General features: G+C 61.8%; 53 protein-coding genes, 1 tRNA gene and 2 rRNA genes (2 of these 56 cut by a window edge). 35 read left to right on the top strand and 21 right to left on the bottom strand.

From position 1 onward, the window contains the following. The 3 genes from PWG15_RS18790 to PWG15_RS18800 form a co-directional block, all read left to right on the top strand. Window positions 1-2,421: ribosomal RNA gene (locus PWG15_RS18790) — 23S ribosomal RNA — on the top strand (it extends 376 nt beyond the left edge of the window). Between the two features lie 133 nt (window positions 2,422-2,554). Further along, a 5S ribosomal RNA gene (gene rrf / locus PWG15_RS18795) occupies window positions 2,555-2,669 on the top strand. Window positions 2,670-2,955: 286 nt separating this feature from the next. Continuing rightward, window positions 2,956-3,032: transfer RNA gene (locus PWG15_RS18800), tRNA-Met, on the top strand. A 326-nt stretch (window positions 3,033-3,358) separates the two neighbouring features. Here the strand turns inward: PWG15_RS18800 and PWG15_RS18805 are convergent. Then, window positions 3,359-4,572, bottom strand: a protein-coding gene (locus PWG15_RS18805; protein WP_192358643.1) for an IS3 family transposase whose coding sequence is annotated in 2 segments (ribosomal slippage) — window positions 3,359-4,236 and window positions 4,236-4,572 — 1,215 coding nt in all. Because the reading frame shifts where the segments join, the coding sequence is not laid out codon by codon here. Between the two features lie 91 nt (window positions 4,573-4,663). Between PWG15_RS18805 and PWG15_RS18810 the strand changes: the two genes are divergently transcribed. From PWG15_RS18810 to deoA, 9 genes are all read left to right on the top strand, one after another. Next, window positions 4,664-5,365, top strand: a complete 702-nt coding sequence (locus PWG15_RS18810; RefSeq protein WP_275022064.1) for a lysoplasmalogenase — start codon at window positions 4,664-4,666, stop codon at window positions 5,363-5,365. 5 nt (window positions 5,366-5,370) lie between these two features. Next, window positions 5,371-6,777, top strand: coding sequence for a coniferyl aldehyde dehydrogenase (locus tag PWG15_RS18815; RefSeq protein WP_275022066.1), 1,407 nt, complete (start codon window positions 5,371-5,373; stop codon window positions 6,775-6,777). Window positions 6,778-6,868: 91 nt separating this feature from the next. After that, window positions 6,869-9,151: a heavy metal translocating P-type ATPase gene (locus PWG15_RS18820; RefSeq protein WP_275022067.1), complete on the top strand. Its 2,283-nt coding sequence runs from the start codon at window positions 6,869-6,871 to the stop codon at window positions 9,149-9,151. A 245-nt stretch (window positions 9,152-9,396) separates the two neighbouring features. Further along, window positions 9,397-10,932: an ABC transporter ATP-binding protein gene (locus PWG15_RS18825; RefSeq protein ID WP_275022068.1), complete on the top strand. Its 1,536-nt coding sequence runs from the start codon at window positions 9,397-9,399 to the stop codon at window positions 10,930-10,932. Continuing rightward, window positions 10,929-12,062: an ABC transporter permease gene (locus tag PWG15_RS18830; RefSeq protein WP_275022069.1), complete on the top strand. Its 1,134-nt coding sequence runs from the start codon at window positions 10,929-10,931 to the stop codon at window positions 12,060-12,062. The genes PWG15_RS18825 and PWG15_RS18830 overlap by 4 nt, the downstream gene beginning before the upstream one ends. Window positions 12,063-12,065: 3 nt before the next feature. Continuing rightward, window positions 12,066-13,037: an ABC transporter permease gene (locus PWG15_RS18835; protein WP_275022070.1), complete on the top strand. Its 972-nt coding sequence runs from the start codon at window positions 12,066-12,068 to the stop codon at window positions 13,035-13,037. Window positions 13,038-13,041: 4 nt separating this feature from the next. Next, window positions 13,042-13,434 carry a cytidine deaminase gene (locus PWG15_RS18840; RefSeq protein WP_275022071.1) on the top strand — a complete coding sequence of 131 codons (393 nt, stop codon included), beginning with the start codon at window positions 13,042-13,044 and terminating at the stop codon, window positions 13,432-13,434. Then, window positions 13,431-14,237, top strand: coding sequence for a purine-nucleoside phosphorylase (locus tag PWG15_RS18845; protein WP_275022072.1), 807 nt, complete (start codon window positions 13,431-13,433; stop codon window positions 14,235-14,237). Before PWG15_RS18840 ends, PWG15_RS18845 begins: the two co-directional genes overlap by 4 nt. Beyond that, window positions 14,234-15,550: a thymidine phosphorylase gene (gene deoA / locus PWG15_RS18850; RefSeq protein ID WP_275022073.1), complete on the top strand. Its 1,317-nt coding sequence runs from the start codon at window positions 14,234-14,236 to the stop codon at window positions 15,548-15,550. Before PWG15_RS18845 ends, deoA begins: the two co-directional genes overlap by 4 nt. On the opposite strand, the gene PWG15_RS18855 is transcribed toward deoA, so the two are convergent. From PWG15_RS18855 to PWG15_RS18885, 7 genes are all read right to left on the bottom strand, one after another. Then, window positions 15,543-16,067, bottom strand: a complete 525-nt coding sequence (locus PWG15_RS18855; RefSeq protein WP_275022074.1) for a TIGR02281 family clan AA aspartic protease — start codon at window positions 16,065-16,067, stop codon at window positions 15,543-15,545. The genes deoA and PWG15_RS18855 overlap by 8 nt on opposite strands. A 188-nt stretch (window positions 16,068-16,255) precedes the next feature. Next, window positions 16,256-16,885 carry a uracil phosphoribosyltransferase gene (gene upp / locus PWG15_RS18860; protein WP_275022075.1) on the bottom strand — a complete coding sequence of 210 codons (630 nt, stop codon included), beginning with the start codon at window positions 16,883-16,885 and terminating at the stop codon, window positions 16,256-16,258. A gap of 225 nt (window positions 16,886-17,110) precedes the next feature. Further along, window positions 17,111-18,079, bottom strand: a complete 969-nt coding sequence (locus tag PWG15_RS18865) for an adenosine deaminase (protein ID WP_275022076.1) — start codon at window positions 18,077-18,079, stop codon at window positions 17,111-17,113. Then, window positions 18,076-19,296, bottom strand: coding sequence for a phosphopentomutase (locus tag PWG15_RS18870; protein WP_275024460.1), 1,221 nt, complete (start codon window positions 19,294-19,296; stop codon window positions 18,076-18,078). The genes PWG15_RS18865 and PWG15_RS18870 overlap by 4 nt, the downstream gene beginning before the upstream one ends. Before the next feature lie 144 nt (window positions 19,297-19,440). Then, entirely contained in the window at window positions 19,441-19,980 is a 540-nt protein-coding gene (locus PWG15_RS18875; RefSeq protein WP_275024461.1) for a TadE/TadG family type IV pilus assembly protein, read from the bottom strand. A gap of 59 nt (window positions 19,981-20,039) precedes the next feature. Next, window positions 20,040-20,663, bottom strand: a complete 624-nt coding sequence (locus PWG15_RS18880) for a TadE/TadG family type IV pilus assembly protein (protein ID WP_275022077.1) — start codon at window positions 20,661-20,663, stop codon at window positions 20,040-20,042. 115 nt (window positions 20,664-20,778) lie between these two features. Further along, complete coding sequence (locus PWG15_RS18885) at window positions 20,779-21,192, bottom strand: pilus assembly protein N-terminal domain-containing protein (protein WP_275022078.1); 414 nt, start codon at window positions 21,190-21,192, stop codon at window positions 20,779-20,781. 257 nt (window positions 21,193-21,449) lie between these two features. Here PWG15_RS18885 and PWG15_RS18890 point away from each other — a divergent pair, with 257 nt between their 5' ends. From PWG15_RS18890 to PWG15_RS18935, 10 genes are all read left to right on the top strand, one after another. Further along, complete coding sequence (locus PWG15_RS18890; RefSeq protein WP_275022080.1) at window positions 21,450-21,632, top strand: Flp family type IVb pilin; 183 nt, start codon at window positions 21,450-21,452, stop codon at window positions 21,630-21,632. A 34-nt stretch (window positions 21,633-21,666) separates the two neighbouring features. Next, entirely contained in the window at window positions 21,667-21,846 is a 180-nt protein-coding gene (locus PWG15_RS18895; protein ID WP_113539891.1) for a Flp family type IVb pilin, read from the top strand. A 114-nt stretch (window positions 21,847-21,960) separates the two neighbouring features. Beyond that, complete coding sequence (locus tag PWG15_RS18900) at window positions 21,961-22,473, top strand: A24 family peptidase (protein WP_275022081.1); 513 nt, start codon at window positions 21,961-21,963, stop codon at window positions 22,471-22,473. A gap of 118 nt (window positions 22,474-22,591) precedes the next feature. After that, the gene (cpaB, locus tag PWG15_RS18905) at window positions 22,592-23,401 is read left to right on the top strand and encodes a Flp pilus assembly protein CpaB (protein WP_275022084.1); all 810 of its coding nucleotides are present in this window, start codon (window positions 22,592-22,594) and stop codon (window positions 23,399-23,401) included. A gap of 94 nt (window positions 23,402-23,495) precedes the next feature. Continuing rightward, window positions 23,496-24,959, top strand: a complete 1,464-nt coding sequence (locus PWG15_RS18910) for a type II and III secretion system protein family protein (RefSeq protein WP_275022085.1) — start codon at window positions 23,496-23,498, stop codon at window positions 24,957-24,959. 56 nt (window positions 24,960-25,015) lie between these two features. Beyond that, the gene (locus tag PWG15_RS18915; protein WP_425536715.1) at window positions 25,016-25,711 is read left to right on the top strand and encodes a CpaD family pilus assembly protein; all 696 of its coding nucleotides are present in this window, start codon (window positions 25,016-25,018) and stop codon (window positions 25,709-25,711) included. Between the two features lie 18 nt (window positions 25,712-25,729). Next, window positions 25,730-27,019 (top strand): CpaE/TadZ family protein, encoded by a 1,290-nt coding sequence (locus tag PWG15_RS18920; RefSeq protein WP_275022086.1) that lies wholly within the window; start codon window positions 25,730-25,732, stop codon window positions 27,017-27,019. Window positions 27,020-27,040: 21 nt separating this feature from the next. Then, window positions 27,041-28,510 (top strand): TadA family conjugal transfer-associated ATPase, encoded by a 1,470-nt coding sequence (locus PWG15_RS18925; protein ID WP_275022087.1) that lies wholly within the window; start codon window positions 27,041-27,043, stop codon window positions 28,508-28,510. Between the two features lie 8 nt (window positions 28,511-28,518). Next, complete coding sequence (locus tag PWG15_RS18930; RefSeq protein WP_275022088.1) at window positions 28,519-29,529, top strand: type II secretion system F family protein; 1,011 nt, start codon at window positions 28,519-28,521, stop codon at window positions 29,527-29,529. A 10-nt stretch (window positions 29,530-29,539) separates the two neighbouring features. Next, on the top strand, window positions 29,540-30,523 hold the full coding sequence (locus PWG15_RS18935; RefSeq protein ID WP_275022089.1) for a type II secretion system F family protein: 984 nt from the start codon (window positions 29,540-29,542) through the stop codon (window positions 30,521-30,523). A gap of 150 nt (window positions 30,524-30,673) precedes the next feature. On the opposite strand, the gene PWG15_RS18940 is transcribed toward PWG15_RS18935, so the two are convergent. After that, entirely contained in the window at window positions 30,674-31,498 is an 825-nt protein-coding gene (locus PWG15_RS18940) for a tetratricopeptide repeat protein (protein ID WP_275022090.1), read from the bottom strand. Between the two features lie 131 nt (window positions 31,499-31,629). Between PWG15_RS18940 and PWG15_RS18945 the strand changes: the two genes are divergently transcribed. The 3 genes from PWG15_RS18945 to PWG15_RS18955 all read left to right on the top strand — a co-directional run bounded on the left by PWG15_RS18945 (window position 31,630) and on the right by PWG15_RS18955 (window position 34,321). After that, window positions 31,630-33,021, top strand: a complete 1,392-nt coding sequence (locus PWG15_RS18945; protein ID WP_275022091.1) for a leucyl aminopeptidase family protein — start codon at window positions 31,630-31,632, stop codon at window positions 33,019-33,021. An 88-nt stretch (window positions 33,022-33,109) separates the two neighbouring features. Beyond that, the gene (locus PWG15_RS18950; protein WP_275022093.1) at window positions 33,110-33,460 is read left to right on the top strand and encodes a MarR family transcriptional regulator; all 351 of its coding nucleotides are present in this window, start codon (window positions 33,110-33,112) and stop codon (window positions 33,458-33,460) included. Window positions 33,461-33,466: 6 nt separating this feature from the next. Next, the gene (locus PWG15_RS18955; protein WP_275022094.1) at window positions 33,467-34,321 is read left to right on the top strand and encodes a C40 family peptidase; all 855 of its coding nucleotides are present in this window, start codon (window positions 33,467-33,469) and stop codon (window positions 34,319-34,321) included. A 63-nt stretch (window positions 34,322-34,384) separates the two neighbouring features. Here PWG15_RS18955 and PWG15_RS18960 read toward each other — a convergent pair whose 3' ends face one another. The 5 genes from PWG15_RS18960 to PWG15_RS18980 all read right to left on the bottom strand — a co-directional run bounded on the left by PWG15_RS18960 (window position 34,385) and on the right by PWG15_RS18980 (window position 41,242). Next, the gene (locus PWG15_RS18960; protein ID WP_275022095.1) at window positions 34,385-35,344 is read right to left on the bottom strand and encodes a 2-hydroxyacid dehydrogenase; all 960 of its coding nucleotides are present in this window, start codon (window positions 35,342-35,344) and stop codon (window positions 34,385-34,387) included. A gap of 9 nt (window positions 35,345-35,353) precedes the next feature. Next, window positions 35,354-36,982, bottom strand: a complete 1,629-nt coding sequence (locus tag PWG15_RS18965) for an ABC transporter ATP-binding protein (RefSeq protein ID WP_275022096.1) — start codon at window positions 36,980-36,982, stop codon at window positions 35,354-35,356. Between the two features lie 8 nt (window positions 36,983-36,990). After that, entirely contained in the window at window positions 36,991-38,130 is a 1,140-nt protein-coding gene (locus PWG15_RS18970) for an ABC transporter permease (protein WP_275022097.1), read from the bottom strand. Continuing rightward, window positions 38,130-39,212 carry a microcin C ABC transporter permease YejB gene (locus PWG15_RS18975; RefSeq protein WP_275022098.1) on the bottom strand — a complete coding sequence of 361 codons (1,083 nt, stop codon included), beginning with the start codon at window positions 39,210-39,212 and terminating at the stop codon, window positions 38,130-38,132. The genes PWG15_RS18970 and PWG15_RS18975 overlap by 1 nt, the downstream gene beginning before the upstream one ends. A gap of 176 nt (window positions 39,213-39,388) precedes the next feature. After that, window positions 39,389-41,242 carry an extracellular solute-binding protein gene (locus tag PWG15_RS18980; RefSeq protein ID WP_275022099.1) on the bottom strand — a complete coding sequence of 618 codons (1,854 nt, stop codon included), beginning with the start codon at window positions 41,240-41,242 and terminating at the stop codon, window positions 39,389-39,391. Between the two features lie 231 nt (window positions 41,243-41,473). On the opposite strand from PWG15_RS18980, the gene mepA reads away from it, so the two are divergent. The 6 genes from mepA (at window position 41,474) to PWG15_RS19010 (ending at window position 47,582) form a co-directional block, all read left to right on the top strand. Next, window positions 41,474-42,529, top strand: coding sequence for a penicillin-insensitive murein endopeptidase (mepA, locus tag PWG15_RS18985; protein ID WP_275022100.1), 1,056 nt, complete (start codon window positions 41,474-41,476; stop codon window positions 42,527-42,529). A 100-nt stretch (window positions 42,530-42,629) separates the two neighbouring features. After that, entirely contained in the window at window positions 42,630-43,013 is a 384-nt protein-coding gene (locus tag PWG15_RS18990; protein WP_275022102.1) for a methylglyoxal synthase, read from the top strand. Between the two features lie 109 nt (window positions 43,014-43,122). Then, window positions 43,123-44,142, top strand: a complete 1,020-nt coding sequence (locus PWG15_RS18995) for a glucokinase (RefSeq protein ID WP_275022105.1) — start codon at window positions 43,123-43,125, stop codon at window positions 44,140-44,142. A 111-nt stretch (window positions 44,143-44,253) separates the two neighbouring features. After that, entirely contained in the window at window positions 44,254-46,071 is a 1,818-nt protein-coding gene (locus PWG15_RS19000) for an ABC transporter ATP-binding protein (protein WP_275022107.1), read from the top strand. Window positions 46,072-46,092: 21 nt separating this feature from the next. Continuing rightward, window positions 46,093-46,911 carry a 4-hydroxy-tetrahydrodipicolinate reductase gene (gene dapB / locus PWG15_RS19005; RefSeq protein ID WP_275022108.1) on the top strand — a complete coding sequence of 273 codons (819 nt, stop codon included), beginning with the start codon at window positions 46,093-46,095 and terminating at the stop codon, window positions 46,909-46,911. 35 nt (window positions 46,912-46,946) lie between these two features. Further along, window positions 46,947-47,582 carry a 2,3-bisphosphoglycerate-dependent phosphoglycerate mutase gene (locus PWG15_RS19010; protein WP_275022110.1) on the top strand — a complete coding sequence of 212 codons (636 nt, stop codon included), beginning with the start codon at window positions 46,947-46,949 and terminating at the stop codon, window positions 47,580-47,582. A gap of 80 nt (window positions 47,583-47,662) precedes the next feature. On the opposite strand, the gene PWG15_RS19015 is transcribed toward PWG15_RS19010, so the two are convergent. Continuing rightward, complete coding sequence (locus PWG15_RS19015) at window positions 47,663-48,550, bottom strand: methylated-DNA--[protein]-cysteine S-methyltransferase (RefSeq protein WP_275022111.1); 888 nt, start codon at window positions 48,548-48,550, stop codon at window positions 47,663-47,665. Between the two features lie 105 nt (window positions 48,551-48,655). Beyond that, entirely contained in the window at window positions 48,656-49,153 is a 498-nt protein-coding gene (locus PWG15_RS19020; protein WP_275022112.1) for a DUF2244 domain-containing protein, read from the bottom strand. Between the two features lie 22 nt (window positions 49,154-49,175). Here PWG15_RS19020 and nth point away from each other — a divergent pair, with 22 nt between their 5' ends. After that, window positions 49,176-49,946: an endonuclease III gene (gene nth / locus PWG15_RS19025; protein ID WP_275022113.1), complete on the top strand. Its 771-nt coding sequence runs from the start codon at window positions 49,176-49,178 to the stop codon at window positions 49,944-49,946. Window positions 49,947-49,976: 30 nt separating this feature from the next. Here the strand turns inward: nth and PWG15_RS19030 are convergent, their stop codons facing one another. Beyond that, window positions 49,977-50,570: a TetR/AcrR family transcriptional regulator gene (locus PWG15_RS19030; RefSeq protein ID WP_275022114.1), complete on the bottom strand. Its 594-nt coding sequence runs from the start codon at window positions 50,568-50,570 to the stop codon at window positions 49,977-49,979. A 68-nt stretch (window positions 50,571-50,638) separates the two neighbouring features. On the opposite strand from PWG15_RS19030, the gene PWG15_RS19035 reads away from it, so the two are divergent. Together PWG15_RS19035 and PWG15_RS19040 are read left to right on the top strand one after the other, a co-directional pair. Next, a complete protein-coding gene (locus tag PWG15_RS19035; protein ID WP_275022115.1) occupies window positions 50,639-51,067 on the top strand; it encodes a VOC family protein in 429 nt (142 codons plus the stop codon). Between the two features lie 87 nt (window positions 51,068-51,154). Then, window positions 51,155-52,147, top strand: coding sequence for an adenosine kinase (locus tag PWG15_RS19040; RefSeq protein ID WP_275022116.1), 993 nt, complete (start codon window positions 51,155-51,157; stop codon window positions 52,145-52,147). Window positions 52,148-52,185: 38 nt separating this feature from the next. Here PWG15_RS19040 and PWG15_RS19045 read toward each other — a convergent pair whose 3' ends face one another. Then, window positions 52,186-52,737 (bottom strand): SH3 domain-containing protein, encoded by a 552-nt coding sequence (locus tag PWG15_RS19045; protein WP_275022117.1) that lies wholly within the window; start codon window positions 52,735-52,737, stop codon window positions 52,186-52,188. 283 nt (window positions 52,738-53,020) lie between these two features. Here PWG15_RS19045 and PWG15_RS19050 point away from each other — a divergent pair, with 283 nt between their 5' ends. Beyond that, complete coding sequence (locus tag PWG15_RS19050) at window positions 53,021-54,025, top strand: 2-hydroxyacid dehydrogenase (protein WP_077962855.1); 1,005 nt, start codon at window positions 53,021-53,023, stop codon at window positions 54,023-54,025. Between the two features lie 61 nt (window positions 54,026-54,086). Here PWG15_RS19050 and PWG15_RS19055 read toward each other — a convergent pair whose 3' ends face one another. The 3 genes in view from PWG15_RS19055 to recF are tightly spaced (at most 46 nt apart) and all read right to left on the bottom strand, a layout consistent with a single transcriptional unit that may run on beyond the window. After that, window positions 54,087-54,557 carry a GNAT family N-acetyltransferase gene (locus PWG15_RS19055; RefSeq protein WP_425536716.1) on the bottom strand — a complete coding sequence of 157 codons (471 nt, stop codon included), beginning with the start codon at window positions 54,555-54,557 and terminating at the stop codon, window positions 54,087-54,089. Window positions 54,558-54,565: 8 nt separating this feature from the next. Further along, complete coding sequence (locus tag PWG15_RS19060) at window positions 54,566-55,327, bottom strand: molybdopterin-synthase adenylyltransferase MoeB (RefSeq protein WP_275022119.1); 762 nt, start codon at window positions 55,325-55,327, stop codon at window positions 54,566-54,568. 46 nt (window positions 55,328-55,373) lie between these two features. Continuing rightward, window positions 55,374-56,267 carry the 3' portion of a DNA replication/repair protein RecF gene (gene recF / locus PWG15_RS19065; protein ID WP_275022120.1) on the bottom strand. The gene runs 231 nt beyond the window's last position, so only the last 894 of its 1,125 coding nucleotides appear in the window; the start codon falls outside the window, past its right edge; its stop codon occupies window positions 55,374-55,376.

Here is a 56,267-nt window from a genome sequence, read left to right on the forward strand (position 1 = left end):
AGCCCCTTACACGTAGAACACTCATTGTCCTTGAGTAAGGCGGGACACGTGAAATCCTGTCTGAACATGGGGAGACCACTCTCCAAGCCTAAGTACTCGTGCATGACCGATAGCGAACAAGTACCGTGAGGGAAAGGTGAAAAGCACCCCGACAAGGGGAGTGAAATAGAACCTGAAACCGGATGCCTACAAACAGTTGGAGCCCGCAAGGGTGACAGCGTACCTTTTGTATAATGGGTCAACGACTTAGTGTGACGAGCAAGCTTAAGCCGATAGGTGAAGGCGCAGCGAAAGCGAGTCTGAACAGGGCGTTCAGTTCGTCGCATTAGACCCGAAACCGAGTGATCTAGCCATGAGCAGGTTGAAGGTTGGGTAACACCAACTGGAGGACCGAACCCGCATCTGTTGCAATAGATTGGGATGACTTGTGGTTAGGGGTGAAAGGCCAATCAAACTCGGAAATAGCTGGTTCTCCGCGAAATCTATTTAGGTAGAGCGTCGACCGAATACCCTCGGGGGTAGAGCACTGGATGGGCTATGGGGACTCACCGTCTTACTGATCCTAACCAAACTCCGAATACCGAGGAGTACTAGTCGGCAGACACACGGCGGGTGCTAACGTCCGTCGTGAAAAGGGCAACAACCCTGACCTCCAGCTAAGGTCCCCAAGTCATGGCTAAGTGGGAAAGGATGTGAGGATCCCAAAACAACCAGGATGTTGGCTTAGAAGCAGCCATCATTTAAAGAAAGCGTAACAGCTCACTGGTCTAAATAAGGGTCTTTGCGCCGAAAATGTAACGGGGCTAAAGCCATGCACCGAAGCTGAGGATACGTCGCAAGACGTGTGGTAGCGGAGCGTTCCGTAAGCCTGTGAAGGGATACCCGTGAGGGGTCCTGGAGGTATCGGAAGTGCGAATGTTGACATGAGTAACGATAAAGAGGGTGAGAGACCCTCTCGCCGAAAGACCAAGGGTTCCTGCTTAAAGTTAATCTGAGCAGGGTTAGCCGGCCCCTAAGACGAGGCGGACACGCGTAGTCGATGGGAACCACGTTAATATTCGTGGGCCTGGTGGTAGTGACGGATCGCTTAACTTGTTCGGACTTATTGGATTGTCCGGGCGGGGACGCGGTTCCAGGAAATAGCTCCACCATTATAGACCGTACCCGAAACCGACACAGGTGGTCAGGTAGAGTATACCAAGGCGCTTGAGAGAACTATGCTGAAGGAACTCGGCAAATTGCACGCGTAACTTCGGAAGAAGCGTGACCCCAATGGACGCAAGTCTTTTGGGGTGGCACAGACCAGGGGGTAGCGACTGTTTATCAAAAACACAGGGCTCTGCGAAGTCGCAAGACGACGTATAGGGTCTGACGCCTGCCCGGTGCTGGAAGGTTAAGAGGAGGGGTGCAAGCTCTGAATCGAAGCCCCAGTAAACGGCGGCCGTAACTATAACGGTCCTAAGGTAGCGAAATTCCTTGTCGGGTAAGTTCCGACCTGCACGAATGGCGTAACGACTTCCCCGCTGTCTCCAGCATAGACTCAGTGAAATTGAATTCCCCGTGAAGATGCGGGGTTCCTGCGGTCAGACGGAAAGACCCCGTGCACCTTTACTATAGCTTTACACTGGCATTCGTGTCGGCATGTGTAGGATAGGTGGTAGGCTTTGAAGCAGGGACGCCAGTTCTTGTGGAGCCATCCTTGAAATACCACCCTTATCGTCATGGATGTCTAACCGCGGTCCGTCATCCGGATCCGGGACAGTGTATGGTGGGTAGTTTGACTGGGGCGGTCGCCTCCGAAAGAGTAACGGAGGCGCGCGATGGTGGGCTCAGACCGGTCGGAAATCGGTCGTCGAGTGCAATGGCATAAGCCCGCCTGACTGCGAGACTGACAAGTCGAGCAGAGACGAAAGTCGGTCATAGTGATCCGGTGGTCCCGCGTGGAAGGGCCATCGCTCAACGGATAAAAGGTACGCCGGGGATAACAGGCTGATGACCCCCAAGAGTCCATATCGACGGGGTTGTTTGGCACCTCGATGTCGGCTCATCGCATCCTGGGGCTGGAGCAGGTCCCAAGGGTTTGGCTGTTCGCCAATTAAAGCGGTACGTGAGCTGGGTTCAGAACGTCGTGAGACAGTTCGGTCCCTATCTGCCGTGGGTGTAGGAATATTGACAGGATCTGTCCCTAGTACGAGAGGACCGGGATGGACATATCTCTGGTGGACCTGTTGTCCTGCCAAGGGCATAGCAGGGTAGCTATATATGGAATGGATAACCGCTGAAGGCATCTAAGCGGGAAACCAACCTGAAAACGAGTATTCCCTTGAGAACCGTGGAAGACGACCACGTTGATAGGCTGGGTGTGGAAGTGCGGCAACGCATGAAGCTTACCAGTACTAATCGTTCGATTGGCTTGATCGTTCCCATTGCTCATGCTCATCACTAGATGTGCATCACAAGACGTGTTCAAAGACAAAACGAGTTCGCAAAACGAACTCACCAGCTTCTCATCCGGTTTGCGCTTAAGCTAAGCGCAAATCTTGCGCTTTGCCGACCTGGTGGTTCTGGCGGGGTGGCTGCACCCGTTCCCATTCCGAACACGGCCGTGAAACGCCCCAGCGCCGATGGTACTTCGTCTTAAGACGCGGGAGAGTAGGTCGCTGCCAGGTCTGCAAATCGCAAGACAAATCCGGAAATCAAACGATCATCTTCTCTTCATCCCTCGGCCCAGCCGAACACGGGCCGCCCTCAAGCGGCCCTTTTGTTTTGCTAGACCGAGACAAACAACGGGATTTTGCTTCGCAAAACCCGGTAAGTGCCTTCCTTACGCGAGACAAATTGCTTCGCAATTTGCTCGGCAGAGACCATAAATCCCTTCGGGATTTACATTACCGCGACAAATCCCATAGGGATTTGCGCTGACCGGATAAACCGCTTCGCGGTTTACCTAGATGGCGCGGGGTGGAGCAGCCCGGTAGCTCGTCAGGCTCATAACCTGAAGGCCGCAGGTTCAAATCCTGCCCCCGCAACCAAATCAAACAAAAAGCCCGCCAGACAAAAACGTCCGCGGGCTTTTTGACGTTAAAGCACATGCTCAAGGGCTCGCGCCGCCGGGCGACCGGCAACGCCGCCCCAAGTTCAGGCGACGGCGGCCGACCCTGTCCGATCTGCGCCGCCCCACCGGCGCAACCCGTTGAGCACGGCTCAATGCTCAAGAGGGACATGACAGTCCGCCCTCCTCCACGTCACAACTGGACAATCCCGCAAAAATGGAAACTATCGCCATTAATCAAAGACTGAGCCGGCTACGGCTCGGACAAAGCGGGTGGAGTGCCCCCCATTTCGCCAGACAAGTCAGCTATTGAGACAATGCTTTGATGAATTCCCTTGGGGATGCCATTTTCAGCGCTGAATGCGGATGGATTTCGTTGTAATCCTCGATCCATCCATCGATGTTCCGGAGCGCTGTGTCGGCGTCGGGAATGGGTGAGATACGTATGTAGTCGCGTTTCAGGGTTTTGACGAAAGCCTCCGACATACCGTTTGATTGAGGGCTGGCGACCGGCGTGAAGCACGGGACCAGATTGAGGGCCTGAGCAAACAGCCTGGTTTCCCTTGCTGTGTAGGCGCTGCCGTTATCGGACAGATGTTCGATGGCATGTGGGGCACGCGTGCCACCGAAGCGTTTCTCGACTGCTTCCAACATCATATCGCGGACGTCAGAACCGGAGATCCCGGCATTGGCGACCGCCGCCCACGAGATGATCTCTCGATCAAACGCGTCGATGATAAAAGCAAGGCGGACCACCTCGCCATTCCAGCAGGTGAACTCCAGGCCATCGGAGCACCAACGAAGGTTCGACCGCATCACCATGACCTTGCCGTCGTGGACGCGGCCCTTGCGCACGGCGGTGTGCTTCTCAAGGATCATGGCGTGGTTGGCCATGATGCGGTGGACCCGCTTGCGGTTGACGACCGGCTGATCGGCGGCCCGCCGCTGCCTGTTGAGAAGGGCAGCGATCCGCCGATAGCCATAAGTTGGCCTGGCATCCACCAGCTTGCGAATGGCAGGCAGCAGCTCGGCATCGTCCGCTTTGAGGTAGGGTCCGCGAGGCTTGGACTTGCCCTTCAGACGTTCGGAGAGATTAGAACGCGACACGTGTAAGGCCTCCGCCACCGCCTTCATCGGGAACCGCCCTTCGGCAACAATATCGGCCGCGATATCGGTTTTTTTGACTGGGCTTTGGAAAGGGCTTCGCGAAGAATCTCGTTCTCCAGCGTCTTGCGTCCGAGAATGCGCTCAAGCTCGCGCACTCGATCTTCCAGCTTCTTCACCTCAGAATTGCCGATTACCGGCTCGTCGGAGTCCACCGCCACCGCACCTCCCTCGCTCAAGAGCCGACGCCAGCGATAGAGAAGGTTTGGCGCAACTCCATGCCGCCGAGCCGCAGAGGAAACCGTCTCCCCTGGGGCATAGCTCTCCTCGATGATCTGCAGTTTGCGTTCCGTTGTCCAGCGCCGCCGCCGGACGTCACCGATCATCAGGTCAACCTGTCGAAACTCGTTAGACATAAGCCTATCCTCAAGCCTGTGCTTGAGCCTTCCTGCTTATGCTGAGTGTCCGGTCGAAAGTGGGGGCAGTTCAGCGGGGAATATTGTCGGCATGAGTTATGAGGGAATTTTGGACACGGGGCGAAGCCGCCCCATCCAGGCGGCCTTTCTCGTCTGCGCCGGACTGGCAATCCTCGGCAGCCTGCTTGCGACCTCGGAAGACTCTCTCTGGCGCTGGTTACACTATCTGACCAAGCCAACGGCAACTCTGTTGCTGCTTGTTGTTGTCCTCAGGAACCTCACTCCTTCAACGCGCGCCTACGGCGCGGCGGTCGCGAGCGGCCTGATCTTCGCCGCGGCCGGCGACGTCTTTCTCATGTTGCCGGGCGACTACTTCCTTGCCGGCCTCGTCTGCTTTTTGCTCACCCATTGCGCCTATATCGTCGCGCTGACGCGCGACGCCAGATTTGCTGCCCATCTCGGGGTGTTCGGCTTGTTTGCCCTGATCGCACTGCTCGTGGTCGCAGGTCTCTGGACCTCATTGCCATCGCCGATGCGCATCCCCGTCGTCATCTACGCGCTGGCGCTGGGCGCGATGGCGGCCCAGGCCATCTCCCGCGCACGGCAGCTTTCGGGCACAGCGCAGGATGCGACGGCCCGGTATGCTGCAATTGGCGGGCTGTTGTTTCTGGTCAGCGATACGGTGCTTGCCTATGGCCGCTTCCGCTGGGACATTCCCTTCAATGCGCTCTGGGTGCTCGGCACCTACTATGCCGCCCAATGGTTCTTTGCTCGCTCGACTGAAAGTCGATGACAGCAATGGATACCCCTTCGGACCTCAATACCTCCCTCGGCCGGCTGCGGAGCGCGTGGCTCGAAACTCGCCCGTCCCTTGAGCAGCGTCGCGCGGACCTGAGCCGGCTCAGGGATCACCTGCGCGCCCGCAAGGATGAGATGTGCGAAGCAATCTCCGCAGACTTCGGCCACCGTGCGCGGCATGAGACGTTGCTTGGTGAGGGGGGTGTGGTGCTTTCCGAGATCGACCACACGCTGTCGAAGCTCAAGCACTGGGTTCGTCCGGAGCGGCGAAAGGCGGGATGGAAGCTCTGGCCCGCCAAGGCTGAAGTGCGCTTCGTGCCGCTCGGCGTCGTCGGCATCATCTCGCCGTGGAACTACCCGGTTAATCTGGCACTCGCGCCCCTGGTCGCGGCGATTGCTGCTGGCAACCACGTCTACCTGAAGCCCTCCGAGCATACGCCGAAAACGGCAGAGTTCCTGCGGTCGCTGCTCGCCGAAGTCTTTCCTGAGACGCGGGTGGCCGTCGCGCTCGGCGGACCCGAGCTTTCCGCCAGCTTCTCGGCTCTTCCATTCGATCATCTGTTCTTCACCGGTTCGACCGCCGTCGGACGCAAGGTGATGGCGGCGGCCGCGCAGAACCTGACGCCGGTAACGCTCGAACTCGGCGGCAAGTCGCCGGCGATTATCGGACAAACCGCTGATCTCGCGAAAGCGGCCAGGCGTGTTGCGACCGGCAAGTTCTTCAATGCCGGACAGACCTGTATCGCGCCCGACTACGTGCTGATTGATGAGAGCAGACGCGATGCCTTCGTGGATCTGCTGAAGCAGGAAATCGCCGCGCGCTATCCGGCAAAGCGTCGGTTCGGCGATTACACGGAGATCGTCAATGCGACGCAGTACGAACGTCTAAAACGGCTGATCGCCGATGCGGATCGGCGCGGCCACGGGGTGGTATCGCTTCTTGCTGGGACACCGGATGCCGCCGAACGCCCACGCTTTCTCCCGCCGACAGTCATCCTGGATCCGGATCGCGACAGCGCCGTCATGGGGGAGGAGATCTTCGGCCCGATCCTGCCTGTCGTCAGCTACGCTTCGATCGGCGCGGCGATCGGCCATGTGCTCGGCCATGACCGTCCTCTGGCGCTCTATTGCTTCAGCCGCGAAGAGAGCGAGATTGAGGCCATTCTCTCGCGCGTCGTGGCAGGTGGGGTCTGCATCAACGACACGCTTTACCAGTTCGGCTGCAACGATCTGCCCTTCGGCGGCGTCGGCGCCAGCGGCATGGGACACTATCACGGGCTTGACGGGTTTCGGACCTTCTCGAAGGCGATGCCGATCTTGCGGAAATACGATCCGGCGCCGAGCGACCTGGTGAAACCACCCTATAAGGGCATTGCCGACTGGGTGATCCGCTTCCTGTCGCGCTGATCGGAAAAAATGCACCTATACTGCAATTTCGCCTTGTAGCTCTAGTTGCTAGAGGTCGTAGCCTTGCTTCAAGATTTGCAAGGAGCAGGTTATGGCGAGCACTATTCGGGAAGCCCGTTATCGCATCGAAGGCATGGATTGCGCGTCGTGTGCGACCAAGATCGACACGGCGGTCCGCCGACTGTCGGGTGTCGAGGATGTCTCGGTTTCCGTTTCGGCGGGCACGATGTCGGTAAAATTTGCCGACGAGGGAGACCTTGCGACGTCAATTGTCAGCAAGGTCGGAAAGCTCGGCTATCGTCTGCATCCAATTGCCGCCGGCCATGTGCATGAAAAGAAGGCGCCGGCGCATGTGTGCTCCGGCCACGACCACGGCGACCATCATCACGATCACGAACATGGCCATGACCACCACGATCATCACCATGGGAGCGATGCCGAGCCGAAGAGCGAAAGCGCGACGGCCTCCGAAATGGGCCTTCATGGCCATGACCATGGTCCGACGAGTGGTCCCTGGTGGAAATCGGGCAAGGGCAAGCTGACGATTGCCAGCGGCCTGGCGCTGATCGCCGCCTATGCGGTCGGCAAGATGGTTCCGGCGACCGAGCCATGGATCTTCACGCTGGCCATGCTGGTCGGCCTGCTGCCGATCGCGCGTCGCGCCTTTGCCGCAGCAACCATGGGCACGCCGTTCTCGATCGAGATGCTGATGACGATTGCTGCCGTCGGCGCGGTGTTCATTGGCGCGACGGAAGAGGCGGCCATGGTCGTGCTGCTCTTCCTGATCGGCGAGTTGCTGGAGGGCGTGGCGGCCGGGAAAGCGCGCGCCAGCATCCAGTCGCTGACGGCGCTCGTTCCAAAGACCGCCTTTATCGAGCGTGATGGGCGGCTGGACGAGGTATCTGCCGAGACACTCAGCGTCGGCGCAACCATTCTCGTGCGTCCCGGCGATCGGATACCGGCCGACGGCGTGGTGCTTTCCGGTGAGAGCGCCGTCGACGAGGCGCCGGTCACCGGCGAGAGCACGCCGGTGCGCAAGGAGGTCGACGACACCGTTGTCGCGGGCACCGTCAACGGTTCCGGTGCGCTGCGCGTGCGGGTGACGGCTGCCGCGACCGACAACACCATCGCGCGCATTGTTCGCCTCGTCGAGGAGGCGCAGGAAAGCAAGGCGCCGACTGAGCGTTTTATCGACCGTTTCTCGCGTTATTATACGCCAGGCGTCGTCGTCGTCGCAGCGCTGGTCGCCGTATTGCCGCCGCTTCTCTGGGGCGGCTCCTGGGATGAGTGGATCTACAAGGGCCTCGCCATCCTCCTGATCGGCTGCCCCTGCGCCCTTGTGATCTCGACGCCGGCGGCGATCGCTGCCAGCCTTTCGGCTGGCGCCCGGCGCGGCCTGCTGATGAAGGGCGGCGCAGTGCTGGAGAATGTCGGCAAGGTCACGGCCGCCGCCTTCGACAAGACCGGCACGCTCACCGAGGGCAAGCCGAAGGTGACCGACATTGTCGGCTTCGGTCGATCGGAGGCTGAGGTGCTGCGCCTCGCCGCTGCGCTGGAGCAGGGATCAAGCCATCCGCTTGCTCACGCCATCTTGGAACGAAGCACGGCCGACGGTGTTGCCATCCCCAACATCGCGACGGTGAATGCGGTCGGCGGCAAGGGGCTCGAAGGGACCGTCGATGGTATCGAGCTTTTCTTCGGCTCGCCGAAGGCGGCCGCCGAGCGGGCACCGATGACAGCCGATGAGAAGGCGCGTGTCTCCGCCCTCAACGACGAAGGCAAAACTGTCTCGGTGCTCGTGGCCGGCGGGCAGATCGCCGGTGCTATCGCCATGCGCGACGAGCCGCGACCGGATGCGGCGGCCGGCGTCAAGGCACTGACGGATGCCGGCCTCCGCGTCGTCATGCTGACCGGCGATAACCGCCGCACGGCGGAAGCGATCGGACGCCAGTTTGGTATGGAGGTTCGGGCCGAACTGCTGCCCGAGGACAAGCAACGCATCGTGCGGGAGCTGAAGGCCGAGGGCTTCAACGTTGCCAAGATCGGCGACGGCATCAACGACGCGCCGGCGCTGGCCGCTGCCGATATCGGCATTGCCATGGGTGGCGGCACGGACGTTGCCCTTGAGACAGCCGATGCCGCGGTCCTGCATGGCCGGGTGGGCGATGTGGCGGCGATGATCCGGCTGTCTCGCGCGACGATGCGCAACATCGTCCAGAACATCACCATCGCGCTTGGTCTGAAGGCCGTCTTCCTGGTGACGACGATCATTGGGGTCACCGGCCTGTGGCCCGCCATCCTGGCCGACACCGGCGCCACCGTGCTCGTCACCATGAACGCTTTGCGTCTGCTTCGGCCCGTGCGAGCCGCTTGAACCACCAAAAAGTGCCCAAAAGAGCACCGGCGACACCTGTTGTCGCCGGTTTTTCGCGTCCAAGTGCCTGTGTATATTCACGCTGGACTCTCACCAGCGATCTGATGAGAGTATAAGGAGATCGCGGTTGAGGGCTTCCGCCCCGAAAAATCGATGATAAACTTAGACCAAATGGTAAAAAAATCGCCGGCACGGTTTCTGGGAAGAATGCCGAAGCGGGCCAGTTTGGGGATCGCAAGGCCAATATGGATAATATTGCCATCGAACTGCGTGGGATCGACAAGAGCTTCGGTCCGGTCCACGCCAACAAGAACATCAATCTAAAGGTCCGCAAAGGGACGATCCACGGCATCATTGGCGAAAACGGTGCAGGAAAATCGACCCTTATGTCGATCCTCTACGGCTTCTATCAGGCCGATAGCGGTGAGATCCTCGTCGACGGCAAACCTGTCGCCATCCGTGATCCGAATGCGGCGATCGCTGCCGGCATCGGCATGGTCCACCAGCACTTCATGCTGGTCGAGAACTTCACGGTTCTAGAAAACATCATGCTCGGCGCCGAGGATAGCCAGATCCTCAACAAGGGCATTGCCAAGGCGCGCGTCGAGTTGAAGCGACTGGAGCGTGAGTACGCGCTGGAAGTCGATCCCGATGCAGTCATCGAGGAATTGCCGGTCGGTTTGCAGCAGCGGGTCGAGATCCTGAAGGCGCTCTATCGCCGGGCCGATATCCTGATCTTGGACGAGCCGACCGGCGTGCTGACGCCGGCCGAGGCCGATCACCTCTTCCGCGTGCTCGAGCAATTGAAGAACCAGGGCAAGACCGTCATTCTGATCACCCACAAGCTGCGCGAGATCATGGCGATCACCGACGAGGTCTCGGTCATGCGTCGAGGCGAGATGGTGGCGACGCGCACGACGGCCGAAACTTCGGTCGAAGAACTCGCCGAGCTCATGGTCGGGCGCCGCGTGCTCTTGCGTGTCGAGAAGGGCGAGGCGAAGCCCGGCGAGGTCAAGCTCGCGGTCGACGGGCTGACCGTCAAGGATGGCCGTGGGGTCACCATGGTCGACAACGTCTCGTTCAACCTCAGAGCTGGCGAGATTGTCGGCATCGCCGGTGTTGCCGGCAATGGCCAGTCGGAACTGCTGGAAGCGATCTCCGGTATCCGCCGCGCCATTTCCGGCTCGGTACTCCTGAACGGCAAGCCGATCGATGTCACCGGGCGCGCCGATCCCTCCGAACTGCGCGATCGTGGCCTCGCCCACGTACCGGAAGACCGCCACCATGTCGGCCTCGTCCTGAAGTTCGAGGAATGCGAAAACGCGATCCTCGGCTACCACCACGACAAGCGTTACCTCAACGGCGTGTTTCTCAACATCGACGCGATCCGCAAGGACGCCGAACAGCGCATCGCCGAGTACGACATTCGCCCGCCGAACCCGCGGCTGAAGACGGCGAATTTCTCCGGCGGCAACCAGCAGAAGATCGTGCTGGCACGCGAAATGGAGCGTGGCCCCGATGTTCTGATCATCGGCCAGCCGACGCGTGGCGTCGATGTCGGCGCCATCGAATTCATCCATAGGCGAATCATCGAGATGCGCGACCAGGGCATGGCAGTCCTCCTGGTCTCCGTCGAACTCGATGAAATCCGCGCCCTGTCGGACCGTATCCTGGTCATGTTTGCCGGCCGTGTCGTCGGCGAGCGCGATCCCGATGCGACCGAGGGCGAACTGGGCCTTTTGATGGCCGGTGTTGAAGGCCGCAAGGAGGCCGCAGAATGAGCTCCCCCTATGCTAAGCTCCCAGGCTGGGTCGAGTATGGCCTCATCCCGCTGGTCAACCTCGCGGTTGCCTTCCTTATGGCCGGCCTTGTCGTGCTGCTCGTCGGTGAAAACCCGCTGGAAGCAGCCTATCACCTGATCAACGGTGCCTTCGGCCGCGGCGAGTATCTCGGCTTCACGCTCTATTACGCCACCACCTTCATCTTCACCGGCCTTGCGGTGGCTGTCGCCTTCCATGCCGGCCTCTTCAACATCGGCGGCGAAGGCCAGGCCTATGTCGGCGGCATCGGCGTTGCGCTCGCCTGCCTCTGGCTCGATCAGACGATGCCCTGGTTCGTCGTCTTCCCGCTGGCAATTCTCGGATCGGCCTTCTTCGGCGCCGCCTGGGCCTTCCTGCCCGGCTGGCTGCAGGCCAAGCGTGGCAGCCACATCGTCATCACGACGATCATGTTCAATTTCATCGCCTCGAGCCTGATGGTCTATCTCCTGACCCGCGTGTTGAAGCCGCTCGGCTCGATGTCGCCGCAGACCCGCACCTTCGCCGAAGGTGGACAATTGCCGAAGCTCGACTGGCTGCTTGCCATCTTTGGGCTGGATATCGGCACGGCGCCCTTCAACGTCTCGTTCCTGCTGGCGCTTGTGGCGGCCTTCTGTGTCTGGCTTTTGATCTGGCGCACCAAGCTCGGCTACGAAATGCGCACCATGGGCCACAGCCCCTCGGCCGCGCGCTATGCCGGCATGAGCGAAAGCCGCATCACCGTGATCACCATGATGATTTCGGGTGCTCTCGCGGGCATGATGGCGCTCAACCCGATCATGGGCGAGCAGGGCCGTATGCAGCTCGATTTCGTGCAGGGCGCCGGTTTCGTCGGTATTGCCGTTGCGCTGATGGGGCGTTCGCATCCCGCAGGCATCATCCCGGCCGCTGTCCTCTTCGGCATGCTCTATCAGGGTGGTGCTGAAATCTCCTTCGAAATGCCGTCGATCTCCCGCGACATGATCGTCATCATCCAGGGCTTGGTCATCCTCTTTGCCGGTGCGCTTGAAAACATGTTCCGGCCTGCGATAGCGCGGCTTTTTGCGGCATCCAGCCGGCGCGCTGCCGTCGTTGCTCAGACCAAGGGAGCTTGAGCCATGGATTTCTTCCACGTCATCGTGGTGCTCCTTGAGTCCACCATCCGCGTTTCCGTTCCGCTGATCTTTGCAGCGCTTGCCGGGCTCTTCACCGAGCGGGCCGGTATCTTCGATATCGGCCTTGAAGGTAAGATGCTCGGTGCGGCCTTTGCAGCAGGCGCTGTCGCTGCGGTTACCCAATCGGTCTGGATGGGCCTGCTTGCGGCCATTCTGATCTCGGTCGCGCTGTCGCTGGTGCACGGTTATGCCTCGATCACCCAGCGCGGCAACCAGATCGTTTCCGGTGTCGCGATCAACTTCATCGTTGCCGGCTCGACGGTCATCCTCGGTGAGGCCTGGTTCCGCCAGGGCGGCCGTACGCCGGCGCTTGGAGAAGGGTCGCGCTTCCAGACGATCACCTTCCCCTATGCCGACAGCATCCGCGAGATCCCGATCCTCGGCCCGGTCTACTCGGACCTGCTGTCGGGCCATTTCCTGCTGACCTACGTCGCTTTCGCCATGGTGCCGATCAGCTGGTGGATCCTCTACCGCACCCGCTTTGGTCTGCGCCTGCGCGCAGTCGGCGAAAATCCGGGTGCTGTCGATACGGCCGGCATTTCGGTGATCTGGATGCGTTACCGCGCCGTCATCTGCTGCGGCATCCTGTGTGGCTTTGCTGGCGCCTACCTCTCGCTGGCGATGACCGCCGGCTTCGTCAAGGGCATGACCGCCGGCAAGGGGTACATCGCGCTTGCGGCGCTGATCTTTGCAAAGTGGCGACCGTTCAACATCATGCTCGCCTGCCTGCTCTTTGGTTTCCTCGATGCGCTCGCCATTCGCCTTCAGGGCAATCCTCTGCCGCTGATCGGCCAGGTGCCGGTGCAGCTGATGCAGGCGCTGCCCTACATCCTCACCGTGATCCTGCTTGCAGGCTTCATCGGTAAGGCCATCCCGCCGAAGGCCGGCGGCGTCCCCTATGTCAAGGAGCGCTAGAACCATGGAAAAGGAACTGTTCGAAGCCGCACGCGAGGCCATGGCCAAGGCGCATGCGCCCTATTCGAAGTTTCCGGTCGGCGCGGCGATCCGTGCCGAAGACGGCAAGATCTACACCGGCGCCAACATCGAGAACCTGTCGTTTCCTGAAGGCTGGTGCGCAGAGACCACGGCCATCAGCCATATGGTCATGGCCGGTCAGCGCAAGATCATGGAAGTGGCCGTCATTGCCGAGAAGCTGGCGCTTTGCCCGCCTTGCGGCGGCTGCCGGCAGCGGCTGGCGGAGTTTTCTGGCGCAAGCACGCGGATCTTCCTGTGCGACGAGACCGGCGTGAAAAAGACCCTGGCGCTGTCGGACCTGCTGCCGCACAGCTTCGAGACCGAGATCCTCGGATGACTGCGGCCGCTGAATTGCTGAAAGCCCGGCTTGGAGGCCTTTCTCCGCGCTACGGCATCGTGCTCGGTTCCGGGCTCGGCTCGCTGGTCGATGCCGTGGATGAAACGCTGCGGCTTTCCTATGCCGACATACCCGGGTTCCCGGTCAGCAGCGTCTCCGGTCATGCCGGCGAACTCGTCGCTGGAACCCTCTCCGGCGTTCCTGTTGTGATGCTCTCCGGCCGCGTGCACTACTATGAGCAGGGCGATGCCAATGCGATGCGCGTGCCGCTGGAAACCCTGAAGGCGCTCGGCGTCGAGTGCCTGGTGCTGACCAATTCCGCCGGCTCGCTCCGCGAGGATCTGCCGCCGGGATCGGTGATGCGGATTTCCGACCACATCAACTATTCGGGCTTCAACCCGCTGATCGGCGTGGAAAGCGACGATCGCTTCGTCGGCATGACCAATGCCTATGATGCCGACCTCGCCGGAAGAATGCAGGAGAGCGCCGAACGCCTGGGCATTCCGCTACTTGGCGGCGTTTACATGTGGTTCTCCGGCCCAAGCTTCGAAACGCCGGCCGAAATCCGCATGGCGCGCATCCTGGGTGCCGATGCCGTCGGCATGTCCACGGTTCCGGAAGTCATTCTCGCCCGGTTCTTCGGCTTGAGGGTCGTCGCCGCTTCGGTGATCACCAATTTCGGCGCCGGCATGACCGGTGGCGAGATCAGCCACCACGAGACCAAGGACATGGCGCCCGTCGGTGGCAAGCGGCTTGCCGCGATCCTCGCCGATATGATTGCAGCCGACGCGGTGCGCGGGTGACGATGCTTCCCCAGGAGACAATCAGGCGCAAGCGCAACGGCGAACGCCTCTCGCCGGCCGAGATCGCGGATTTCGTCCGCGGCCTGTCGGACGGCTCGATTTCCGAAGGGCAGGTCGCTGCCTTCGCCATGGCGGTCTGGTATTCCGGAATGAGCCGCGACGAGACCGTGGCGCTGACGCTGGCGATGCGCGACTCCGGCGAAACACTCGACTGGAGCGCCATCGGTCGCCCGATCGCCGACAAGCATTCGACCGGCGGCGTCGGCGACAACGTCTCGCTGATGCTGGCGCCGATCGTTGCAGCCTGCGGTCTTGCCGTGCCGATGATTTCGGGTCGCGGGCTGGGCCATACCGGCGGTACGCTCGACAAGCTCGAATCCATACCCGGCTACGATATCCAACCTTCGGCGAGCGTGTTCCGCAGGACAGTCGACGAGATCGGCTGCGCAATCATCGGCCAGACGGCAAACCTGGCGCCGGCAGACAAGCGGCTTTACGCGATCCGCGACGTGACCGCGACCGTCGATTCCGTGCCGCTGATCACCGCTTCGATCCTGTCGAAGAAGCTTGCGGCCGGCCTTCACTCTCTCGTGCTCGACGTCAAGCTCGGCAATGGCTCCTTCATGAGCGATGCCAGGGAAGCGGAAGTGCTTGCGCGCTCGCTAGTCGATGTCGCCAACGGGGCCGGCGTTCGTACCTCGGCGCTTCTGACCGACATGAACGAGCCGCTCGCCGATGCTGCCGGCAATGCGTTGGAGATCGACAATTGCCTGGCGTTCCTTCGGAATGAGAAGAAGGGCACCCGGCTCGAAACGGTCGTCCTGGCCTTTGCTGCCGAAATGTTGGTGGCGGGGGGCGTTGCTGGTGATGCCGAGCAGGGTGAAGCGCTGGCAAGCAAGGCGCTTGGCAGCGGAGCGGCACTCGAGCGCTTCGGAAAAATGGTGCACGCGCTCGGCGGCCCGGCGGACTTCGTCGAGCGCTCGGTGGACTATCTCGGGCGTGCGCCGATCATCTTGCCGGTCGAAGCGAAGCAGTCCGGCTATCTTGCAGCCTGTGAGACCCGTGAACTGGGCATGGCCGTCATTGCGCTCGGCGGCGGGCGGTCACATCCGGATGACAGGATCGATCATCGGGTCGGCTTCGATGCGTTGAAGCCGCTCGGTACGCGGATCGAGAAGGGCGACCTGATCGCCTTCGTTCATGCGGCTGATCACGACAAAGCAGAGGCAGCTCGACATCGTCTGCACGAACTCTACACGATCGATGATATGCAGCCGGCGAACCGTTCGCCAGTACTTGCAAAGATCACCTGACGAGGTGCAGGGCGCCATCCTCGACCCGGAAGGATGACAGCCGGTTGAGGAACGTCATGCCGATGAGCGTGCCGGAAAGCGCTTTGTCCGGCAGCACCACTGCCTGAACGTCGCGTACCGATATGCCGCCGATCTCGATCCGGTTCAGTATAGCCGGGGCGGCTTCGACAACGCCATTGGCGGTATTGACGCGAGCCGTGAAGGAAAGCGTGCTTGGTGCAAGACCGAGCCGGCGTGCGGTCGACAGGTTGATGGCGATGCTGCTGGCGCCGGTGTCGACCAGGCCGCGTTCGCTCCGGCCGTTGATGCGGAAAGTGCCGAAGAAGTGGCCCCTGCCGTCGGCATCGAGCACGACGCTTCGCCCCGCCGCATATTTTGCCGCTGTCGTTGGCGGGGCTGCAGCTTCTTTGGCAGCGGTTTTCTCGCCGCTTTGCTTCAGGGCAGTCGTTGCCAGGTGCGGGACCACCATGGCTGCAAGCGCGGCCACACCTGCCAATGCGAGCAAACGGACGAGCATCGACATCACCCCCTTAGTGGCATCGGCTGCAGCAAACTCAAATTGCTGCCGAGACCTTCTTCGCGCCCGAAAAGGAGGCGCGATTGCTATTGGGCAGTAGACCGGACAACGCCTAAGGCGACATAAAAAAGCCGCCGGAATCCGGCGGCCTTCTCGTGCATTTGCAATCCTGGTTAAGGATCAGGAAATCATTTGGTGCCGTACATGCGGTCACCCGCATCGCCGAGGCCGGGCATGATGTAGCCGAGTTCGTTGAGGTGGCTGTCGATCGAGGCCGTATAGATCGGCACATCCGGGTGCGCGCTCTGGAAATTGCGGATGCCCTCGGGAGCAGCCAGCAGACAGAGGAAGCGGATGTTCTTGGCGCCGCGCTCCTTCAGCTTGTCGATCGCCGCGATCGACGAATTGCCGGTGGCAAGCATCGGGTCGACGACGATGATAAGGCGTTCGGACAGGCTTTCCGGCGCCTTGAAGTAATACTCCACCGCCTCCAGCGTCTCATGATCACGATAGACGCCGATGTGCGACACGCGGGCCGACGGCACCAGCTCGAGCATGCCTTCGAGCAACCCATTGCCGGCGCGCAGGATCGAGGCGAAAACGAGCTTCTTGCCCTCGAGGATCGGCGAGTCGATTTCCTGCAGAGGTGTCTCGATGCGTTCCATCGTCAGTTCGAGATCGCGTGTTACCTCATAGCAGAGCAACGTCGAGATCTCACGGAGAAGCCGGCGGAAACCTGCGGTCGAGGTCTCCTTCTTGCGCATGATGGTCAGCTTGTGCTGCACAAGCGGATGATCGATCACTGTAACGCCGTTCATGGCTCACCTTCCCGGATTTTTTGTATCCGTCCTTTTTCCATGGAATGCTTCATCGCCGCAAGGGTATTGGCCGGCCGGAGCGCGTCATCCCCAGCCGTCGGATGATAATCCGGCGCCGCGGTTTCCAGGGCATCCCGCTTTCAAGCGTCACCGCTTGAAGCCGAAAGACGCTCTGGCATCAAAGGCCAGAGCGAACTTGGTGCGTTCATCTGAACGCAGGGCGCTCTAGATTCGCGTAAGCAGCCGCTGGCGCGTCTCTTCGTCGACGAAGGCGGCTTCGATCGCCGTGCGGGTCATGCCGTTGATCTCCTCGTCGCTAAAGCCCATGACCGCAGAGGCGATGTCGTACTCCTGAGCGAGCGAGGTATGAAAGAACGGCGGGTCGTCGGAGTTGAGCGTGACGCGCACACCGGCCTCCTGCAGTGCCCGGAGCGGATGCGACGCAAAGTCCGGGAAGACCTGCAGCGAGATGTTGGAGCCGGGGCAGACTTCGAGCACGACTCCGGCGTCGGCAAGGCGCCGCACTAGGTCCATGTCCTCGATCGCCCGGACGCCGTGGCTGATGCGCGAAGGGCGCACTTGGTCAAGCGCGTCACGCACGCTGAAGGCGCCCGAGAGTTCGCCCGCGTGGATCGTCAGGCCAAGGCCTGCGTCACGCACAATATCGAAGGCGCGGGCAAAATCGGCCACCTGGTGCATGCGCTCTTCGCCGGCAAGGTTGAAGCCGGTGACGAGCGCATGTTCCCGCTTGGCTGCAAATTCCGCGGTCTTGATTACGGACTCCGGGCCGAGATGGCGAATGCCTGTGATCAGCATGCGCGATTCGATACCGGTCTTTTGCCTGGCGGCCTCCATACCGGCGGCAAGGCCCTCGAGGTAGGCTTTGGCGCCGAGGCCGATCGTGTTGCCGTGGTCGGGAGACACGATGATTTCGCTGTAGATCGTGCCGGCCTCGGAAAGCTCCGTCAGATAGGCTTCGGCGAGCAGTGCATAGTCTTCCTCGGTCCGAAACAGCGAGGCGATGGCGTCGTAGCATTTCACGAAGCTGGTGAAGTCTTCCCAGACATAGGCCCTGTCCCGGATGATCGCGCTGGTGTCGATGCCATATTTCTCGGCCTGCGCGAGCGCCAGCTCAGGCGGCGTCGCGCCTTCGATGTGGCAATGCAGCTCCGCCTTCTTCAGATGTGCGGTCAAATGAGGCTTCTCCCATGGTGGCCCGGCGCGATGCCGAGATGCTTGGCAACGGATTCACCGATATGTGCGAAGGTGTTGGCAACGCCGAGCGAGCGGCTGCGCAGCGACGGTCCGAACATCAGCACCGGCACCCGCTCCCGCGTGTGGTCGGTGCCGCGCCAGGTCGGGTCGCAACCGTGGTCGGCCGTCAGGATAACGATGTCGGTGGGCTGCAGGCGGCGGTCGAGATCCGGAAGGCGGGCATCGAAGGCTTCGAGTGCTGCCGCGTAACCGGCGACGTCGCGGCGATGGCCGTAGAGCATGTCGAAATCGACGAAATTGGTGAAGACCAGGCTGCCATCCTCGGCCTCGTCAATGGCCGCGAGACTTGCGTCGAACAGCGCCATGTTGCCGTCGGCCTTCGTCAGCTTCGTCACGCCCTGGTGGGCGAAGATGTCGCCAATCTTGCCGATCGCGTGAACCGTGCGCCCTGCTTCCGTCAGCCGGTCGAGGATTGTCGGTTCTGGCGGCAGCACGGAATAATCACGGCGATTGCCGGTGCGGGTGAAGGTCTGCGGGCTGGTGCCGACGAAGGGGCGGGCGATCACACGGCCGATATTGTAGTCGTCGACCAGGCGGCGGACCGTCTGGCAAAGCTCAAGCAGGCGCTCGAGGCCGAAGCTCTGCTCATGCGCAGCGATCTGGAAGACCGAGTCTGAAGAGGTGTAGCAGATCGGCTTGCCGCTGCGCATATGCGCCTCGCCGTGGCGGGCGATGATGTCGGTGCCGGAAGCATGGCAATTGCCGAGGATGCCGGGAACGTTGCCTTCGCGGCAGATGGCTTCGACGAGCTCGGGCGGAAAGGCATCGCCTTCAGCCGAAAAATAACCCCAATCGAACATGACCGGCGTGCCGCCGATTTCCCAGTGGCCGGAGGGCGTGTCCTTGCCGCGAGAGACCTCGCTCGCGGCGCCAAAAGCACCATAGACCCGATTGGGCACCGGCATGCCCTGGGGAATGGTGCCGTTGGCGAGCTTTGCTGCGTGAAGGAGGCCGAGGGCGGACATGTTCGGTAGATTGAGCGGGCCTTCGCGCAAGCCGATCCGATCTGCGGCGCCGGCGGCGCAGAGCTCGGCTATGTGTCCGAGCGTGTTGGCGCCCAGGTCACCATAGGCTTCGGCATCCGGCGCGCCGCCTATGCCGAAGGAATCGAGAACGAATAGAAACGCACGCGCCATGATGCACCTGACAGCCGAAGCGCTCGCATCGCGCTCCGGAAGCTTCTGGAGAAACGCGACGACGCCGGAGGCGCGCGGCGCGCACAATCCCGAAGGGATAACGCTGCGCACGGCGCAATGCAATTGCGCCGGATCGTTGCCCGATCAGCAATCAGTGCATTTTATTGTTTGGGCGAGACGCGATTGGAAGTAGGCCGTCTTGGAGAGGTCTATCGTCTTTGCCGTGGCCTGAAGGCTCGGAGCGTAGAGCAGCAGTTCATGCGGTACGGTCAGCTCCGTCCGGATGACAAAGGACTTGTTGGCCGTGAACTGGCCGGGCAGGGTGACCTTCGAATTGACGGTGTACGGAACTCCGCCGGCCTGATCGCGCGACCAGATGATGGTCCCCTCATTGGTACTCGAGACCTCTATACCGGTGATCTTCAGCGTGTAGTTCGCGTTCCCATAGGGTTGGAGAATACTCTTTGCGATGTTCGGGACTTTGGCGAGGAAGGCTTTGTTGACTTCCGATTGCTGTGCGATGATGTCGGCGACGGCGCTTGCGGCGCGGGCCGTCTTGCTTGCGACCGTAAAACCGACCGAAAGCTCGAAGGCGCCGAGATAGGTTACGATCAGCAAGGGTGCGACGATCGCAAATTCAACGGCTCCCACGCCGCGCCTGTCCCGCCGCAGCGCGTGAAACATGGCAGAAACCGCTTGAAGGCGCAGGATCTTTTGCTTCGCAATGTGCTTCACGGCGCACCTCACTCGCTCTCGTTTCGGAAGGTGGCCGTTGCCACCATGAGATAGTCCTTCGGCATGCTCGCACCGGCGGGCCGCAAGTTGGTGACGAACGGCCTGACGAGGTCGGTGATCACGCTCCACCGATAGTAGGCACGCACCACGTTGAAGGTACCCGGACCGCCGGGAGCAAACTTGAAGTCGCCCGTATCAATATCTGTCGAGCCGACCTTGCGCGGGATGTTCACAGGGAATTTGCTGAGATCCGAGACCGCCCGGACGTCCAGGTAGAACTGCGAGGGCTGGTTTGCTTCAGTGGCGGAGCATCTCATCAGGACCGAGATTTCGTTGCAGAAGGCCTGGCGAAACTGCGTTTGAGTCATGTCGGTGGCCTTCCCTCGTTGGAAGGTAATCTGACCGGTGCGGACCTTGCGCGCCATTGTCTCGGTTGCGTTCGCCAGGAGCTGGTCGCCGTAGAAAGCGGCAAAGGTTTCGAGCGAGGCGAAAATCACAACAAAGAAGGGTAGCGCGAGGATGGCGAACTCGATGCTCGTCGTGCCTTTGCGGTTGCGGATGAAGCGGCGCAGAATGCCTTTTCGCCTGATATCAGGCTCGCTCGCACGTTCGATTGCCTGCTCGATGTTCATTGTGCCGTCCCATCATGTTACGCCAGACGGGCGGCAGATTATGGAGCAACCGTTGATATTTCGTTCCCGCAGTTCATGTGCATTTTAACGAATCGCGGGTCTGAACCCATAAAATTCAGTTGGTGCTACCTGTGGTTTTACGTTCTGCGTGTCGTTCACAATTTGGCGTACAGGAGAGCACGGTACGCGACGTCTGCTTGTAGACGCGCACGGTGTTGCCTTCGTCGATCGACACCAGAATCCGCTCATCGACAATGGCGTTTCCATCCTGGTCGAGGATGACCAGATTGGTCGTGCCAAAATTGCGGCCGGTGATGACGATGGTTCGGGCGTCGGCAACCGTAGCGTCTGCGACTTCGGCATTGCCGATGATGACCTTGCTGACCGGACGGTCGAGTTTGAGCACGCGCGCGTGGTCCATGTAGACTCGCATCATGTCATTCTCTGCGCCAGCGGCAACCACCGGAGCGAGCGATGCGATCACGAATGCAAACAGGGTGGCTCGGCCGGTCGCGAATGGCATGGTCATGGCGGGTCCTTGAGGTGGTGCTCACGCCATACTCCCTCGTCTTGGTGAATGAACCGTTAAATCCCTCGTTTCGAGACCGGACGGGTGCTGCGCCGTTTTCTGTTCGTTTACCCAATAATCAGGGATGCGCCGTTAACTCGTCGGTAACCGCCTTCTTTAAGTCGATGGAAATGCGCCAGGACTAGGTTGAGGCCATCCGATCAACGGCAACAGTTGGCGGAAGTGCTGAACAACAAATGTGAAGTAGGAGAATCATCATGAAGAAGATTTTTGCCCGTCTGATGAAGGACGAGTCCGGCGCGACCGCTATCGAGTACGGCCTGATCGCCGCCCTCATCTCGGTTGCCCTCATTGCTGGCGCAAGCACCCTGGGCAACGCGCTCAACACCACGTTCGACGGCCTGGGCACCAAGCTTACGGATAGCACGGGCAGCCTCTAATTGGACTGGCCGGTTCAAGCGGGGAGACATTCGCATGGCGAAGATTTTCCGCTGCTTGCGGCGGGATGACAGCGGCGCAACTGCCATCGAGTATGGCCTGATCGCGGCGCTCGTTTCCGCAGCCCTGATCGCTGGTGCAACCACGCTTGGCAATACCCTCGATTCCGCGCTTAACAAGATCGGATCGAATATTGCGACAAGCGGCAAGATCTAACGAACCGGTCCCGCAATAGACTGAAATGGAGCCGCTGCAAAAAGCGGCTCCATTGTTATCTGGAACCCCATGGGGAACTAGAGATTACGTGCGCTCTTCTTGGAGGCAGGAACCATGACTGAGGCTGCTATTTTCGTGGTTTTCCCATTTTGCCTTGGGTTTGCAGCCTTTTCAGACCTGCTGACCATGACGATTCCCAATCGCGTTTCGGTGGTGCTTCTGGGCAGTTTTCTTGTCGTGGCGCTGATGGCGGGACTCGATTTCGGGGAGATCGGCCTGCATATGGCTGCGGCCCTGGCTGTCTTTGCCGTGTGCTTCGGCCTGTTTGCTGCAAATGTCATGGGCGGCGGCGACGCCAAGCTCTTGACTGCCAGCGCCGTCTGGTTCGGGTTCACCCCGTCTTTGACCGCTTTTCTGCTCTACGTCGCCATTTTCGGAGGCTTGCTGACGCTTGCGATCCTGATGTTGCGCCGGCAGGAAAACACGATACTGGCGAGTGGCATCCCGGTTCCGCAGCTCTTGCTGACGGCCAAGAAGATCCCCTATGGCGTCGCAATCGCGCTCGGCGGCTTTGCTGCCTATCCGGCTTCACCGCTTATGGAGGCGGCCTTTGCGCGCCTTTCCTAAGGGTCGGGCGCAGGGCGTCACCTTTCGTTAACTCTCCTCATAAGCAATCCGTTAACTATAATTACACCAATTCCTGATCAATCTGACCCTGGCAATTTTTCGGGGCTCGGAAACGATCATGAAACCGGTTCGCATCATCATACTGGCGGTGGCCGTTCTATCGGCTGCAATGGCTGGTCTATTGGCGATGAAACTGACGCGCGCACCTGCGCCGTTGACCGCCGAGCCTCTGATCGAGCGGGCCCCGACTATCAACGTCCTGGTTGCCAGCAAGAGCCTGCCTGTCGGATCGCGCCTGGGCGGGGATTCCATCCAGTGGATGGCCTGGCCGAAGGACGGAGTGGTTGACGGCCTCATCACCGACGAAAATCAACCGTCAGCAATCGACGACCTCACTGGAGCCGTCGTGCGCTTGCCGATCTTCAACGGCGAGCCGGTCCGTCACGAAAAGGTTGCAGACTCGTCCAACCGCATCATGTCGTCGCTGCTGCCGGCAGGCAAACGCGCCGTTGCGACGGAAATCACCGTCGCCACCGGTGCCGGTGGCTTCATCCTTCCGAACGACCGGGTCGACGTCATCATGGTCCGCAAGGGCGGTGGTGAACTCTACCTGACCGAAACGGTCCTCAGCAACGTCCGTGTCCTGGCAATCGATCAGCAGGTCGAGGAGAAGGAGGACGGCACGAAAGCTGTCGTCGGCACTACGGCCACGCTGGAGCTGACGCCCGACCAGTCGAAAGTAATGACGGTCGCGCAGCAAATGGCCGAGCGCATTTCATTGGCGCTCCGAAGCGTCGCCGACGCACAGGAATCTGACACCGACGCCGCAGACTATCTGTTGAGCGGCGACGGCCAGCCGAGCATCCAGGTCATCAAGTCCGGGTCCATCGTCAAGAGCGATGGCGCCGTCGGCCAGACACAGCAGTAACCAGGTTAGAACGGGGCATAAGGTGAAACGGAGCGGAAACAAATTTCGGGCGTCTGTCGCAGCCGGTTTATCGTTCTGCCTGGCGTTTTCTGGCATGTACCTGCCGGTGCCGTCGGTCGCTCTGGCGGCCGCTTCTTCGGTCGTACGGATCGTCGAAAGCGGTCCTGGCGTGAAGAAGAAGGTCAGCCTCGGGTTGAACAAGGCCGTGGTCGTCGACCTGCCTTCGGACGCGCACGATATTCTCGTGGCGGATCCGTCGCTGGCCGATGCCGTGACGCGCACCTCGCGGCGCATCTACCTCTTCGGCAAGTCCGTCGGCCAGACCAACATCTTCGTCTTCGGTCCGAATGGCGAGGAGATCGTCAGTCTTGATATCGAAGTCGAGCGCGATATCGCCAACCTTCAGTCGAATTTGCGTCGCTTCATTCCGGACGCCGAGATCAATGTCGAGATCATCTCCGACAACATTGTGCTCACCGGAACAGTGCGAACACCGCTCGATTCCACCCGCGCCGTCGATCTTGCCAAGGCCTTCCTCCAGGGCGGTGAGGCGACCACGCGTAACATCACCGCCCAGGGTAACAATGGCGATGCCGACATCTTCGCCGAAGACCGGCAGATTTCGCAGATCGTCAACCTGCTGACGATCGACGGCGATGACCAGGTCAACCTCAAGGTCACGGTTGCCGAAGTCAGCCGCCAGGTGCTGAAGCAGCTCGGTTTCAACGGCCGCGTCAGCGACGGCGAAAGCGGCATCGGTTTCCGCAATCCGGCCAACCTCGGCGATGCGGTCGGTGTCGGTGTCAACGCGATTGCTAAAGGGACGATCGGCGGAACGACGATCTCGAGCTACATCAATGCGATGGAGCAAGCGGGCGTGATGCGCACGCTGGCCGAGCCGAGCCTGACGGCGATTTCCGGGCAGGAAGCAAAGTTCTATGTCGGCGGTGAATTCCGCATGGCGGGAACACAGGAAGTCACGACTGACAAGGATACCGGCGAAGACAAGGTCACGCGCGAAGTCAATGACGTCGAATACGGTATCCGCCTCAACTTCAAGCCCGTCGTCCTGGGCCCAGGGCGTATCAGCCTGCAGATCGAGACGAACGTCTCGGAACCCACCTATGAGGGATCGGTTGTCACCGGCAACGGCAAAGCCAGCGTTCCGGGCAACACTTTCCTCGGGATCCGCAGGCGCGAGGCTTCGACCAGCGTCGAACTGCCGTCCGGCGGCTCGATCGTGATCGCCGGCCTCGTCCAGGACAACATCCGCCAGGCGATGTCCGGCCTGCCGGGAGCGGCGAAGATCCCGATCCTCGGAACGCTGTTCCGCAGCAAGGATTTCGTGCGCAACGAGACCGAGCTCGTCATCATTGCTACGCCCTATCTGGTCCGTCCCGTCGCCAGAAGCGCGATCTCCCGGCCTGACGACAATTTCAATCCGGCCAATGATCTCGACAGCTACTTCCTTGGCCGCGTGAACCGCATCTACGGACGGCCGGAGGCGGCCGCTCCGGCTGGGCGCTACCACGGCAATGTCGGCTTCATCTACAAATAGGTCGGGTCATGACGCTTCGAACCGGTTCCCACCAGAATTCTGAAAGGCCGACTGCCATGCCCCTGAGCACATCCAGCGCCTTCATGCGATGCACGAGCCGCGTGGCCATGCTGGCCATCGCCGGCATCTTTCTTGCGAGCTGCGGGACGAAGGACAATCTCGCTACCGGCTCTATTCCGGACGACTACCGCACGAGACATCCGATCGTGCTTGCCGAAGGCGAACGCGCCATCGACATCCCGATCGCATCGGGCGACCGTCGGCTGACCCAGGGCACACGCGATGTTATCGCTGGGTTCGCTTCCGAGTATCGCAATTCGGCAAGCGGCGTGGTCCAGATCATGATGCCGCGCGGCGCGGCCAACAGCCATGCGGCGCAAGCGATGCGCAGGGAAATTCGCGGCGTCCTGGTTGCCGCGGGCGTTCCCGCCAAACGCCTGCTCGAGACGAGCTACGATGCCGGACCTTACGGAGACGCGGCACCGATCCGCCTGAGCTACGTTGCGATTACCGCCCAGACGGCGCCTTGCGGCACCTGGCCGGAGGATCTGAACCTCAACACCATGGAAAACAAGAACTATTACAATTTCGGCTGCGCCTCACAATCGAACCTGGCCGCCCAGATCGCCAATCCGACAGACCTGCTCGGCCCGCGGCAGACGTCGCCGATCGACGCGGAACAGCGTGGCCAGGTGATCAGCGACTGGCGTGGAACCAACAAGAGCGACGGCCCGGTCGTCATCTTCAACTGATAGCGGCGGGATGAAGCGATGAACACGATCGATTACAAGATCGAGACCGGCGGCGAGGGGGACGATCCCTTCTTCGACCAGGTGCGCACGGGCGATCTGGAGCAAGTTCGCCCGCTGCCGCGGATCTCGATCCACGCATTCTGCGAAACCAATGCGATGCAGCAGTTGATGGAGCGTTGCGGGCGGGATCGGCGCATGGCCAAGGTCAGCTTGCGCATCAATAGCGGAAGCATCGACGCGGCCGCAAACATGTTCGCGACCGTATCTACCCCCAATCTCATCATCCTTGAGACATCGACCGAACCGCGGTCGCTGCTGTCGGAGCTTGCACCGCTTGCGGAGGTCTGCGACCCGAGCACCAAGGTGATCCTCGTCGGCAAGCACAACGACATCGGGCTCTATCGCGAGCTCATCCGCAACGGCATTTCCGAATACATGGTCGCACCGGTGTCCATGCCGGACATCCTCACGGCCGTTTCGACGATCTTCGTCGACCCGGATGCCGAGCCGCTGGGCCGCAGCATCGCCTTCATCGGCGCAAAGGGCGGCTGCGGTTCGTCGGTGATCGCGCACAATTGCGCCTGGGGCATTTCCAGCCTCTTCGCGACCGAGACCATTCTCGCCGACCTCGACCTTCCCTATGGCACGGCGAACATCGATTTCGACCAGGATCCGCCGCAGGGCATTGCCGAAGCGGTGTTTGCGCCAGAGCGCCTGGACGAGGTGTTCCTCGATCGGCTGCTGACCAAATGTTCAGACCACCTGTCGCTGTTGGCCGCCCCCTCGATGCTTGACCGCGCCTATGATTTCGAGACCGGTGCCTTCCATCCGATCCTTGAAATCCTGCAGCGCAGCGCCCCCGTTTCCGTTCTTGATATTCCGCATCTGTGGACGGACTGGACCCGGGCCGTGCTCGCAGAAGCCGACGAAGTGGTGATTACGGCGATCCCCGATCTCGCCAGCCTGCGCAATACCAAGAACCTGCTCGATGCCATGAAGAAGCTCCGTCCAAACGACAAGCCGCCGCATCTGGTTCTGAACCAGGTCGGGATGCCGAAACGTCCGGAGATCACGCCGAGCGAGTTCTGCGATTCGTTGGAAACCGAAGCGGTCGCTGTCATTCCCTTTGACGCGGCCCTGTTCGGCAATGCTTCGAACAGCGGACGCATGATCGCGGAAATCGACAAAAAGGCGCCGGCGGCTGAAACGTTCTCACAGCTCGCGCATCTTCTGACCGGCCGGGTAACGATGAAGAAGGCTCGGCGCGGCGGACTTGGAAAGGTGCTTGCCGCGCTCGGCAGGAAATAGACTGGATATAGGATCACGCAAATGTTTGGCAAACGCGGAAACGAAGGCTTCGGCAAGAGCGGTACCCCAGGTCCCGCCGTTCCTCCGCCCGTGGTTGCTGCGCAACCGGTGGCGACCGAACGCCCGGCCGTTCCGGTTCTCGGCGAGCCGACTTCCGTGATCCCGAAGATCCAGCCGACCAGCGCTTCGCCCACCCGGCGTCGCGCCGCGCGAACGGAAGACTATTACGATACGAAGTCGCAGGTGTTTTCGGCGCTGATCGACACGATCGATCTGTCGCAACTCGCCAAGCTCGATACCGAGAGCGCGCGCGAGGAAATCCGCGACATCGTCAACGACATCATCACGATCAAGAACTTCGCGATGTCGATCTCCGAGCAGGAAGAGCTGCTCGACGATATCTGCAACGACGTGCTGGGCTACGGTCCGCTCGAGCCCTTGCTTGCTCGCGACGACATCGCCGACATCATGGTCAATGGTGCCGGTCAGACCTTCATCGAAGTCGGCGGCAAGGTACAGGAATCGGAAATCCGCTTTCGCGACAACGCCCAGCTTCTGTCGATCTGCCAGCGCATCGTCGGCCAGGTCGGCCGTCGTGTGGATGAATCGAGCCCCATCTGCGACGCCCGCCTGCCGGACGGATCGCGCGTCAACGTCATTGCCCCGCCGCTCGCCATCGACGGCACGGCGCTGACCATCCGAAAGTTCAAGAAGGACAAGCTGACGCTGGAGCAGCTCGTCCGCTTCGGCTCGGTAACGGCGGAAGGGGCCGTCCTCCTGCAGATCATCGGCCGCGTCCGCTGCAACATCGTCATTTCCGGTGGTACCGGCTCCGGCAAGACGACGCTGCTCAATTGCCTGACGCGCTATATCGACGCCGACGAGCGGGTCATTACCTGTGAGGACACGGCCGAGCTGCAATTGCAGCAGCCGCATGTCGTGCGCCTGGAAACACGCCCGCCGAACATCGAAGGCGAAGGCGAGATCACCATGCGTGACCTCATCAAGAACTGCCTGCGCATGCGCCCAGAACGCATCATCGTCGGCGAAGTGCGCGGTGCCGAGGTCTTCGACCTGCTTCAGGCGATGAACACCGGCCACGACGGCTCGATGGGGACGATCCACGCCAATACGCCGCGCGAATGCCTGAGCCGTATGGAATCGATGATCGCCTTGGGTGGCTACAGCCTTCCAGCCAAGACCGTGCGTGAGATCATTGCCGGATCGGTTGACGTAATCATTCAGGCATCGCGTCTGCGCGACGGCTCCCGCCGCATTACCCACATCACCGAAGTGGTCGGCATGGAAGGTGACGTGATCATCACGCAGGACCTGATGCGCTACGAGATCGATGGCGAGGACGCCGGCGGACGCATCATTGGCCGCCACACGTCGACCGGCATCGGCCGGCCGCATTTCTGGGATCGCGCCCGCTACTTCAACGAGGACAAGCGTCTGGCCGCCACCCTTGACGCGATGGACAAGAACTAGGAGCTGCGATGTTCGGCATAGACATCACCGTTCTGGCCCTGGCCGCTCTTGTCGCAATATCGGCGGCGGCGCTCGCCTACGGCCTTCTGTTCTCGCGTATCGAAAGCGAAAGGAAGGCGGAAGGCCGCGTCCGCAAGGTCAGCGCGGCCGAAACGGACCGCGCCAAGGTGAAGGCGGCGCGAGACCGCGTCAGCGAGCTGTCGAAGCGACGCAAGTCCGTCCAGGATTCGCTGAAGGAACTCGAGAAGAAGCAGCAGGAGCGCTCTGCCAAGTCTTCCCCTTCGATGAAGGTGCGACTGACGCAGGCGGACCTCTCAATGTCCTTGGGACGCTTCTATCTGTTCAGCGTTCTTTTCGGCGCCTTCGCCTTTCTCGTCGCCCTGGTCATGGGAGCCGGGCCCGCCATAGGCCTCGGCATCGCCGTGATCGCCGCCCTTGGCCTGCCCCGCTGGTTCGTCGGCTTCCTGATCAAGCGACGCTGCAAGAAGTTCCTGGAAGAATTTCCGAACGCTCTCGAGATCATGGTCCGCTCGATCAAATCGGGTCTTCCTCTCAATGACGCACTCCGCCTCATCGCCGCTGACGGGCAGGAGCCGGTGAAGACCGAATTTCGCCGCGTGGTGGAATCACAACAGGTCGGGTTGAGCGTGACCGATGCCTGTGCCCGCATGATCAATAGCATTCCCTTGCCGGAGGTGAACTTCTTCGCGATCGTGATCGCCATCCAGGCACAGGCGGGCGGCAACCTTTCCGAGGCTCTCGGCAACCTGTCGAAGGTTCTGCGCGAGCGCAAGAAAATGAGGGCTAAGGTCAGCGCGATGTCGATGGAGGCCAAGGCGTCGGCCTGCATCATCGGTGCCCTGCCGTTCATCGTTGCCTTGCTGGTTTACCTCACGTCACCCGAATACATGATGGTCCTGTTCACCGACCCACGCGGCCACTTGATTATCGGCCTCGGCCTCTTCTGGATGAGCGTTGGCATCATGGTGATGCGCAACATGATCAATTTCGATATCTGAGGGGGCATCGATGAGCATGGGTCTGATCAAGACGCTGACCGATCCGAACGTTGTCCTGGCCGTTCTGGTTTCGCTTGCCGTGCTCGCGACCTTCTATTCGCTGATCGTGCCGTTCTTCGAACGGGGCGATCTCGGAAAGCGGATGAAGTCGGTTGCAAGCGAGCGGGAACAAATCCGTGCACGTGAACGGGCACGGCTTGCCGATGCGCAGAGCGGCAGGGCGAGCCTGCGTGGCCAAAACAACGCCTCCATTCGCCAGATCGTCGAAAGGCTCAATCTGCGCACGGCGCTCATGGATGACAAGACGGTCAACCGTTTGAAAACGGCCGGCTTCCGCTCACAGAATGCCCTCAATACCTTCCTGTTTGCGCGTTTCTGCCTGCCTTTCCTGTTTCTGCTCGTCGCTCTCGTCTACATCTTCGGACTCGGCAACTTTGTCGAAAAGCCGCTGATGGTGCGTCTCTTCTTTGCGATCGGTTTCGCCTACCTGGGCTTCTATGCGCCGAACATCATCGTCGCGAATGCCGTCTCCAAACGTCAGGCTTCCATCCGCCGCGCTTGGCCGGATGCGCTCGACCTTCTCTTGATCTGCGTCGAATCGGGTGTGTCGATGGAACTCGCCATGCGGCGTGTCGCTGATGAAATCGCAGCCCAGTCGCAGCCATTGGCGGAGGAACTGGTGCTCACGACAGCAGAACTTTCCTTCCTGCCCGAGCGTCGCGCGGCGCTTGAAAACCTCGGTCTTCGCACAGGCCTCGACGAGGTCAGGTCGGTCGTTCAGGCACTCATCCAGGCGGACCGCTACGGCACGCCGATCGCCCAGGCCTTGCGTGTTCTGGCGCAGGAAAGCCGCGATCATCGCATGACGGCAGCCGAGAAGAAAGCGGCCGCGCTGCCGCCGAAGCTGACGGTGCCGATGATCCTGTTCTTTCTGCCCGTGCTGGTCGCCGTCATCCTCGGGCCCGCGGGCATCCAGGTAGCCGACAAGTTCTAGAGGACCGGCGGTCGAGCGTTTTTCGGCGTTAAGGCGGTTCGGCGGATACGTCTTCCCCGTGACCGCGGTAGACGGCCGTCGGCGCTTCGTTCTGACAAGGAAATCGAAAAGGCCGCTTGCGCGTTCGCCTTTGCGAATTTGTGCGGTGGGTTAATTGGCAGCTTTCGCTTCGTCAGCCTTGGCCAACTGCTTCCACGCTCCCTGCTGGGAGAGCATCGAGCGCAGATAGGCGACGTTTGCTTCTGCCTGCTCGCTGGAAAGCTCCTGCCGGGCGATGGTCTCGGCCTCTTGAAAGCGGCCCTGAAGCCCGACGGCCAGTGCGAGGTTCTGGCGCACGCTGCTGTCGGCACCGGGCTGGGCTGCCGCCGATTTGAGGTAGGTTTCGGCCGTGCGGAGATCCTTGGTCAAAAGATAGGACATGCCGAGGTTGGAGAGCACCGACGGTTCGTTCGGCTTGAGTTCGAGCGCTTCGCGGTAGCGCGTGCGCGCCTCCTGCGGGCGTCCGAGCTGGTCGAGGATCGCGCCCTCGGCCGATTTCAGCTTCCAGTCGGGACGATCCGGGGTCTGGGCGCGGCTGATCGTCGCCAGCGCCTGGTCGAGCTGTCCGGCCGCAGCCTGCGCCTTGCCATAGGCGCCGAGCACTTCCCGGTCCGACGGATTGTTGATGGCGACCTGCTGCATGACCGCGAGGGCCTGCTCGTTGCGACCGGTCATGCGCAGGAGGTTGGCGTAGTTGAGCCCCGCTTCGCGATCCCTAGGGTTCTTTTCATAGGCCTGGCCAATGCTTTCGGCCGCCGCCGAAAGCTCGGTCGCCGTCATCGACTGCACCGGCTTCGACGTTCTCGAAATCGAGCCTGTGGTCAGCTCCTTCTTCGGCTGATTGGCGCAGCCGGCAAGCGACAGCGCCACCAGCGCCATCGCCGCGCCCTGGAAGAGATGAGCGGCTTTCAATGGTGAAGTCGTGCGTTTGGCCATGAGTGTCCCCAGCATGCATTCGAGCACCTGGACTTCAGACAACACCGGCGCAACTTTCACTCCAGCAATAATCTGTTAACCCTAACGGAGCGTTAATGACGCGATTCCATCTCTGTCAGCCGAGGACTTTCATGGCTCCCTATCAGTTCATCGAACGGCCGTCGCCGTTCAACACCAGCGCCGGCAAGACCCTGCCGATTTTCGCGGTCACGCCCGCGCATATCGAGACGGGGACGATCGATCCGATCGCGTTGGACTGGGCGCGCAAGGCTGGCTTCACGGCTGAATCCGGCGCGGTGCTGTTGATCCCGTCTGCGGACGGCCATCTCGGCGGCGCACTCTTCGGTCTCGGCAGCAACCCGTCCGAGGCGCCGTTCCTGGCCGGCAAGCTCGCGCGTGCGCTCCCTGCGGGCAAATGGCACATCGAAACCGCGCCGCTCACCGCCAACCGGCTGGCGCTCGGCTACGGCCTCGGCTCCTATCGCTTCGAGCGCTACAAATCTGGCAAGGGCGAGCCGCCGACGCTGCTGATCCCCGCTGACGCCGATGCGACCGACATCAAGCGGCAGCTCGCCGGCGTGTTCCTCGCGCGTGATCTCATCAACACGCCGACCAACGACATGGGACCAGAGGCGCTCGAAGCGGCGTTCCGCGCTTTGGCCGCCCACTACAAGGCCGATGTTTCTGTGATATCAGGCGAAGCGCTGCTGACGCAGAATTTCCCGCTGGTCCATACCGTCGGCCGCGCCAGCGCCGAAGCGCCGCGCCTGCTCGAACTGCGCTGGGGCAAGAAGGGCCACAAGAAGGTGACGCTCGTCGGCAAGGGCGTCTGCTTCGATACCGGCGGTCTCGACATCAAGCCGTCAGCCTCCATGCTCTTGATGAAGAAGGACATGGGCGGTGCTGCCAACGTTCTCGGCCTCGCGCTGATGATCATGGATGCCAAGCTCAAGGTCGATCTGCGCGTCATCGTGCCGGTGGTCGAGAACTCGATCTCCGCCAACGCCTTCCGCCCCGGCGACATCTACCGTAGCCGCAAGGGGCTGACGGTCCAGATCGACAACACCGACGCCGAAGGCCGACTGATCCTCGCCGATGCGCTCGCCTATGCCGACGAGGAGAAGACCGATCTCCTGGTCGACATGGCGACACTCACCGGTGCTGCCCGCGTCGCGCTCGGCCCGGATCTGCCGCCGTTCTTCACCGACGACGCCGACCTCGCCCAGGATCTCTCGGAAGCAAGCCTCGAGGTTGACGATCCGATGTGGCGCATGCCGCTCTATAATGGCTACGACAAGGATGTCTCGGCGCGGATTGCAGATCTCACCAATGCGCCGGCAGGCGGAATGGCCGGTTCGATCACCGCAGCACTCTTCCTTAGGCGCTTCGTCAGCAACACCAAGAGCTGGGTGCATTTCGACATTTTCGGATGGGCGCAATCCGAGCGGCCGCATTCGCCGGTTGGCGGCGAGGCACAGGCGATCCGGGCGCTCTATCATCACGTCCAGAAGATGGCGAAATAGCCTCCAGCAACGGTTGGCAAGAAAGAAACGCTTGCGTAATGATCCGCCGCTATCGTGGCGGATCATCTGTCTCGCGCAGGAGTAGCCATTGCCGATCGAGCTTACGCCCTCCCAGGCCCTAGGGCTTTGGCATTCGGTGTCGCTCGCCCAGGTTCGGGTCGACAGCCGCGACCTGACCCTTCGCCAACTGGCAATCCTTCTGCATATATACCTTGTACCGCCGCCACACACCGTTCGCGGCCTGGCGGCGACCCTCGGCGTCACCAAGCCCGTCATCACCCGCGCGCTCGATACGATGGGTGCGCTTGGCCTCGTGGATCGGGTGCGCGACGACCGCGATCGCCGCAACGTCGTCATCAAAAGGACAGTCGAGGGTGCTCTCTATCTTGAAAAATTCGGTGACCTGATCATTGATCAGGGCCGCAAACAGCCCAAGTGAGTAAACATGTCGACACTCCCCGATCGCCGCCTGAATGCCTATCGACCCGACCTTGCAGAGAGCCGTCTTCGTGGTGTCGTGGAAGCTGAACGCTACGTCGAGGGAAGCGTTGCCCGTGTCTCGGTTCCCGTGGCGCCGCTGCGCGCCAGGCCAGATCTCGCCTGTGGAACCGACACCGAGCTTTTGCTCGGCGAAACCGTTCGGGTGCTCGATACCAACGAGAGCTGGTGCTGGGTGAAGGCCGATCTCGACGGCTATGTCGGCTACCTGCCGGAATACTGTCTCGCGCCAGTGATCAAAAGCCCGACGCACATCGTTTCTGCGCCGCGCACCTTCGTCTATTCCGGTCATGACCTGCGCCTGCCGACGGTCTATCCGCTGTCGATGGGCAGCCGTCTGACGGTAGTCGACGAGCGCGAGACCAGGGGTACGCGCTATTTCCTGCTCGATGGCGGCCAGGCGGTCATCGCCAACCATTGCATCGAGGTCGGCAGTGTCGTGCCGGGAGACTATGTTTCGGTCGCCGCCCGCTTCGTCGAAACGCCCTATCTTTGGGGCGGACGCTCCGGCTTCGGCATCGATTGCTCCGGCCTTGTGCAACTGTCGATGATGATGGTCGGAAGGCTTGCGCCGCGCGATTCCGACATGCAGGCCGCAGGCCTCGGAACGCCGATTGCCCGCGAGGAGCTCAAGCGCGGCGATCTCGTCTTCTGGAAGGGCCATGTCGCATTGATGGAAGACAGCGAGACCCTGATCCATGCCAACGGCCACACGATGAGTGTTGCGCGTGAGGGGCTGGAAGCCTCCATCGAGCGCATTGGCTGGCTCTATGACCAGCCGACGGGCTATCGCCGTCCTTGATCCGATGGTCGGTCGTAACGAATAGGGCGGAATCTCTGCCGGACCGGGCAATCCCGCGCTAGGTCAATAGCCGGCTACCTTATCGACCACATGTTCGAGCAATTGACCGCTTTCGAAACGGGTGATCTGCTGTTCGACATGGCGGAACAGCGCCTTGACGTCGGAGGATGCCGCCACGTGCGGCGTCACATAGACATTCGGCATCGTCCAGAAGCGGCTGTCGCGGGAAAGCGGTTCCTCTTCGAAGACATCGAGCGAGGCGCCGCCGAGCACGCCACTGTCGAGCGCACTCAGGATATCGGCCTCCACCTGGCTGCCGCCACGCCCGGCATTGATGAACACCGGCGCGCCGAAGGGCCCGTTGCGGCTCAGTTTTGCAAACAGGCGCAGATTGAAGATGCCGCGGGTATCCGGTGTCAGCGGCAGCAGGCCGACGAGAAAATCCGTGCGCGCCAGGAAGGTATCGAGTTCGTCGCCGCCGAAGGTCTCGATGCCGGTGACGTCGCGCTTGCTGAGCGACCAGCCGACCACCTTGAAACCCATCGCGGAGAGCTTGCGGGCGGCGTCCTGACCGAGAACGCCCATACCCATGACGCCGACGGTGATATCGGCCGCTTCCGGCTGCGTCAGGTCGCGCCATTCGCGCTTGGCCGCCAGTGCTTCGTAGGCGCGATGCTGGCGCAGATGTAGAAGGCATTGCATGACCACCCACTCGCTCATGCGCGTCGTCAGCGTCTGGTCGACGAAGCGCACCAGCGGCACCTCGGGAAGACCCGGCAGTGTCAGGACGTGGTCGACACCGGCGCCGCCGGAGAACACGACTTTGAGGTCCGGCGCGCGCTCGAACAGATCCGGCGCCGATTTCCAGACCACGGCATAGTCGATCCCCGACAGGTCACGATTGTGGTGCACGACGTCGGCGCGATTGATCACTTCGCGATCGGGAAAGGCGCCCCGAAGGGCCGCCTCCACCTCCTCCGGAATGAACTTCAGGTCGACGATCACGGGGCTCTTTGCGGGCATTGCGGACACCTATTGGCGGATCGCGGTCAGATTGACGGCTTCGAGATTGAAGGCCGCTGCCATCAGCGCCTTCGTGTAGTCTTCGCTGGGCGCGTTGAAGATGCGCTCGGCTGGTCCCTGTTCCACTACCTTGCCCATCCGCATCACGATCATCTCGTTGGCCAGCGCCCGCACGACCTTCAGGTCGTGGCTGATGAACAGGTAGGCGAGGTCGTGTTTGCTCTGCAGGTCGCGCAGGAGGTCGACCACCTGTGCCTGCACGCTCATGTCGAGCGCCGAGGTTGGTTCGTCGAGCATGACGAATTGCGGCTTTAGCACCATGGCACGGGCAATGGCGATGCGCTGGCGCTGGCCGCCGGAGAATTCGTGCGGATACCGCCAGCGGGTCGAAGGATCGAGCCCGACCTCCTCGAGTGCAGCGGCGACGCGTCCGTCGCGGTCGTTTTCGGACAGCGAGCGCTCGTGGATCTTCAGGCCCTCGGCAATGATGTCGGCCACCGACATGCGCGGGCTGAGCGATCCGTAGGGATCCTGGAAGACGATCTGCATCCGGTTTCGAAGCGGCCGCATCTCGTTGAAGCTGTAGCGGTCGATGTCCTTGCCGACGAAGGCGATGCGGCCCTTCGACGAGATCAGCCGCGTCAGCGCCAGGCCGAGCGTCGTCTTGCCCGAGCCGGATTCGCCAACGACTCCGAGCGTCTGGCCGGCGCGCAGCTTCAGGTCGATGCCGTCGACGGCTTTCACGTGATCCACCACTTTGCGCATGAAGCCGGCCTTGATCGGGAACCAGACCTTCATCTCGGAAGCTTCCATCACGATCGGCTTCGACGCGTCGGACGGCGGCGGGTTGCCCTTCGGCTCGGAGGCAAGCAGATGGCGCGTATAGGCGTGCTGCGGTTTGGCGAAGATCTCGGCGGTCGGCCCGGTCTCGACGATCTTGCCCTTGGTCATGACGCAGACCCGGTCCGCGATCTTGCGCACGATACCGAGGTCGTGGGTGATGAACAGCATCGACATGCCGTGTTCATCCTTGAGCTTTTTCAGAAGCTCGAGGATCTGCGCCTGCACCGTGACGTCGAGCGCTGTCGTCGGCTCGTCGGCGATCAAAAGCTCCGGCCGGTTGGCGAGCGCCATGGCGATCATGACGCGTTGGCGCTGGCCACCGGAAAGTTCGTGCGGATAGGCGCTCAGACGCTTCTCCGGCTCGCGGATGCCGACCTGGTTCAGGAGTTCGAGGATGCGTGTGCGTGCAGCCGTACCCTCGAGCCCCTGGTGCAGTTCGAGGATCTCGCCGATCTGCCGCTCGATCGAGTGCAGCGGATTGAGCGAGGTCATCGGCTCCTGGAAGATCATGGTGATGTCGTTGCCGCGCACGTTGCGCAGTTCCGCATCGCCGGCCTTCAGGAGGTCCTTGCCATTGAACAGGATTTCGCCGCTCGGGTGGCTGGCGGACGGGTAGGGCAGCAGTTTCAGGATCGAGTTCGCGGAGACCGACTTGCCGGAACCGGATTCGCCGACGAGCGCCACGGTCTCCCCGCGTTTGATCTCGAAGGAAATGTGGTCGACGGCAACAGAGGTGTTGCCGCCCTGGTGAAAGGCGACCGAGAGGTCGCGGACGGAAAGGATGGGATCTGTCATCGTCGCGCTCACCGGAACGTCTTTCTCGGGTCGAAGGCATCGCGCGTCGCTTCGCCGACGAAGATCAGCAGCGATAGCATCAGCGACATCACACAAAAGGCCGCCAGACCGAGCCAGGGTGCCTGCAGGTTGGATTTGCCCTGGGCGATCATCTCGCCGAGCGAAGGCGAGCCCGGTGGCATGCCGAAGCCGAGGAAGTCGAGCGAGGTCAGCGTCGTGATCGAGCCGGAGAGGATGAAGGGCAGGAAGGTCAGCGTCGCGACCATGGCATTGGGCAAGAGGTGGCGATACATGATCGTGCCGTTGCCGACGCCGAGCGCGCGCGCCGCGTTCACATATTCGAAGTTACGCGCCCTCAGGAACTCGGCGCGCACGACGCCGACGAAACCGACCCAGGAAAACAAGAGCATGATGCCGAGCAGGATGAAGAAGCCCGGCGGCAGGATCGCAGCGATGATCAACAGGATGTAGAGCACCGGCATCGACGACCAGATCTCGATGAAGCGCTGCATCAAGAGGTCGGTCCAGCCGCCAAAATAGCCCTGGACGGCGCCGGCGGTCACGCCGATCACCGCCGAGGCAATGGTCAGCGTCAGGCCGAAGAGCACCGAGAGACGGAAGCCGTAGATCATGCGCGCAAACACGTCGCGGGCCTGATCGTCGGTGCCGAGCCAGTTGAGATTGCCGACGATACAGTTGCGGTCATTCCGCCCTTCCGGATAGGCGGAGCAGCGCTCCTCCTTGTCCATCAGCCAGAAGGGTTTGGTGGGCGCCGAATGCGGGATGTTGGAATTGACGGTCTGATAGGAATAGCGGACCGGCGGCCAGATCATCCAGCCATTGGCTTCGATCTCGTCGCGGATGAAATCGGAGCGATAGTCGGTTTCGGCAAGGAAGCCGCCGAACTTTTCCTCCGGATAGTCGATGACGACAGGGAAGAGAAGCTCGCCTTTGTAAGAGGCGACGATCGGCCTGTCGTTGGCGATGAGCTCGCCAACAAGGCTGAGGCCGAAAAGCGCGAGGAAGATCCAGAGTGACCAGTAGCCGCGCCGGTTCGCCTTGAAATTCTGCCAGCGGCGCTGGTTCACCGGCGACAACCAGCCGCGCGGCGGTACGGCTGCAGTCGGAGAGGTTGTTACGCTTGCCATCAGACATCCCTCCGCTCGAAGTCGATGCGCGGATCGACCCAGGTGTAGATGAGGTCCGACAGAAGGCTGACGAGCAGGCCCATCAGCGAGAAGATGAAGAGCGTGGCAAAGACGATCGGATAGTCGCGTTTGACCACCGAATCATAGCCGAGGCGGCCGAGACCATCGAGCGAGAAGATGTACTCGATCAAAAGCGAGCCGGTGAAGAAGGCCGAGATGAAGGCGCCGGGAAAGCCGGCAATGATGATCAGCATGGCGTTGCGGAACACGTGACCGTAGAGCACTTGGCGGTCGTTGAGACCCTTCGCCCGCGCCGTGGTCACATACTGCTTCTTGATCTCGTCGATGAAGGAATTCTTCGTGAGCAGCGTCGTGGTCGCAAACGCCGAAAGCAACAGCGTGACCAGCGGCAGCGTCATGTGCCAGATATAGTCGAGCGGCTTCTGCCACCAGGGCAATTGCCAGAAATTGTCTGAGACGATGCCGCGCAACGGGAACCAGTCGAAGAACGAGCCGCCGGCGAAGACGACGATCAACAGGATACCGAACAGGAAGCTCGGCACCGCATAGCCGATGACGATGATGCCGGAGGTCCAGACGTCGAAGGCCGAGCCGTCGGACACTGCTTTCTTGATGCCGAGCGGAATGGAGATCGCATAGGAGAAAAGCAGAATCCAGAGACCGAGCGAGATCGAGACTGGCATCTTCTCCTTGATGAGATCGATAACCGAGGTGTTGCGGAAGAAGCTCTCGCCGAAATCGAAACGGATGTAGTTCCACATCATCGTCGCAAAGCGTTCGAGCGGCGGCTTGTCGAAGCCGAATTGCTTTTCCAGCTTGGCGATGAATTCCGGATCGAGACCTTGGGCGCCGCGATAGCGGCCGCTTTCGTCGCCCCCACCCTGCAGCAGGTCACCCGCATTGCCGCTGAGGCGATCCGAGCCGCCGGCATTGGTCAGTTCGGAAATGACCTGTTCGACCGGGCCACCCGGGGCGAATTGCACCACGATGAAGGAGATCGCCATGATCCCGAAGATCGTCGGGATCATCAGCAGCAGGCGGCGCAGGATATAGGCACCCATCAGGCGAGCCTTTCGATCGACGTGAGGGCTAAGGCCCTTACCCGCGAAGCGTCGGCGTACCCTCTATGATGTCTCAACCTTTGCGTCTCCTTGCGAGGCACGGATCGGGCCTGTTGCTTGTTTCAGTGATTCGTTTTTTGCATTTGGAATCGAGACGCCGTCGGAGTGCAAGGCCTTCATTTTGCGGTAGCGGTTTTCGACCACCAGATTGACGGGAAGCCGATCGCATAGGTCGGGAGTTCTGCAGGGCGGGCAAATTTGTCCCAATAGGCGATGTTCATGTCGCGCTTGTAGTAGAGCGGCACGACGAAATTGTGGGCGAGCAGAACGCGGTCGAGCGCCTTTGTCGCCGCCACCAGCGTGTCGCGATCCTTGGCGAAGATGACCTTGTTGATCAGCGCGTCGACACCCGGGTCGGCGATGCCGGCATAGTTTCGCGAGCCCTGTTCGTTAGCCGACCGCGAGCCCCAATAGTCTAGCTGTTCGTTGCCGGGGCTCAGTGTCTGCGCCCAGACGATCCAGGTCATGTCATAGTCGAAGGCGCGGGTGCGGTTGGTGTATTGTGATGCATCGACGGTGCGCACGCGCGCGTCGATCCCGATCTTCTTGAGGTTCTGCGCATAGGGAAGGGCGACGCGCTCGAGCGTGGCGCTGCTGAGCAGGATTTCGAAGGAGAAGGGCTTTCCGGTCTTCGCATCCACCATCCGGTTGCCCTTGAGCTCGAAGCCGGCCTCCTTCATCAGGGCGATCGCCTGGCGAAGGTTGTCGCGGGCCGCCTGCGGCGTGCCGCCTACCGGGTTCTTGTAGGGGGTGGTGAAGACTTCCGGCGGGACCTTGTCCTTCACCTCGTCAAGGATTGCCAGTTCGGCGCCCTGCGGCAGAGCCGACGAGGCGAGATCCGTATTCCAGAAGTAGCTGTCGATGCGGGTATACTGGTTGTAGAAGACCGTGCGGTTCATTTCCTCGAAGTCGAGGGCGTAATTCAGCGCCTGGCGCACCCGTTCGTCGTTGAATGGCGCACGGCGCATGTTTGGCACCATTGCCTGCATGATGCCCGTGGCTCTCAGCGGATTGGGCAGGCTTTCGCGCTTGACGCGACCGTCCTTGACCGCCGGAAAATCGTAGCCGGTTGCCCAGCGCGCTGCGATGTTTTCAAGCCAGTAGTCGCTGTTGCCCGACCGGAACGCCTCGAACTCAACATCGCGATCACCGAAAAACGTGTAGCTGATCGAGCCGAAGTTGTTTTGCCCGACATTGACGTTCAGCGACTTGCCCCAATAGTCGTCCCTGAGTTCGTAGCGGATCGTCGAACCGGCTGAAAATGCGGCGATCTTGTAGGGGCCCGATCCCATGACCGGCTCCAGCGTCGTCTTCTTGATGTCGCGCGGCTTGCCGTCCGGTCCTTTCCCGTCCCACCAGTGTTTGGGCAGGATCTGGAGCTGGCCGAGAATATGCGGCAACTCGCGATTGTTCTTCTCGTCGAAGTGGAAGGTGACGTCACGCTCGCCGGTCTTTTCCGCCGACGTCACGTGCTTGTAGTAGTTGGCGTATAGCGGATCGAGTTCCTTGCTCATGTTTAAGCTGAAAACGACGTCTTCCGGCGTCACCGGTTTCCCGTCCGCCCATTTGGCTTCCTGCCGCAGCCGGAACGTGGCCGACGAAATGTCCTCGGGGAAGGAGACACCCTCGGCCAGAAGGCCGTAGGCGGTCGAGATTTCGTCGTCGGCCGTTTTCATCAGCGTGTCGAAGACGAGCGTCACCCCGACTGCGACCTGTCCCTTGTCGAGAACAGGGTTGAACGAGTCGAAGGTGCCGGTGCTCGAGAGCTTGACGTCGCCGCCCTTGGGCGCATCCGGGTTGACGTAGTCGTAGTGGGTAAAATCGGGCTTGTACTTCAGTTCGCCGATGAGTGAGAGGCCGTGATGCCAGTCGGAATGATCAGCGCTCGCAGCGGGAGGAAGGAGGAGAAGCGTCGCGGCCAGAAATGAGGCTGCGACGAGAGATTTCGCGATCCCGCAGACGTGTGGCATCCAGCCCTTACCCCTTATATTTCAATCTTCTTTTTCGAGAGCATAGGCGAAATCCGGGCAATTGACAGGCGCCGCCGCAAATCAGGCAAAATTTTTGAGTCACATCCCGGTGATTCACAATCGCGTGCTGCGTAAGGCTGAGGCAAAGACGGGGCCTTAGGATAGGGGTCGTCGGACGGAGAGTGCCGCGCGCTGGTGCTTCTGTCTGCGAGACAAACGGGACGAAATTCAATGATTGCTTCACTTCGACGTTGCGGCTCGGCGTTTCTTGCGTTGCTGCTGGGAACAAGCCTTTTGATCGCCGACAGTGCCGCGGCCGATGACGTGCCGGCCAAGACGCTATTCGGTGCCAAGGCCCTGCCGGCCGAAATGGCTGCGAATCCCTATGGTTTCTATGCCAAGGGCTGCCTTGCCGGCGGTGTCGCGATCCCGACCGACGGGCCCACCTGGCAGGCGATGCGGCTGTCGCGCAATCGTCGCTGGGGTCACCCGCAGATGATCGCGCTGATCGAGCAGTTTTCGCACGATGCTGCCGAAAAGGTCGGTTGGCCCGGCCTTTTGCTCGGTGACATCTCGCAGCCGCGCGGCGGCCCGATGCTGTCCGGCCACGCGTCACACCAGATCGGGCTCGACGCCGATATCTGGCTGACGCCGATGCCGCAGCGCACGCTGACCTATCGTGAGCGCGAGGACATCTCCGCGACCTCGATGCTGCAGAAGAACAAGTTCCTGACGGTCGACCGTTCCATTTGGACGCCGAAACACGCGCAGCTGATCATGCTGGCGGCGAGCTATCCGCAGGTGGAGCGCGTTTTCGTCAACCCGGCGATCAAGAAAAAGCTCTGCGACACCTGGACCGGTAACCGTTCGGCGCTGGGCAAGGTCCGGCCGATCTACGGCCATGACTATCACTTCCACATCCGCATCAAATGCCCCGCCGGCGCCACGAGCTGCAAGGACCAGGCAGCGGTGCCGGCCGGCGACGGTTGCGACAAGTCACTGGCCTGGTGGTTTACCGACGAGCCCTGGGCAAAGCCGACGAAGAAGCCGGACGAAAAGCCCGTGAAGCCGAAGGTGACGACGCTTGCCGACCTGCCGAAGGCCTGCGCGCTGGTGCTGAACGGTCCGGCGCCTGCCTCGGAAGAGGCAGCCACGTTTGGCACGGCCTATCGGGCGGCGGCACCTGCCCCGGCGGCTGAGCGCATCGAGCAGGTGATCGGTGCTGCTGCCGGCGACGTCCCGCCGGCCGATATTCCGGTGCCGCTGGCCCGTCCGACCTTGCAATGATCGAGACGCGTGCGGGGTGGGCGGGCTTCAACCTTCCCATTGCCGCGGCGTTCATGTATAGGGCGATCAAATCGATTTAAATATTGATGTGAGGCCCGACATGGCGGATCGGAAATGCATTGCCCTGATCGCCCACGATCAGAAGAAGGACGACCTTGCTGCCTTCGCCAGGACGCATGAAGCGGTTTTGTCCCAATGGCGCATCGTTGCGACAGGCACGACCGGCGGCCGTGTCCTCGACGTCTGTCCGGGGCTCGACATCACGCGCCTGAAAAGCGGTCCGCTCGGGGGCGACCAGCAGATCGGTGCGATGATTGCCACCGGCGAGGTGCAGCTTCTGATCTTCTTCGTCGACCCGCTGACGGCGATGCCGCATGACGTGGATGTCAAGGCGCTGATGCGTCTCGCCATCGTCTACGACATTCCGATGGCCCTCAACCGGGCGACGGCCGAACAGTTGCTCGACTTCAACCCAAAACCATAGACGCGATCGTTTCTCGGCGGACGCGGGCGGAAACCCGACACTTTCCCTTATCCCGCTCTAGCTGATAGACAGCGATATACCTGCCACGACCATCAGGATGGATCTTGCGATGCCCGGCACCAGTGAAAACGCCTTCCCCTTTCCGATCCTGATCGGCGATATCGGCGGCACCAATGCCCGCTTTGCCCTGCTCCTCGATGCCTTTGCCGAGCCGAAGCAACTGCCGCCGATCAAGACCGGCGATTTCGAAACGATCGAGGAAGCGATGCAGAAGAGCATCCTCGACAAGACCTCCGTGCAGCCGCGTTCGGCTATCCTTGCAGTGGCTGGCCCGATCCGGGGCGACGAAATTCCGCTCACCAATGCCGGCTGGGTGATCAGGCCGAAGGACATGCTCTCGAGCCTTGGCCTCGAGGACGTACTGATCATCAACGATTTCGAGGCCCAGGCGCTTGCCGTGGCTGCGCCGGCGGATGAGGATCTCGTGCAGATCGGCGGCGGCACCGTCCGGCCCCTGACATCGCGTGTCGTCCTCGGCCCGGGCACGGGTCTTGGGGTCGGCGGACTGGTCTTTGCCCAGCACACATGGATCCCGGTGCCGGGCGAGGGTGGCCATGTCGACATCGGCCCGCGTACCGAACGCGACTTTCATATCTGGCCCTTCCTCGATCCGATCGAAGGGCGCATGGCCGGTGAGCAGATCCTTTGCGGCCGCGGCATCATGAATCTCTACCGTGCCGTTTGTGCCGCCGATGGGGTGGACCCGGTACTCACCGATCCGGCGGAAGTGACGACACATGCGCTGGCCGAGAACGACAGGGCCGCGATCGAGACCATCTCGTTGTTCTGCACCTATCTCGGCCGCGTTGCCGGTGACATGGCGCTGATTTTCATGGCGCGCGGCGGCGTGTTCCTGGCGGGTGGCATCTCGCAGAAGATCTTGCCGGCGCTCATGAAATCGCCGTTCCGTGCCGCATTCGAAGACAAGGCGCCGCATTCGGCGCTGATGAGGACGATCCCGACCTTTGCCGTCATTCATCCGATGGCGGCGCTCTCCGGTCTGGCTGCCTTTGCCCGTACGCCGAGGGATTTCGGTGTTGCAACGGAGGGACGCCGCTGGAGAAGCTGAGCGGCCGACGCGCGCAAAGACTCGCCAAAGCGATACCAAACTACTATAGAGCCCGGGAAAGGTCGGGCCGGAAACCGGCTCGCCACATTGGGTCCAGGGAAGACGGGCTTTTTGAGCGCCAGCAATAGAAAACAGCACGCGGTCGATTCCGATACGATCAGCGGAATTCTGAAACGGGTTATTGCGGAAAACGGTCGCGACCACATTCGCGGCTATGCCTTTGCCATAGCCTGTCTGGCCGTCGTTGCTGCAACAACCGGCTTCACGGCCTCGATCATGGAGACCGTGATCAACGAGGCTTTCGCCAACAAGCGGGCGGACATCGTCCTGCTCGTCTGCGGCGCGATCCTCGCCGCCTTCGTGCTGCGCGGCTTTGCAACTTACGGCCAGGCCGTTGCCCTGTCGAAGATCGGCAACAATATCGTCGCGCGTTACCAGCGCCGGCTCTACGCCCATCTGATGGCGCTGAGCGTTGGCTATTTCAACGAGACGCGGTCGGCACAGCTTGCAGCCCAGATCAGCCAGAACGTGAGCGGCATTCGCGACGTACTCAATCTGACGGTCACCTCGATCGCACGCGATCTGCTGACGCTGATCGGCCTGGTCGGCGTCATGTTTGCCAAGGACTGGCTGCTGTCGATCATCGTCTTTGTCGCGGCGCCGCCCTTGTTGCTGGGCTTGCGCTACATTTCCAAGCGGCTGCGTTCAGCAACCCGCGAGTCGATCGAGGTCAACAGCCGCGTACTCGGCGCGATGCAGGAAACGATTCAGGGCATCACCATCGTCAAGGCCTTCACCATGGAAGGCGAACTGCGCGGCAAGGTCGATGCGATCATCGATCGGGCTGAGAACCGAGCGAATCGCATTGCGCGGCTGAGCGAGCGCACGGCGCCGATGACCGAGACCTTCGCCGGCCTCGCGATATCAGCCGTTCTTGCCTATTCCGCCTTCCGTGCGATCTATGCCGACGTGCCGCCCGGCGCCTTCTTCGCCTTCGTGGTGGCTCTCCTGATGGCTTACGATCCGGCCCGCCGACTGGCGCGGCTGCAGGTCTCAATGGAGCGCGCTGCCGTCAATGCCCGCATGGTCTACGAAATCCTCGACACCGTGCCGCATCAGCGCGACAAGGCGGACGCCAAGGAACTGGTCTTCACGAACGCCGCAGTCGAGCTGCGCGACGTCCGTTTCCAATACGCCAACGGCGACGAGGTTCTCAGAGGCGTCAGCTTCGTTGCAGAAGGCGGCAAGACGACGGCGCTCGTCGGCCCCTCCGGTGCCGGCAAGTCGACGGTAATCAGCCTCATCCCGCGCTTCTACGATCCGGCTTCGGGCCAGATCCTGATCGATGGACAGGATATTGCCGACGTCACCAAGCAGTCGCTGCGCAAGGGCATCGCCTATGTCTCGCAGCAACCCTACCTCTTCGAAGGGTCGATCCGCGACAACATCCGCTATGGGCGCATTGATGCGACCGACGCGGAGATCGAGGACGCGGCACGGCTTGCCTATGCGCATGATTTCATTCTGGCGCAGCCACAGGGTTACGATACCCCGGTCGGCGAAAACGGCATGACGCTTTCCGGCGGCCAGCGCCAGCGGCTGTCCATCGCTCGTGCACTCGTGCGCAATGCGCCGATCCTGCTGCTCGACGAGGCCACCTCGGCGCTCGATACCGAATCGGAAGCCGCGGTGCAGAAGGCGCTCGATCACGCCATGGACGGCCGCACGGTGATCGTCATCGCGCATCGCCTCTCGACCGTCGTCAATGCCGACAAGATCATCGTCATGAAGGATGGTTCCGTCGTTGAGGAAGGCACGCATGCCGACCTTGCACGGCGACCGGACGGTCTCTACGCTCGGCTTCACAATCTTCAAGGCCAGTCGCCTGAGGTCACGCCGGCCGACGCGCCGGCCGGCGCCGAAATCTAAAAAAAGCGGAAGGAATCACCGATGAGCGAAAACGATATGAAGCTCGTGGTGGTGGGTGCTGCAGGCCGCATGGGCCAGACGCTGATAAGGACAGTTCACGCGATGGACGGCGTGCGCCTGCATGCGGCCATCGAACGTCCCGGGTCTCCCTTCATCGGCCGAGACGCCGGTGAGGTGGCCGGTCTCGGGCCGATCGGCGTGCCGGTCACCGAGCAACCGCTCGAGGCCTTCGTCGAAGCGGAAGGGGTGCTTGATTTTACCGCACCCGCAGGCACCGTTGAGTTTGCCGGCCTCGCAGCCCAGGCCCGCATCGTCCATGTCATCGGAACAACCGGCTGCTCGGCCGACGACGAGGCGAAAATCCGCGCTGCCGCGCGTCACGCCCGCGTCGTCAAGTCGGGCAACATGAGCCTCGGCGTGAACCTGCTTGGCGTCCTTACGGAAAAGGCGGCGCGTGCCCTTGGCCCCGCCGATTGGGATATCGAGATCCTCGAAATGCACCACAAGCACAAGGTTGATGCGCCCTCGGGTACGGCACTGCTTCTCGGCGAGGCGGCGGCAAGGGGACGCGGCATCGGTCTTGCCGAGAATTCGGTGCGCGTGCGTGACGGTCATACGGGTCCGCGCCCAGTGGGTACGATCGGTTTTGCCACCCTGCGTGGCGGATCGGTCATCGGTGAACATTCGGTCATTCTTGCCGGCGAAGGCGAGCAGGTGACGCTGTCGCACAGCGCGACGGATCGCTCGATCTTCGCGCGCGGTGCCGTGACGGCAGCACTCTGGGCGCGTGCCCAAAAACCCGGCTTCTATTCGATGCTCGACGTTCTCGGGCTCAACTGACTTTTCTCACTCTCAAGTCTCAAGGGGAATTCGACATGAGCGGTACTCTCGTCCTCGTCCGGCATGGCCAGAGCGACTGGAACCTGAAGAACCTGTTCACCGGCTGGCGTGATCCGGACCTGACGGAACTCGGCGTCGAGGAGGCCAAGGCCGGCGGCAAAGCGCTTGCCGACTACGGCATCAAGTTCGACATCGCCTTCACCTCGGACCTCGTCCGTGCCCAGCGCACCTGCCAGTTCGTGCTCGACGCCGTCGGCCAGTCCTCGCTTGAAACGATCCGCGACCAGGCGCTCAACGAGCGCGACTACGGCGACCTCTCGGGCCTCAACAAGGACGATGCGCGCGAGAAGTGGGGCGAAGAGCAGGTGCACATCTGGCGCCGCTCCTATGACATCCCGCCTCCGGGCGGCGAAAGCCTGCGCGACACCGGCGCCCGCGTCTGGCCCTACTACCTGACCGAGATCCTGCCGCGCGTGCTGTCCGGCCAGAAGGTGCTCGTCGCCGCCCACGGCAACTCGCTGCGCTCGCTGGTCATGGTGCTCGATCGCCTGACCAAGGAACAGATCCTGAAGCTCAACCTCGCGACTGGCGTGCCGATGGTCTACAAGCTCAATGCCAATTCGACGGTCGCTTCGAAGGAAGTTCTGGGCGACATGTCCGGCGCCCACTGAGCGCTGGGAAATGCCGAATGAAAAAGGGGCGCCGAGCGCCCCTTTTTTGTTTCTCGCCGAAGCCGCGGAAGATCATGGTCTCAGATCGTGCCATCCGCCGCCTTGCCCGCTTCCCAACCGAGGATGGCGCGCTTGCGCGTCAGCCCCCAGTGGTAACCGGTGAGATCCCCGCTCTTGCCGAGCGCGCGGTGGCAGGGGACCACGAAGGAGATCGGGTTGCGCCCGACCGCGGCGCCGACTGCGCGTGATGCCGTCGGCTGGCCGATCTGCCCGGCAATGCTGGAATAGGTGGTGGCGCAGCCGAGCGGGATCTTCAAGAGCGCCTGCCAGACGCGGATCTGGAAATCCGAACCGATCAGGAAGATGCGCAGCGGTTCGTTCTGGCGCCAGCGCGAGGGGTCGAAGATGCGCGCGGCATATTGGGCGGTGGCAGCGCTGTCTTCGATGTAGCAGGCGTTCGGCCAGCGTTGCGCCATGTCCTCGAAGCTTGCCTTCTCGCCGCCGGCATCGTTGAAAGCAAGGCCCGCAAGTCCGCGCTCGGTGATCATGACGAGCGCCGTGCCGAAGGGCGAGGGGTGGTACCCGTAGCGGATCGTCAGACCCTCGCCGCGCGCCTTCCATTCGCCGGGCGACATCGCCTCGTGGGTGACGAACAGGTCGTGCAGGCGGCTCGGCCCCGACAGGCCGACCTCGATGCTGGTCTCGAGCAACGGCATGTCTTCCTGGCGCAAGAGACGCTTGGCATGGTCGAGCGTCACGGCCTGGAGGAAGGCTTTCGGCGAAAGTCCGGCCCAGCGGGTGAAGACCTTCTGGAGTTGTGTCGGGGATTGTTTCAGGCGTTGCGCCACGGTTTCGAGCGACGGCTGGTCGCGATACTCCTCGGTCAGCATTTCGATCACGCGGCTGACCGTATCGTAATCGGTGCCTTTCGGCGTGATGTCTGTAGGTACGGATGTCGCAATGTTCATGGCTCTTCTCCTGTCATGTCACAGGTAATCACTTGCTGGCCCCTGCAACCACCCGAAACTTGAACGAATGCGGGGATTTGCGTCCCATTGGCTGTTCGGCGGGCGTCAGCGGCGGCGAACGGTCGCAAGCGCTCCCGAAAGGGCGAGCGCGAAGGTCTCGCGATCGTCGCGATTGAGAAACGAACCGATGTCGGTCCGGCGGCCACCACCGCTGATCGTCATCGAGATGATGCCGATTTCCTGGTGGCGGGCGACATTGAAGCGCGCCCAGAACGGATTGAAGCGGTGTTCGGTGATCTGGCCCGATGGGGTGAACTTGCGCACGGAAACGCCGGTTCGGGAAACGCTGACCTCTTCGCGGCTGAGCGCCGAGCGGTAGTTCAGCCAAAAAGCGCCGAACAACAGCAAATAGTCGAGCCCGAAGAAGAACATGACCGGCCAGGCCCCAACGATGAGGAAGATGAAGGCGTGCACAAGGCTCAAAAGCCCGGCGATCAGAAAGAAGATCTTGAAGCCGCGGCGCCCGAGCGAGCGATAGGGGGTGAGCTCGGCGGTGAAGACCGGCGCATCCTCGGGCGGGGTGGTGGCGTTGCCATTGATCATGACCTCTGACTATAGATGCATCATGAAAAACGTGAAGCCGAAATTGCCCGTCAGCGCTGCAAAACCCAAGACAAGCCGCCGCGCTACGCCGCGGGTGAAGAGCCTCTACAGCCAGGACGATCTCAAGGAGATCTTCCGCCGCTTCTCGATCCAGCGGCCGGAGCCGAAGGGCGAACTCGAGCACGTCAATCCGTTCACCCTGGTCGTCGCCGTGGCGCTCTCGGCGCAGGCGACCGATGCCGGCGTCAACAAGGCGACGCGTGCGCTCTTTGCCATCGCCGATACGCCGGAAAAGATGCTGGCGCTTGGGGAAGAGAAGGTCCGGGACTACATCAAGACCATAGGGCTCTTCCGCAACAAGGCGAAGAACGTCATTGCGCTGAGCGAAAAGCTGATCCGCGATTTCGGCGGCGAAGTACCCCGCACGCGCGAAGAGTTGGTGACGCTTCCGGGTGTCGGGCGCAAGACAGCCAATGTGGTGCTCTCCATGGCTTTCGGCCAATCGACGATCGCCGTCGATACCCACATCCTGCGCATTGCCAACCGCCTCTGTCTGGCGCCGGGCAAGACCCCGGACGAGGTGGAAGACAAGCTGATCAAGATCATCCCGGACGAGTATCTCTACCACGCGCATCACTGGCTGATCCTGCATGGTCGCTACTGTTGCAAGGCGCGCAAGCCGGAATGCGAACGTTGCGTCATCGCCGATCTCTGCAAGTCTCCGGAAAAGACCTGCGACGTCCCGGCTGCACTCGTCGAGTTGCCGCCACAGATCATCTCCGCCGCAAGCTGAGGCCGTCGGCGGCGGCTCGGTGGGATGGCTTCAGGCCGATACCATCCGATCGATCAGCGTGCTGATCGTCTCCGCATAGATCTCGGCGGGGCCGCCGTCAGCGATGTCGAGTGCCGCGCGGTCGAAGGCGGCTGAAAGCAGCGAGGCCATGGCCGACAGTCTTTCGGGGTCAGGCACTGCCGGCGCCATCGCCTCGCCGATGCCTTCCTCCAGGGTTCTCTGCGCATTGGCGGCATCGATTGCCACCATCTCCTGCCTGCCGAGCACCGCCGGCCCGTCGAGCAGCAGCAAGCGAATTCGGCCCGGCTCCCGCATCGCGTCGAAATAGGCCCGGGCACCGACTTTCAGCGCCTCGCGCGGCGTCAGGTCGTCTGCCGTTGCCTGCTCGATCGATGCCGCCACGGCGCGCGCCTCCCGTTCCGCCACAGCCCGAAACAGCGCCTTCTTGTCTTCGAAGTGGTGATAGAGCGCGCCGCGGGTCAATCCGGCGGCGGCGACGATATCGGGCGTGGAAGTATCGGCATAACCCCTGGTGACGAAGAGGCCGCGGGCGGCATCGAGGATCGCGGTGCGCGTGGTGTCGGATCGCTCGCGATTGGAACGACGGGAGGCTTCCTGTTGCATACATGCAGCCTGTATGTTAATTAAAGATACATACAGATTGTATGATATTGCCGGAGCGAGGAAAAGCCATGAAATCGACGAGCTATTATCCTGTCATCATGACATCGGATGTTGCCGCCACCGCCGCCTTCTACATCGAGCACTTCCGCTTCCAGCCGCTCTTCACCAGCGACTGGTATGTGCATCTGCAGTCGATGGAGGACGAGCATGTGACGCTGGCGGTGCTTGATTATCGCCACGAGACGATCCCCGAGGAGGCGCGCTCGCCCGCCCGTGGTCTTCTCCTGAATTTCGAGGTCGAGGATCCGGATTTGATCTATGCGCAAGCGGTTGCCGCCGGGCTGCCGATTCTGAAGACGTTGCGTGACGAGGACTTCGGTCAGCGGCATTTCATCACCGCCGATCCGAACGGTGTACTGATCGATGTCATCAAGCCGATCCCGCCGAGCGCCGATTTCGCCGCTGCTTACGATGAAAGCGCGCTTCCTACGGCCTGAAGCAGCCGGCACGCGTCTTTTGTCTTCCAAATGGTCGGAAAACCGGTATTAACAAACACCGGCCATCACGGAGACCGGACGAGGTTCATGACAAAATACGACGTGCTGACGATCGGCAATGCCATCGTTGATATCATCGCGCGCTGCGACGATGCCTTTCTCAATGAAAACGGCATCATAAAGGGCGCCATGAACCTCATCGATGCCGAACGCGCCGAGTTGTTGTACTCGCGCATGGGCCCGGCGGTCGAAGCGTCCGGCGGCAGTGCCGGCAATACCGCAGCCGGTGTCGCCAGCCTTGGCGGTCGCGCTGCCTATTTCGGCAAGACCGCGAGCGACCAGCTCGGCGAGATCTTCGCGCATGATATCCGCGCCCAGGGTGTCTACTTCGAGACGAAGCCGCTCGAAAACGTGCCGCCGACCGCCCGTTCGATGATCTTCGTCACGGAGGACGGCGAGCGCTCGATGAACACCTATCTCGGCGCCTGCGTCGAGCTCGGCCCCGACGACGTCGAGGCCGACGTCGTCGCCCAGTCCAAGGTTACCTACTTCGAAGGCTACCTCTGGGATCCGCCGCGTGCCAAGGATGCCATCCGCGAGACCGCACGGATCGCTCACGAAAACGGTCGCGAGACCGCGATCACGCTGTCCGACAGCTTCTGCGTTCACCGCTATCGCGACGAATTCCTCGAGCTCATGCGCTCCGGCACGGTCGATATCGTCTTCGCCAACAAGCAGGAAGCGCTGGCCCTCTACGAGACCGAAGACTTCGATCTGGCGCTGGAAAAGCTGTCGAAGGATTGCAAGCTCGCTGCCGTGACGCTGAGCGAAGAAGGCTCGGTGGTCGTGCGTGGAGCGGAGCGGGTTCGGGTCGGCGCAACGCCGATCGCCCAGGTCGTCGATACGACCGGTGCCGGTGACCTCTATGCCGCGGGCTTCCTTCACGGCTACACGACCGGACGCTCGCTCGAAGACTGCAGCAGGCTCGGTAATCTCGCCGCCGGCATCGTCATCGGTCAGATCGGCCCGCGGCCGATGGTCTCGCTGGAAACGGCCGCCAAGCAGGCCGGTCTCGCCTGATTCGTTCTGATTAAATCTTGTGAAAAGCAGGCGTGGCCTTACTTGAAGGCCTCGCCTGGATAGGCGCCCCAGATCTCGCTCTGGGCGATCCAGCCTTCGACGCCCTGCGTCTCGACATGGCACCAGTCGCCATTGCATTCGCCGACACGCACGATGACGCCCGGCTCCATGCGGGCGGTGATCGGGGCTGTCCCCTGCGGGTCGCGGCGCATGTTGACGAAGACGCCTTCGCCCTTGCCGCGCATCCAGGGCGCGGCGACGGCGGTGCGGTCGCCGGAAAGCAGCGCCTGGTTGACCCAGCCTTCCGTGCCGTCGGCGTCGCGGATACGGCGCCAGTTATCGTATTCCTGGATGATCTCCACCGGCACGCCGGGCTTCATGTAACGGAAGGCGACCGCGTAATCGACGCTCGGGCCGATCCTGAGATTGACGCTCTTCGACTTGAGGCTGACGAAGCGCGGAAGCGGCAGCCCGCTGGCGCCCTTGGCAGCCTGAGCGTAAGCCGCCGACGCCATGATGCCGGCGCCGAGGCAGGCGGCGATCAACGAGAACGAGAATCTGGAAATGACATGGCGCATGACGAAGCTCATTATCCGTGGCACTACAGCACCGCGCGTCCCGGGACGCGCAAAGGCCGCTGTAGGACTTTGAGTTGCTGCTTGTCTTTGTCCTTCAATCGGAGATGATTTCAGGAGACATGCAGTCGCTTATGCAGGCGCAGTTCATTCGAGGCCCAACACACGGGCTGAAATCGCGGGGACGAACGCGCGAGTTTTGTTTGTCTTCCCGGTGGGGTCTGGTAGAAATTGCGGCTACAGGGAGAAAGTATCGCCCAACTTGGTTAAAGACCCGTCAACAAGGCCCATCGCAGCAATGACAAGCAAGAAGAAGCCCACGGTCTACATCACCCGCAAACTGCCGGACATCGTCGAGACGCGGATGCGCGAACTCTTCGACGCGGAGTTGAATATCGACGATACGCCGCGTAGCCAGCCGGAGCTCGTTGCCGCGGTCAAACGCGCCGACGTGCTGGTGCCGACGGTCACCGATCGCATCGATGCGGCACTGATCGAGCAGGCCGGCCCGCAGCTGAAGCTGATTGCCAGCTTCTCGAACGGCGTCGACAACATTGATGTCGATGCCGCCGCGCGCAAGGGCATCACCGTCACCAACACGCCGAACGTGCTGACCGAAGACACGGCCGACATGGCGATGGCACTGATTCTTGCCGTGCCGCGCCGCCTTGCCGAAGGTGCGCAGATCCTGACCGATCGCAAGGGCGAGTGGGCCGGCTGGTCGCCGACCTGGATGCTTGGCCGGCGGATTGCCGGAAAGCGCATCGGCATCGTCGGCATGGGCCGGATCGGCACCGCGGTCGCGCGCCGCGCCAAGGCCTTTGGCCTTTCGATCCACTACCACAACCGCCACCGGGTGAAGGCGGAAACCGAAGAGATGCTGGAGGCGACCTATTGGGACAGCCTCGACCAGATGCTTGCCCGCGTCGATATCGTCTCGGTCAACTGCCCGTCGACGCCGGCGACCTATCATCTGCTTTCGGCCCGTCGGCTGGCACTGATGCGACCGGACAGCTACATCGTCAATACCGCCCGCGGCGGCATCATCGACGAGACGGCACTCATCAAGTGCCTGCGCGAAGGCAAGATCGCCGGCGCCGGCCTCGACGTCTTCGAGAACGAGCCGGCCGTCAATCCGAAGCTGATCAAGCTTGCCGGCGAAGGCAAGGTCGTGCTCCTGCCGCATATGAGCTCGGCGACGCTCGAAGGGCGCATCGACATGGGCGACAAGGTGGTGATCAACATCCGCACCTTCTTCGACGGTCACCGACCGCCGGACCGCGTGCTTCCCGGCCGCGACTGATCGTGCAACGCCGCACGGTCCTGTCGTGCGGTTGTCCGTCAGGCCTGTTCAAAGTCAGAGGCTAGAGCGTCTTGCGCATCTCGATCGCTGTCGGCCGGGTAAAGCCGGGATGGCACATCGTGCCGGTTTTGACGAAGCCCCAGGCGGCGAACGCCCGGTGATTTTCGGTGAGTTCGACGCGGGTGAGCAGCCGCAGTGCTGGAAGACCGAGCGCGCGCGCCGTCGCTTCCGCTTCGGCGAGCAGCAGCCGGCCGATGCCCTTGCCTTGCGTCTGCGGCGCAACCGCGAGCTTACCGATATAGAGGCAATCTGCCTCAGGCTTGCAGAAGATGCAGCCGACGAGCCTTTCGCCGTCGCTGACGCCAAAGGCGATCTCGTCGGCAATCTTCTGCCGAAGCGATTCGACGTTTAATGCATGCGCCGACGATGGCGGGTCTATTCGCCCGTCCATGTAGGAGAAGGCGCCAAGGATCAGCGCCAGCAATTCCTCATGCCGGTTGAAGCTTTCACCGATGCGAAAGATCTGCACCATGGATCGGCCTATGCTCTGCGACGGTAGCGGATGGTGTTGAACTGCGCCGTCAGCGCGTCATACATCAACAGCCGTCCGACGAGCGGTTCGCCGAAACCGGCAATCACCTTGATCGCTTCCATCGCCTGCAATGTACCGATGACGCCGGTGAGCGCACCGACGATACCGGCCTCTGCACAGGAGGGCACGACGCCGGCCGGCGGCGGTTCCGGGAAGAGGTCGCGATAGGAGGGGTTCGGCCGCCCATCGGTACCTGCCTTGTAGGGCATCAGCACCGTCAGGGAACCGTCGAAGCGGCCGACGGCGCCGGTCACCAGCGGAATGCCGACCGCGGCTGCCGTATCGGCTGCGAGATAGCGTGTGTCGAAATTGTCCGAGCCGTCGATCACCAGGTGATATTGCCGGAACAGCGCCTCGGCATTGTCAGGGCCGAGCCGGGTCTGGTGGCCTTCGACGACGACATGCGGATTGAGCGAGCCGATCGCTTCCGCGGCCCGCTCGACCTTGGCCCGGCCGATGTCCTCGGTGCGGTGGATGACCTGTCGCTGGAGGTTCGAGAGCGCGACGGTGTCGTCGTCGACGATGCCGATGCGACCGATGCCGGCGGCTGCGAGATAGTGCAGGACAGGCGCACCGAGACCGCCGGCGCCAATCACCAGCACGCGTGCCGCCTTGAGTTTCTGCTGGCCCGCGCCGCCGATCTCCGGCAGCACGATATGGCGGGCGTAACGGGCGATCTCCGATTGGTCGAGCTTGTTCTCACCGGTCATGGCCACATCCTCCTCATCCCACCCGCCGTGGTGGTCATTGCCTTGCTTATCCCGTAACGCTGCCGTGCGAAACGGTCAGGAAGCGGCCGCGTTCGCCGAGCGCCTCGAACATGGTCTGGTCGGTGCCGGTCATGAAAGCCTGGCCGCCAAGATCATCGACGAGATCGAACAGGGCGGCGCGCCGATTGACGTCGAGATGCGCGGCGATCTCATCGAGCAACAGGATCGGTGCATGACCGGTCATGTCGCCGACCAGGCGCGCATGCGCCAGCACCAGTCCGACCAGCAGCGCCTTCTGCTCACCGGTTGAGCAGCGTGCCGCCTCCATGTCCTTGTCCCGGTGCCGCACCAGCAGGTCGCTCCGATGCGGTCCGTCGAGCGTCCGGCCTGCCGCCGCGTCGCGCGGCCGGCCGTCGCGCAGCATCGCCAGATACTGCTCTTCGAGATCATAGGCCGGGCGACGCCCTTCGTCGTCGAGAAAACCGGAAAGTGCCAGCCGCGCCGACGGAAAGACGTTATCGTCCACGTTCCGTTCGACAAGCGCCGTGAGCAGCCCGAGCATTTCCTGCCGCGCCAGCGCCATGGAAACGCCGAGGCCGGCCATTTCCTTCTCGATCGCCGTCAGCCAGGCCGGGTCCGGTCGAAATTCGCCGAGCAGCCGGTTGCGGCTTCGCATCGCGCGGTCGAACTCGCTGGCGCGTCGGCCATGTTCCGGATCGAGCGAAAGCACCAGGCGATCGAGGAACCGTCGCCGGTCGGCCGAAGGCCCCGTGAACAGCCCGTCCATCGATGGTGTCAGCCAGAGAACACGCAGATGATCCGTCAGTTCGTCGACGGTCGACGCCGGCGTTCCGTTGAGCCGCAGCCGCCGGGATTGCCCCTCCGTAACCCCGGCAGTGCCGGTGCCGATCTCGACCGGCCCCTCCATGCCCTCGACCTC

This window comes from Ensifer adhaerens (genome assembly GCF_028993555.1).
Taxonomy (GTDB): Bacteria; Pseudomonadota; Alphaproteobacteria; order Rhizobiales; family Rhizobiaceae; genus Ensifer; species Ensifer adhaerens_I.

What these genes read in the sequence shown, in the direction of transcription:
- PWG15_RS18810 (WP_275022064.1), top strand. Translation starts at nt 4,664, where the DNA reads ATGAGTTATGAGGGAATTTTGGACACGGGGCGAAGCCGCCCCATCCAG.
- PWG15_RS18815 (WP_275022066.1), top strand. Translation starts at nt 5,371, where the DNA reads ATGGATACCCCTTCGGACCTCAATACCTCCCTCGGCCGGCTGCGGAGC.
- PWG15_RS18820 (WP_275022067.1), top strand. Translation starts at nt 6,869, where the DNA reads ATGGCGAGCACTATTCGGGAAGCCCGTTATCGCATCGAAGGCATGGAT.
- PWG15_RS18825 (WP_275022068.1), top strand. Translation starts at nt 9,397, where the DNA reads ATGGATAATATTGCCATCGAACTGCGTGGGATCGACAAGAGCTTCGGT.
- PWG15_RS18830 (WP_275022069.1), top strand. Translation starts at nt 10,929, where the DNA reads ATGAGCTCCCCCTATGCTAAGCTCCCAGGCTGGGTCGAGTATGGCCTC.
- PWG15_RS18835 (WP_275022070.1), top strand. Translation starts at nt 12,066, where the DNA reads ATGGATTTCTTCCACGTCATCGTGGTGCTCCTTGAGTCCACCATCCGC.
- PWG15_RS18840 (WP_275022071.1), top strand. Translation starts at nt 13,042, where the DNA reads ATGGAAAAGGAACTGTTCGAAGCCGCACGCGAGGCCATGGCCAAGGCG.
- PWG15_RS18845 (WP_275022072.1), top strand. Translation starts at nt 13,431, where the DNA reads ATGACTGCGGCCGCTGAATTGCTGAAAGCCCGGCTTGGAGGCCTTTCT.
- PWG15_RS18855 (WP_275022074.1), bottom strand. Translation starts at nt 16,067, where the DNA reads ATGCTCGTCCGTTTGCTCGCATTGGCAGGTGTGGCCGCGCTTGCAGCC.
- upp (WP_275022075.1), bottom strand. Translation starts at nt 16,885, where the DNA reads ATGAACGGCGTTACAGTGATCGATCATCCGCTTGTGCAGCACAAGCTG.
- PWG15_RS18870 (WP_275024460.1), bottom strand. Translation starts at nt 19,296, where the DNA reads ATGGCGCGTGCGTTTCTATTCGTTCTCGATTCCTTCGGCATAGGCGGC.
- PWG15_RS18875 (WP_275024461.1), bottom strand. Translation starts at nt 19,980, where the DNA reads ATGTTTCACGCGCTGCGGCGGGACAGGCGCGGCGTGGGAGCCGTTGAA.
- PWG15_RS18880 (WP_275022077.1), bottom strand. Translation starts at nt 20,663, where the DNA reads ATGAACATCGAGCAGGCAATCGAACGTGCGAGCGAGCCTGATATCAGG.
- PWG15_RS18885 (WP_275022078.1), bottom strand. Translation starts at nt 21,192, where the DNA reads ATGACCATGCCATTCGCGACCGGCCGAGCCACCCTGTTTGCATTCGTG.
- PWG15_RS18890 (WP_275022080.1), top strand. Translation starts at nt 21,450, where the DNA reads ATGAAGAAGATTTTTGCCCGTCTGATGAAGGACGAGTCCGGCGCGACC.
- PWG15_RS18895 (WP_113539891.1), top strand. Translation starts at nt 21,667, where the DNA reads ATGGCGAAGATTTTCCGCTGCTTGCGGCGGGATGACAGCGGCGCAACT.
- PWG15_RS18900 (WP_275022081.1), top strand. Translation starts at nt 21,961, where the DNA reads ATGACTGAGGCTGCTATTTTCGTGGTTTTCCCATTTTGCCTTGGGTTT.
- cpaB (WP_275022084.1), top strand. Translation starts at nt 22,592, where the DNA reads ATGAAACCGGTTCGCATCATCATACTGGCGGTGGCCGTTCTATCGGCT.
- PWG15_RS18910 (WP_275022085.1), top strand. Translation starts at nt 23,496, where the DNA reads ATGTACCTGCCGGTGCCGTCGGTCGCTCTGGCGGCCGCTTCTTCGGTC.
- PWG15_RS18915 (WP_425536715.1), top strand. Translation starts at nt 25,016, where the DNA reads ATGCCCCTGAGCACATCCAGCGCCTTCATGCGATGCACGAGCCGCGTG.
- PWG15_RS18920 (WP_275022086.1), top strand. Translation starts at nt 25,730, where the DNA reads ATGAACACGATCGATTACAAGATCGAGACCGGCGGCGAGGGGGACGAT.
- PWG15_RS18925 (WP_275022087.1), top strand. Translation starts at nt 27,041, where the DNA reads ATGTTTGGCAAACGCGGAAACGAAGGCTTCGGCAAGAGCGGTACCCCA.
- PWG15_RS18930 (WP_275022088.1), top strand. Translation starts at nt 28,519, where the DNA reads ATGTTCGGCATAGACATCACCGTTCTGGCCCTGGCCGCTCTTGTCGCA.
- PWG15_RS18935 (WP_275022089.1), top strand. Translation starts at nt 29,540, where the DNA reads ATGAGCATGGGTCTGATCAAGACGCTGACCGATCCGAACGTTGTCCTG.
- PWG15_RS18940 (WP_275022090.1), bottom strand. Translation starts at nt 31,498, where the DNA reads ATGGCCAAACGCACGACTTCACCATTGAAAGCCGCTCATCTCTTCCAG.
- PWG15_RS18945 (WP_275022091.1), top strand. Translation starts at nt 31,630, where the DNA reads ATGGCTCCCTATCAGTTCATCGAACGGCCGTCGCCGTTCAACACCAGC.
- PWG15_RS18955 (WP_275022094.1), top strand. Translation starts at nt 33,467, where the DNA reads ATGTCGACACTCCCCGATCGCCGCCTGAATGCCTATCGACCCGACCTT.
- PWG15_RS18960 (WP_275022095.1), bottom strand. Translation starts at nt 35,344, where the DNA reads ATGCCCGCAAAGAGCCCCGTGATCGTCGACCTGAAGTTCATTCCGGAG.
- PWG15_RS18965 (WP_275022096.1), bottom strand. Translation starts at nt 36,982, where the DNA reads ATGACAGATCCCATCCTTTCCGTCCGCGACCTCTCGGTCGCCTTTCAC.
- PWG15_RS18970 (WP_275022097.1), bottom strand. Translation starts at nt 38,130, where the DNA reads ATGGCAAGCGTAACAACCTCTCCGACTGCAGCCGTACCGCCGCGCGGC.
- PWG15_RS18975 (WP_275022098.1), bottom strand. Translation starts at nt 39,212, where the DNA reads ATGGGTGCCTATATCCTGCGCCGCCTGCTGCTGATGATCCCGACGATC.
- PWG15_RS18980 (WP_275022099.1), bottom strand. Translation starts at nt 41,242, where the DNA reads ATGCCACACGTCTGCGGGATCGCGAAATCTCTCGTCGCAGCCTCATTT.
- mepA (WP_275022100.1), top strand. Translation starts at nt 41,474, where the DNA reads ATGATTGCTTCACTTCGACGTTGCGGCTCGGCGTTTCTTGCGTTGCTG.
- PWG15_RS18990 (WP_275022102.1), top strand. Translation starts at nt 42,630, where the DNA reads ATGGCGGATCGGAAATGCATTGCCCTGATCGCCCACGATCAGAAGAAG.
- PWG15_RS18995 (WP_275022105.1), top strand. Translation starts at nt 43,123, where the DNA reads ATGCCCGGCACCAGTGAAAACGCCTTCCCCTTTCCGATCCTGATCGGC.
- dapB (WP_275022108.1), top strand. Translation starts at nt 46,093, where the DNA reads ATGAGCGAAAACGATATGAAGCTCGTGGTGGTGGGTGCTGCAGGCCGC.
- PWG15_RS19010 (WP_275022110.1), top strand. Translation starts at nt 46,947, where the DNA reads ATGAGCGGTACTCTCGTCCTCGTCCGGCATGGCCAGAGCGACTGGAAC.
- PWG15_RS19015 (WP_275022111.1), bottom strand. Translation starts at nt 48,550, where the DNA reads ATGAACATTGCGACATCCGTACCTACAGACATCACGCCGAAAGGCACC.
- PWG15_RS19020 (WP_275022112.1), bottom strand. Translation starts at nt 49,153, where the DNA reads ATGATCAATGGCAACGCCACCACCCCGCCCGAGGATGCGCCGGTCTTC.
- nth (WP_275022113.1), top strand. Translation starts at nt 49,176, where the DNA reads ATGAAAAACGTGAAGCCGAAATTGCCCGTCAGCGCTGCAAAACCCAAG.
- PWG15_RS19030 (WP_275022114.1), bottom strand. Translation starts at nt 50,570, where the DNA reads ATGCAACAGGAAGCCTCCCGTCGTTCCAATCGCGAGCGATCCGACACC.
- PWG15_RS19035 (WP_275022115.1), top strand. Translation starts at nt 50,639, where the DNA reads ATGAAATCGACGAGCTATTATCCTGTCATCATGACATCGGATGTTGCC.
- PWG15_RS19040 (WP_275022116.1), top strand. Translation starts at nt 51,155, where the DNA reads ATGACAAAATACGACGTGCTGACGATCGGCAATGCCATCGTTGATATC.
- PWG15_RS19045 (WP_275022117.1), bottom strand. Translation starts at nt 52,737, where the DNA reads ATGAGCTTCGTCATGCGCCATGTCATTTCCAGATTCTCGTTCTCGTTG.
- PWG15_RS19050 (WP_077962855.1), top strand. Translation starts at nt 53,021, where the DNA reads ATGACAAGCAAGAAGAAGCCCACGGTCTACATCACCCGCAAACTGCCG.
- PWG15_RS19055 (WP_425536716.1), bottom strand. Translation starts at nt 54,557, where the DNA reads ATGGTGCAGATCTTTCGCATCGGTGAAAGCTTCAACCGGCATGAGGAA.
- PWG15_RS19060 (WP_275022119.1), bottom strand. Translation starts at nt 55,327, where the DNA reads ATGACCGGTGAGAACAAGCTCGACCAATCGGAGATCGCCCGTTACGCC.